At 64.6% G+C, this 56,621-nt stretch carries 54 protein-coding genes (2 of these 54 only partly in view); 43 read left to right on the forward strand and 11 right to left on the reverse strand.

Annotated features, from left to right (window positions below):
- The 18 genes from PGP17_RS13075 to lpxB all read left to right on the forward strand — a co-directional run.
- On the forward strand, positions 1-170 hold the 3' portion of the coding sequence (locus PGP17_RS13075; protein ID WP_135943636.1) for a DUF1467 family protein. Its footprint begins 181 nt before the window's first position; 170 of the gene's 351 nt are visible here — the last part of the coding sequence; its start codon lies off the left edge, out of view; its stop codon occupies positions 168-170.
- 89 nt (positions 171-259) lie between these two features.
- Complete coding sequence (locus PGP17_RS13080) at positions 260-1,573, forward strand: lipoprotein-releasing ABC transporter permease subunit (protein ID WP_270375796.1); 1,314 nt, start codon at positions 260-262, stop codon at positions 1,571-1,573.
- Positions 1,566-2,261: an ABC transporter ATP-binding protein gene (locus tag PGP17_RS13085; RefSeq protein ID WP_270375798.1), complete on the forward strand. Its 696-nt coding sequence runs from the start codon at positions 1,566-1,568 to the stop codon at positions 2,259-2,261. The genes PGP17_RS13080 and PGP17_RS13085 overlap by 8 nt, the downstream gene beginning before the upstream one ends.
- A 287-nt stretch (positions 2,262-2,548) precedes the next feature.
- Positions 2,549-5,998 carry a DNA polymerase III subunit alpha gene (gene dnaE / locus PGP17_RS13090; protein WP_270375799.1) on the forward strand — a complete coding sequence of 1,150 codons (3,450 nt, stop codon included), beginning with the start codon at positions 2,549-2,551 and terminating at the stop codon, positions 5,996-5,998.
- 329 nt (positions 5,999-6,327) lie between these two features.
- Positions 6,328-7,200, forward strand: a complete 873-nt coding sequence (rpsB, locus tag PGP17_RS13095; RefSeq protein WP_270375800.1) for a 30S ribosomal protein S2 — start codon at positions 6,328-6,330, stop codon at positions 7,198-7,200.
- Between the two features lie 42 nt (positions 7,201-7,242).
- Positions 7,243-8,184: a translation elongation factor Ts gene (tsf, locus tag PGP17_RS13100; RefSeq protein WP_135943641.1), complete on the forward strand. Its 942-nt coding sequence runs from the start codon at positions 7,243-7,245 to the stop codon at positions 8,182-8,184.
- Between the two features lie 82 nt (positions 8,185-8,266).
- Positions 8,267-9,022 (forward strand): UMP kinase, encoded by a 756-nt coding sequence (gene pyrH, locus PGP17_RS13105; protein ID WP_135943642.1) that lies wholly within the window; start codon positions 8,267-8,269, stop codon positions 9,020-9,022.
- Between the two features lie 42 nt (positions 9,023-9,064).
- The gene (gene frr / locus PGP17_RS13110) at positions 9,065-9,628 is read left to right on the forward strand and encodes a ribosome recycling factor (RefSeq protein WP_135943643.1); all 564 of its coding nucleotides are present in this window, start codon (positions 9,065-9,067) and stop codon (positions 9,626-9,628) included.
- A gap of 29 nt (positions 9,629-9,657) precedes the next feature.
- On the forward strand, positions 9,658-10,398 hold the full coding sequence (gene uppS, locus PGP17_RS13115) for a polyprenyl diphosphate synthase (RefSeq protein ID WP_135943644.1): 741 nt from the start codon (positions 9,658-9,660) through the stop codon (positions 10,396-10,398).
- Positions 10,385-11,221, forward strand: a complete 837-nt coding sequence (locus tag PGP17_RS13120; protein WP_270375802.1) for a phosphatidate cytidylyltransferase — start codon at positions 10,385-10,387, stop codon at positions 11,219-11,221. Before uppS ends, PGP17_RS13120 begins: the two co-directional genes overlap by 14 nt.
- Positions 11,221-12,402 carry a 1-deoxy-D-xylulose-5-phosphate reductoisomerase gene (gene dxr / locus PGP17_RS13125; RefSeq protein WP_270375803.1) on the forward strand — a complete coding sequence of 394 codons (1,182 nt, stop codon included), beginning with the start codon at positions 11,221-11,223 and terminating at the stop codon, positions 12,400-12,402. Before PGP17_RS13120 ends, dxr begins: the two co-directional genes overlap by 1 nt.
- A gap of 42 nt (positions 12,403-12,444) precedes the next feature.
- The gene (locus PGP17_RS13130; RefSeq protein ID WP_135943647.1) at positions 12,445-13,650 is read left to right on the forward strand and encodes a M50 family metallopeptidase; all 1,206 of its coding nucleotides are present in this window, start codon (positions 12,445-12,447) and stop codon (positions 13,648-13,650) included.
- A gap of 34 nt (positions 13,651-13,684) precedes the next feature.
- Positions 13,685-16,078, forward strand: coding sequence for an outer membrane protein assembly factor BamA (gene bamA, locus PGP17_RS13135; RefSeq protein ID WP_270375804.1), 2,394 nt, complete (start codon positions 13,685-13,687; stop codon positions 16,076-16,078).
- A gap of 4 nt (positions 16,079-16,082) precedes the next feature.
- Positions 16,083-16,706: an OmpH family outer membrane protein gene (locus PGP17_RS13140; protein ID WP_135943649.1), complete on the forward strand. Its 624-nt coding sequence runs from the start codon at positions 16,083-16,085 to the stop codon at positions 16,704-16,706.
- Positions 16,707-16,715: 9 nt separating this feature from the next.
- The gene (gene lpxD / locus PGP17_RS13145) at positions 16,716-17,744 is read left to right on the forward strand and encodes a UDP-3-O-(3-hydroxymyristoyl)glucosamine N-acyltransferase (RefSeq protein WP_270375805.1); all 1,029 of its coding nucleotides are present in this window, start codon (positions 16,716-16,718) and stop codon (positions 17,742-17,744) included.
- Between the two features lie 59 nt (positions 17,745-17,803).
- A complete protein-coding gene (gene lpxA, locus PGP17_RS13150; RefSeq protein ID WP_135943651.1) occupies positions 17,804-18,595 on the forward strand; it encodes an acyl-ACP--UDP-N-acetylglucosamine O-acyltransferase in 792 nt (263 codons plus the stop codon).
- Between the two features lie 3 nt (positions 18,596-18,598).
- A complete protein-coding gene (locus PGP17_RS13155; RefSeq protein WP_270375806.1) occupies positions 18,599-19,450 on the forward strand; it encodes an LpxI family protein in 852 nt (283 codons plus the stop codon).
- Positions 19,447-20,631 (forward strand): lipid-A-disaccharide synthase, encoded by a 1,185-nt coding sequence (gene lpxB / locus PGP17_RS13160; protein ID WP_270375807.1) that lies wholly within the window; start codon positions 19,447-19,449, stop codon positions 20,629-20,631. The genes PGP17_RS13155 and lpxB overlap by 4 nt, the downstream gene beginning before the upstream one ends.
- Positions 20,632-20,668: 37 nt before the next feature.
- On the opposite strand, the gene gltA is transcribed toward lpxB, so the two are convergent.
- On the reverse strand, positions 20,669-21,973 hold the full coding sequence (gltA, locus tag PGP17_RS13165; RefSeq protein ID WP_270375809.1) for a citrate synthase: 1,305 nt from the start codon (positions 21,971-21,973) through the stop codon (positions 20,669-20,671).
- 74 nt (positions 21,974-22,047) lie between these two features.
- Entirely contained in the window at positions 22,048-23,487 is a 1,440-nt protein-coding gene (gltX, locus tag PGP17_RS13170; RefSeq protein WP_442915161.1) for a glutamate--tRNA ligase, read from the reverse strand.
- Between the two features lie 62 nt (positions 23,488-23,549).
- On the opposite strand from gltX, the gene PGP17_RS13175 reads away from it, so the two are divergent.
- Positions 23,550-25,697: a ComEC/Rec2 family competence protein gene (locus PGP17_RS13175; RefSeq protein WP_270375812.1), complete on the forward strand. Its 2,148-nt coding sequence runs from the start codon at positions 23,550-23,552 to the stop codon at positions 25,695-25,697.
- Between the two features lie 32 nt (positions 25,698-25,729).
- On the opposite strand, the gene lexA is transcribed toward PGP17_RS13175, so the two are convergent.
- The 4 genes from lexA to PGP17_RS13195 all read right to left on the reverse strand — a co-directional run bounded on the left by lexA (position 25,730) and on the right by PGP17_RS13195 (position 28,895).
- Entirely contained in the window at positions 25,730-26,404 is a 675-nt protein-coding gene (lexA, locus tag PGP17_RS13180; RefSeq protein WP_135943657.1) for a transcriptional repressor LexA, read from the reverse strand.
- Between the two features lie 96 nt (positions 26,405-26,500).
- On the reverse strand, positions 26,501-27,289 hold the full coding sequence (gene trpC, locus PGP17_RS13185; protein WP_270375814.1) for an indole-3-glycerol phosphate synthase TrpC: 789 nt from the start codon (positions 27,287-27,289) through the stop codon (positions 26,501-26,503).
- Positions 27,286-28,311, reverse strand: coding sequence for an anthranilate phosphoribosyltransferase (gene trpD / locus PGP17_RS13190; RefSeq protein WP_270375815.1), 1,026 nt, complete (start codon positions 28,309-28,311; stop codon positions 27,286-27,288). Before trpD ends, trpC begins: the two co-directional genes overlap by 4 nt.
- Complete coding sequence (locus PGP17_RS13195; RefSeq protein WP_270375816.1) at positions 28,308-28,895, reverse strand: anthranilate synthase component II; 588 nt, start codon at positions 28,893-28,895, stop codon at positions 28,308-28,310. Before PGP17_RS13195 ends, trpD begins: the two co-directional genes overlap by 4 nt.
- A 92-nt stretch (positions 28,896-28,987) precedes the next feature.
- Here PGP17_RS13195 and PGP17_RS13200 point away from each other — a divergent pair, with 92 nt between their 5' ends.
- Positions 28,988-29,932: a divergent polysaccharide deacetylase family protein gene (locus tag PGP17_RS13200; RefSeq protein WP_270375817.1), complete on the forward strand. Its 945-nt coding sequence runs from the start codon at positions 28,988-28,990 to the stop codon at positions 29,930-29,932.
- Here the strand turns inward: PGP17_RS13200 and trpE are convergent.
- Both trpE and PGP17_RS13210 read right to left on the reverse strand, forming a co-directional pair.
- Complete coding sequence (gene trpE / locus PGP17_RS13205; RefSeq protein WP_270375818.1) at positions 29,929-31,440, reverse strand: anthranilate synthase component I; 1,512 nt, start codon at positions 31,438-31,440, stop codon at positions 29,929-29,931. The two genes, PGP17_RS13200 and trpE, sit on opposite strands and share 4 nt — an antisense overlap.
- 18 nt (positions 31,441-31,458) lie before the next feature.
- On the reverse strand, positions 31,459-33,354 hold the full coding sequence (locus tag PGP17_RS13210; RefSeq protein WP_270375819.1) for a peptidylprolyl isomerase: 1,896 nt from the start codon (positions 33,352-33,354) through the stop codon (positions 31,459-31,461).
- A 176-nt stretch (positions 33,355-33,530) separates the two neighbouring features.
- Between PGP17_RS13210 and tpiA the strand changes: the two genes are divergently transcribed.
- The 14 genes from tpiA (at position 33,531) to PGP17_RS13280 (ending at position 46,036) form a co-directional block, all read left to right on the forward strand.
- Positions 33,531-34,265, forward strand: coding sequence for a triose-phosphate isomerase (tpiA, locus tag PGP17_RS13215; protein WP_270375820.1), 735 nt, complete (start codon positions 33,531-33,533; stop codon positions 34,263-34,265).
- A gap of 66 nt (positions 34,266-34,331) precedes the next feature.
- Positions 34,332-35,333 carry a response regulator receiver protein gene (locus tag PGP17_RS13220; RefSeq protein WP_135943665.1) on the forward strand — a complete coding sequence of 334 codons (1,002 nt, stop codon included), beginning with the start codon at positions 34,332-34,334 and terminating at the stop codon, positions 35,331-35,333.
- A 49-nt stretch (positions 35,334-35,382) separates the two neighbouring features.
- A complete protein-coding gene (gene secG, locus PGP17_RS13225; RefSeq protein WP_135943666.1) occupies positions 35,383-35,841 on the forward strand; it encodes a preprotein translocase subunit SecG in 459 nt (152 codons plus the stop codon).
- A gap of 93 nt (positions 35,842-35,934) precedes the next feature.
- Positions 35,935-37,563, forward strand: coding sequence for a CTP synthase (locus tag PGP17_RS13230; protein WP_270375822.1), 1,629 nt, complete (start codon positions 35,935-35,937; stop codon positions 37,561-37,563).
- 107 nt (positions 37,564-37,670) lie between these two features.
- On the forward strand, positions 37,671-37,853 hold the full coding sequence (gene rpmF / locus PGP17_RS13235; RefSeq protein ID WP_135943668.1) for a 50S ribosomal protein L32: 183 nt from the start codon (positions 37,671-37,673) through the stop codon (positions 37,851-37,853).
- Positions 37,854-38,068: 215 nt separating this feature from the next.
- Positions 38,069-39,346, forward strand: coding sequence for a phosphopyruvate hydratase (gene eno, locus PGP17_RS13240; protein ID WP_270375823.1), 1,278 nt, complete (start codon positions 38,069-38,071; stop codon positions 39,344-39,346).
- Positions 39,347-39,453: 107 nt separating this feature from the next.
- Entirely contained in the window at positions 39,454-39,792 is a 339-nt protein-coding gene (locus PGP17_RS13245) for an FtsB family cell division protein (RefSeq protein WP_270375824.1), read from the forward strand.
- Positions 39,793-39,915: 123 nt separating this feature from the next.
- Positions 39,916-40,956 carry a pyruvate dehydrogenase (acetyl-transferring) E1 component subunit alpha gene (gene pdhA, locus PGP17_RS13250; RefSeq protein WP_270375825.1) on the forward strand — a complete coding sequence of 347 codons (1,041 nt, stop codon included), beginning with the start codon at positions 39,916-39,918 and terminating at the stop codon, positions 40,954-40,956.
- A 4-nt stretch (positions 40,957-40,960) separates the two neighbouring features.
- Positions 40,961-41,368, forward strand: a complete 408-nt coding sequence (locus PGP17_RS13255; protein WP_270375826.1) for a hypothetical protein — start codon at positions 40,961-40,963, stop codon at positions 41,366-41,368.
- Positions 41,368-42,825 carry a pyruvate dehydrogenase complex E1 component subunit beta gene (locus tag PGP17_RS13260; RefSeq protein ID WP_270375827.1) on the forward strand — a complete coding sequence of 486 codons (1,458 nt, stop codon included), beginning with the start codon at positions 41,368-41,370 and terminating at the stop codon, positions 42,823-42,825. Before PGP17_RS13255 ends, PGP17_RS13260 begins: the two co-directional genes overlap by 1 nt.
- A gap of 6 nt (positions 42,826-42,831) precedes the next feature.
- Positions 42,832-43,248 carry a hypothetical protein gene (locus PGP17_RS13265; RefSeq protein ID WP_135943673.1) on the forward strand — a complete coding sequence of 139 codons (417 nt, stop codon included), beginning with the start codon at positions 42,832-42,834 and terminating at the stop codon, positions 43,246-43,248.
- An 18-nt stretch (positions 43,249-43,266) separates the two neighbouring features.
- Positions 43,267-44,724, forward strand: a complete 1,458-nt coding sequence (locus PGP17_RS13270; protein WP_270375828.1) for a pyruvate dehydrogenase complex dihydrolipoamide acetyltransferase — start codon at positions 43,267-43,269, stop codon at positions 44,722-44,724.
- A gap of 4 nt (positions 44,725-44,728) precedes the next feature.
- Positions 44,729-45,100 carry a cupin domain-containing protein gene (locus PGP17_RS13275; RefSeq protein ID WP_135943675.1) on the forward strand — a complete coding sequence of 124 codons (372 nt, stop codon included), beginning with the start codon at positions 44,729-44,731 and terminating at the stop codon, positions 45,098-45,100.
- Between the two features lie 144 nt (positions 45,101-45,244).
- Complete coding sequence (locus PGP17_RS13280; RefSeq protein WP_270375829.1) at positions 45,245-46,036, forward strand: acyl-CoA thioesterase; 792 nt, start codon at positions 45,245-45,247, stop codon at positions 46,034-46,036.
- 51 nt (positions 46,037-46,087) lie between these two features.
- Here the strand turns inward: PGP17_RS13280 and PGP17_RS13285 are convergent, their stop codons facing one another.
- On the reverse strand, positions 46,088-46,993 hold the full coding sequence (locus PGP17_RS13285) for a haloalkane dehalogenase (RefSeq protein WP_270375830.1): 906 nt from the start codon (positions 46,991-46,993) through the stop codon (positions 46,088-46,090).
- A 148-nt stretch (positions 46,994-47,141) separates the two neighbouring features.
- On the opposite strand from PGP17_RS13285, the gene lpdA reads away from it, so the two are divergent.
- From lpdA to PGP17_RS13315, 6 genes are all read left to right on the forward strand, one after another.
- Positions 47,142-48,554 (forward strand): dihydrolipoyl dehydrogenase, encoded by a 1,413-nt coding sequence (gene lpdA / locus PGP17_RS13290; protein ID WP_270375831.1) that lies wholly within the window; start codon positions 47,142-47,144, stop codon positions 48,552-48,554.
- A gap of 152 nt (positions 48,555-48,706) precedes the next feature.
- Entirely contained in the window at positions 48,707-49,321 is a 615-nt protein-coding gene (locus PGP17_RS13295) for a hypothetical protein (RefSeq protein WP_270375832.1), read from the forward strand.
- A 193-nt stretch (positions 49,322-49,514) separates the two neighbouring features.
- Complete coding sequence (locus tag PGP17_RS13300) at positions 49,515-49,688, forward strand: hypothetical protein (RefSeq protein WP_158291190.1); 174 nt, start codon at positions 49,515-49,517, stop codon at positions 49,686-49,688.
- A gap of 11 nt (positions 49,689-49,699) precedes the next feature.
- Positions 49,700-50,932: a polymer-forming cytoskeletal protein gene (locus PGP17_RS13305; RefSeq protein WP_270375833.1), complete on the forward strand. Its 1,233-nt coding sequence runs from the start codon at positions 49,700-49,702 to the stop codon at positions 50,930-50,932.
- A gap of 139 nt (positions 50,933-51,071) precedes the next feature.
- Positions 51,072-52,040: a lipoyl synthase gene (lipA, locus tag PGP17_RS13310; protein WP_135943681.1), complete on the forward strand. Its 969-nt coding sequence runs from the start codon at positions 51,072-51,074 to the stop codon at positions 52,038-52,040.
- Positions 52,041-52,044: 4 nt separating this feature from the next.
- A complete protein-coding gene (locus tag PGP17_RS13315) occupies positions 52,045-52,572 on the forward strand; it encodes a type II toxin-antitoxin system RatA family toxin (protein WP_270375834.1) in 528 nt (175 codons plus the stop codon).
- Here PGP17_RS13315 and PGP17_RS13320 read toward each other — a convergent pair.
- Positions 52,537-53,025, reverse strand: coding sequence for a CinA family protein (locus tag PGP17_RS13320; protein WP_270375835.1), 489 nt, complete (start codon positions 53,023-53,025; stop codon positions 52,537-52,539). The two genes, PGP17_RS13315 and PGP17_RS13320, sit on opposite strands and share 36 nt — an antisense overlap.
- Positions 53,026-53,027: 2 nt before the next feature.
- Complete coding sequence (locus PGP17_RS13325; protein ID WP_270375836.1) at positions 53,028-54,176, reverse strand: bifunctional 2-C-methyl-D-erythritol 4-phosphate cytidylyltransferase/2-C-methyl-D-erythritol 2,4-cyclodiphosphate synthase; 1,149 nt, start codon at positions 54,174-54,176, stop codon at positions 53,028-53,030.
- Positions 54,177-54,268: 92 nt separating this feature from the next.
- Between PGP17_RS13325 and dusB the strand changes: the two genes are divergently transcribed.
- The 3 genes in view from dusB to PGP17_RS13340 are tightly spaced (each overlapping or abutting the next) and all read left to right on the forward strand, a layout consistent with a single transcriptional unit that may run on beyond the window.
- A complete protein-coding gene (gene dusB / locus PGP17_RS13330) occupies positions 54,269-55,288 on the forward strand; it encodes a tRNA dihydrouridine synthase DusB (RefSeq protein ID WP_442915169.1) in 1,020 nt (339 codons plus the stop codon).
- Complete coding sequence (locus tag PGP17_RS13335; protein ID WP_270375838.1) at positions 55,285-56,334, forward strand: two-component system sensor histidine kinase NtrB; 1,050 nt, start codon at positions 55,285-55,287, stop codon at positions 56,332-56,334. The genes dusB and PGP17_RS13335 overlap by 4 nt, the downstream gene beginning before the upstream one ends.
- Positions 56,331-56,621: the start of a response regulator gene (locus PGP17_RS13340; RefSeq protein ID WP_270375839.1), read on the forward strand. The gene runs 957 nt beyond the window's last position; the window shows 291 of its 1,248 coding nt (coding positions 1-291); it begins with the start codon at positions 56,331-56,333; its stop codon lies beyond the right edge, outside the window. Before PGP17_RS13335 ends, PGP17_RS13340 begins: the two co-directional genes overlap by 4 nt.

The raw sequence follows: 56,621 nt of genomic DNA on the forward strand, positions 1-56,621 counted from the left end.
AGATCGTGGCGGGGTCCGAGCCGGGAGCGCCGGTCGATCCCGGTCTGAAGCGCAAGGCCTGGCTCACCTCTGTGGTGATGGCCTGCCTGTGGCTGGTCTATTTCGTGGTGTTCGAGTTTGGCCTGATCCCGGTCGGACAATTCTTTCTGCCCAATCCGGTGAGCGGGTAGCTCACAGCCTTGCCGGAATCAGGGCGAACAGTCTAAACCGGCTGAGAACCTGAATTTTCCCCGCGCAAGACCGATAGAAGGCGTGCTTCATGGCCGGCTCTCACTCTTCTGGCGGCGCAGGTGCGTTCAGCGCGTTCGAGTTCATGCTCGCCTTCCGCTATCTGCGCACCAAGCGCGTCCATGGCGGGGTCACGCTGATCTCGGTCATCTCCTTTGTCGGCATCATGCTCGCGGTCGGCGCCCTGATCGCCGTGATGAGCGTGATGAACGGCTTCCGCCACGAACTTCTGAGCCGCCTTCTCGGCGTGCAGGCGCATATCTATGTCTACTCGGCCGATGTGGAGACCGGCGATCTCGACGCCATGCTGAGCGAGATCAATGGCCTGGACGGCGTGAACTATGCCGGGCCGGTCGTGGACGGGCAGGGGCTGCTGACCTCGGGGCGGCGGGCCTCCTTCGCGCAGGTGGTCGGCGTGCGGCCGCAGGACCTCTCCCGCTTCAGTCTTTTCCAGGAAGGCGAGGGTCGCGACGCCGCCTTCACCCAGGGCCAGTTCGCGGGCTCCATCGAGGGGTTTGGCGAGGGGCATAATGGCGGCGACGATGTGATCATCGGTTCGCAGATTGCCGCCCAGCTCGGCGTCTCGGTCGATGGCGATGTGCGCCTGATCTCGCCCCAGGGCGCCGCGACCCCGATGGGTACACTGCCGCGTCAGAAAACATACCGCGTCGGAGCGGTCGCCTCGGTCGGCATTCATGATGTGGACGCCATTCTGGTGCTGATGCCCATCGAGCAGGCCATGGTCTTCTTCAACCGCGACGGGCCGGACCGGATTGAGGTGCGGATCGACAATCCCGGCGACCCCGACCCTGTGGTCAACCAGCTGCGCACCCTCTATCCCAACGCGGTCGTGCGCGACTGGCGCGAGCAGAACCGCCAGTTCTGGGACGCGCTGCAAGTGGAGCGCAACATGATGCGCATCGTGCTGTCGATCATCGTGCTGATCGCGGCGATGAACATCATTTCCGGCCTGGTCATGCTGGTGAAGAACAAGAGCCGCGACGTGGCGGTGCTGCGCACGATGGGGCTGAGCGAGGGTGCGGTGATGCGCATCTTCCTGATCGCGGGGGCGACACTGGGTGTGCTGGGTACGGTTGCCGGCATCCTGCTGGGCCTGCTCGCCGTGGTGTTCATCGGCCCGATCCAGGATTTCTTCAGCCTGGTCTTCGGCGTGAACGTGTTCGACCCGAGCGTGTACCGGCTCTACCGGCTGCCTGCGCGCCTGGCCGCCAGCGATGTGATCTACGCGTCGCTCTTTGCCTTCCTGGCCTCGCTTCTGGCCACGCTAGCCCCGTCCTGGCGGGCAAGCCGCATCGATCCGGTGGAGGCGCTGCGCTATGAGTAGTCCGGCCCTGTCGATCCGCAATCTGGTCCGCATCTACGAGACCGAGGGTGAGCGCCTTCAGGTATTGCGCGGCGCAGATCTCGATCTCTACCCCGGCGAGCTCGTCGGTCTGGTGGGACCGTCCGGCTCGGGCAAATCCTCCCTGCTTCACGCCGCGGCACTTCTGGAAAAGCCTACCGCAGGCGAAGTGATCATCGAGGGCGTGAACGGGTTGAGCCTGCCGGACAAGATGCGCACGGCCATCCGCCGGCGCCAAGTGGGTTTTGTCTATCAATTCCATCACTTGCTGCCTGAACTTGATGCCCTCGAGAACGTCGCCCTGCCGCGGCGCATTGCCGGCGCCGGGGTGAAGGAGGCGCGCGAGGCTGCACGCGTTCGGCTTGAAAGCCTCGGGCTGGGCGGGCGTCTGGATCACCGGCCGGGCCAGCTCTCCGGTGGAGAGCAGCAGCGCGTGGCGATCGCCCGCGCGCTCGTCAACGATCCCAGGATCGTGCTGGCCGACGAGCCGACGGGCAATCTGGACCCGGCCACGTCCGACCAGGTCTTCGATGCGCTCAGCGCCGCCTGCCGCGATGCCGGCGCAGCCGCCCTGGTGGCCACGCACAACCTGGCCCTGGCCAAGCGGATGGACCGGGTGGTCACGCTTGTCGACGGACTGGTCGAGGCCTGCGCGCCGAAAACGGCCTGAACGCGCACCCCGCAGATTTTTTCCACAAATCGATACAGCCGGGTTGACAGACGGAACAAAAGAAGAATACACAAGGAAGAACAAAACAAGAAACATTCGGTTCTTCGCAAACAACACAGGGGATTAGTCATGCGTCGACTGCTTCAGGAAACCACGTCCGCGGTCATCGTTTTCGGCTTCATCGGAGCCGTCCTGACCTGGGGTGCCGCGTTCGCCGGCTGACCCTGGGGGCGGGGTCGGGCTAGGCTGGTCTCACGCGTTGCGTCGTCCAGTACAGGTCAGCCCCCATGTCCGACATGCCCTTCATCCATCTGCGTACGCGCTCGCCGTACTCGCTCCTCGAAGGGTCGCTGCGGATCAAGGACATGGTGCGGCTCTGCCGCCAGTACGAGATGCCGGCGATCGCGCTGACCGACACGAACAATTTGTTCGGCGCGCTCGAATTTTCCGAGGTGATGGCGGGCGAGGCGATCCAGCCCATCTGCGGGGTCACGCTATCGGTGCGGCTGGAGGAGGTGCGCGCGGGCGAACGCGCCGAGCCGGACGGGACTCTGGTCCTGCTGGCCCAGGACGAGACCGGCTATGCCAATCTCATGGCGCTATCCTCCAAGGCCTATCTGGAGGTCGGCCCGACCGAACCGGCCCATGTCCCGTTCGAATCCGTACTTGCCCTCAATGCCGGTCTGATCTGCCTGACCGGCGGGCCGGACGGTGCCCTGAACCGGCTGCTGGCCGAGGGGCGGGACGGCCCCGCGCTCGACTTGCTCTCGGGGCTTCACGAGGCGTTCGGCGACCGGCTCTATGTGGAACTCCAGCGCCACGGGCGGCCGGAAGAGTTGAAAGCCGAGGCCGTCCTCGTCCGCGAGGCGTATTCGCGTGCCTTGCCACTGGTTGCGACGAACGAAGCGTATTTTCCCGAGCCCAAGGACTACCAGGCTCACGACGCGCTCCTGTGCATCGCCGGGGGCACGTATGTCACGGTCGACGACCGGCGAAAGCTGACGCCCGAACACGATTTCAAATCGCCTGGCGCGATGGCCGGCCTGTTCAAGGATCTGCCAGAAGCCATTGAAAACACGATCGAGATCGCGCGCCGATGTTCGTATCGCCCAGTCACCCGTGACCCTATTCTGCCGCGTTTCCCGAGCGAGGGTGATCGCGACGAGGCTGAGGAGTTGCGCGTCAGGGCGCGCGAAGGCCTCGATGCCCGCCTGTCCAAGGTCGCCCCGTCGGCCGAGCGGGAAGTCTACGACCAGCGTCTCGAGCACGAGCTTTCCATCATCGAGGGGATGGGCTTTCCCGGCTATTTCCTGATCGTTTCGGACTTCATCCAGTGGGCGAAGGCGCACGACATTCCCGTGGGGCCGGGCCGGGGGTCGGGCGCCGGTTCGCTGGTTGCCTGGGTGCTGACGATTACCGATCTCGATCCGCTGCGCTTCGGCCTGCTGTTCGAACGCTTCCTGAACCCGGAACGCGTGTCGATGCCGGACTTCGACATCGACTTCTGCCAGGAGCGGCGCGGGGAGGTGATCCGCTATGTGAAGGATCGCTACGGCGCGGACCGGGTCGCCCAGATCATCACATTCGGTTCGCTCCAGGCGCGCGCCGTGGTGCGCGATGTCGGCCGTGTGCTGCAGCTACCCTTCCCGGTGGTCGACCGGATCGCCAAGCAGATTCCGAACAACCCGGCGCAGCCGGTCACGCTGGCCGAAGCGGTCGAAAGCGAGGCCAAGCTGGGCCAGATGCGGCGCGAGGACGAGGCGGTGGACCGGCTTATCACCGTCGCGCTCCAGCTGGAGGGCCTGCTCCGCAACGCGTCCACGCACGCGGCCGGCGTGGTGATCGGGGACCGCCCGCTGACCGAACTCGTCCCGCTCTATCAGGATCCGCGGTCCGAGCTTCCTGCGACCCAGTTCAACATGAAATGGGTCGAGCCGGCCGGCCTGGTCAAGTTCGACTTTCTCGGTCTGAAAACGCTCACCGTGATCGCCCGCGCGATCAAGTATATCGAGGGCGATGGCGGCGGCGTGATCGACATGGACACGCTGGGCTTCGACGACCCGGCGACCTACGAGCTTCTGGCATCGGGCGGGTCCATCGGCGTGTTCCAGCTGGAAAGCTCGGGCATGCGCGACACGCTCAAGAAGCTGAAGCCGGATACGATCGAGGACGTGATCGCGCTGATCTCGCTCTATCGCCCCGGCCCGATGAAGAATATCGACGTCTATGTCGACCGTAAATTCGGGCGCGCCGAGCCGGATTATCTCCACCCCGATCTCGAGCGCGTGCTCAAGGAGACCTACGGCGTCATCATCTATCAGGAACAGGTGATGCAGATCGCCCAGATCCTGTCCGGCTATTCTCTTGGGGAAGCCGACCTTCTTCGTCGTGCCATGGGCAAGAAGAAGAAGGAGGAGATGGACCAGCAACGTGTGCGCTTCAAGCAGGGCGCCGCGGAGAAAGGCGTCGACGAGGCCAAGGCGGACTTCATCTTCGACCTGGTCGCGGAGTTTGCCGGCTACGGCTTCAACAAGTCGCACGCGGCCGCCTACGCGCTCATCGCCTACCGGACCGGCTGGCTGAAAGCCAACCACCCGGTTGCCTTCATGGCGGCGCTGATGAGTCTCGATATCACCAACACCGACAAGCTGGCCGTCTTCTTCCAGGAGACACGGCGCATGGGGATCTCGGTCGAGGCGCCGGATGTGAATGCCTCCCGGGCCGATTTCTCGGTGGAAGGGGGGCGAATTCTCTATGCGCTCGGCGCAGTGCGCAATGTCGGCTTTGCCGCCATGGAGCATGTGGTGGCGGTGCGCGAAGCGGGCGGTCCCTTCCAGGATCTGTTCGATTTTGCTGAGCGTGTGGATCCGCGCCAGGTCAACAAGCGCGCTTTCGAGAATCTCGCACGATCGGGGGCCTTCGACAGTCTGGAACCTGACCGGGCCAAGGCGTTTGCTGCGGCCGAGACCCTGATTGCGTTGTCCCAGCGCGCTCACGGTGAACGGGAATCGGCCCAGGCTTCGTTGTTCGGCGGTCCGGCCGCGGGCGGGGACAGCCTGGAAAGGCCATCGCTTCGCGAGCCCGACCCGTGGGATCCGGTCCAGCGCCTGGACGAGGAATTGTCCGCGATCGGGTTTTACCTGTCAGGCCACCCGCTCGACGACATGCGTCCGGCGCTGGCCAAGCGCGGCGTCTCCCTGTTTGCCGATCTGCCGGCGAGGGCGGCTGAGGGCGCCCGCGCAGCCAGGCTTGCCGGCGTCGTCCGGCGGCGCCAGGAAAAGGTCTCGCAGCGCTCGGGCGACAAGTTTGCCTTCCTGACGCTTTCCGACCCGTCCGGTGAGTTCGAGGCGCTCGTTCCGCCCAAGATTCTCGCCGACATCCGCGACGTGCTCGAACCGGGCGCGGCGGTCATGGTCACCGCCAAGATCGAAGATAACGATGGCGAGATCCGGCTGATCATTGAGGGCGCGGAAACCCTCGATCCGTTCGCGGTCGAGCATGCCGGTGACGGCATGCGCGTGCACCTCGAAGACCCTGGCGCCCTCGACCAGATTCGCAGCCGCCTCGACCGGGCCAACGAGCGCGAGGGTGTGCCGCGCGGCGGTGTCCATATCCGGCTCGGGCTGAGCGACGGACAGATCGCCGAAGTGCGTCTGGCCGGCCAGCACGCAATCGACCCTGCCACGCGCGCCGCGCTCAAGCAGGTGGGCGGCGTGCTTGAGGTGGAGACGCTCTGATCCCTTGCGCCACGCGGCCAGATGGAAGCGAGCCTTGCTTCCGGCAGCCGGGCGGCGCGCGGTGTTTTCAGGGTTTGCACCGGGGCAGGGTTGCTTTACGGCTTCGTCCGGTGGCGTGGCCGTTACATTCAATTGGACGCTAGGCTGCACAGCGCTTGAGTGAAAGCGGTTCGACGGCTTGCCGCAGAGCCGCGTAGCTCGTATAAGCGCGCGCGATTCCACACACGGGGCATCGGCGTGAATGGTTCACGTCGTTTTCCGGTGTTTCGGCCCGGCTTGCCGGTCCGCGACTCCGCCCTGTGGAGGCCAACCGGAAAAGGAAAAACGATATGGCCCTTCCCGAATTCTCCATGCGCCAGCTGCTCGAAGCCGGTGCGCACTTCGGTCACCAGACCCACCGCTGGAACCCGAAGATGAAGCCCTTCATCTTTGGCGAGCGTTCCAACATTCACATCATCGACCTGTCCCAGACCGTGCCGCTGCTGCACCAGGCTCTGGTCAAGGTACGTGAAGTTGCCGCCGGTGGTGGCCGCGTCCTGTTCGTCGGCACCAAGCGCCAGGCGTCCGAGCCGCTCGCACAGGCTGCGCAGCGCTGCGCCCAGTACTACATGAATCACCGCTGGCTCGGCGGCACGCTGACCAACTGGAAGACCATCTCCCATTCCATCGCGCGCCTGCGCGAACTGGAAGAGCTGCTGGACCGCGAAGGCGGCCCGCAGGGTCTGACCAAGAAAGAAATCCTGAACCTGACCCGTGAGCGCGAGAAGCTCGAGCGTTCGCTGGGCGGCATCAAGGAAATGGGCGGCACGCCGGACCTGATGTTCGTGATCGATACCAACAAGGAATCGATCGCCATCCAGGAAGCCAAGCGCCTGAACATTCCGGTCATCGCGATCGTCGATACCAATAGCGACCCGGATCCGATCGACTATCCGATCCCGGCCAATGACGACGCGGCGCGCGCCCTGGCGCTCTACTGCGACCTGATTGCCGATGCGGTGCTCGACGGCATCTCCGACAGCCAGGCGGCATTCGGCATGGATCTTGGCGAGTCCGGAGCTCCGGTCGAACCGGCGCTGTCCAAGGAGGCCCCGGTCGAGGAAGCTCCGGCTGAAAAAACTCCGACCGAAGCCGCTCAGGCCGAAGCGTCCCCTGAAGGCGCAGCGTCTGAAAAAGCTCCGGCCGAAGACGCCAAGTCCTAATACGCGGCCGTCGTCGCATCTGAACAAACAGGAGACCTCCCCATGGCCCAGATCTCGGCCTCCCTGGTTAAAGAACTGCGTGACATGACCGGTGCAGGCATGATGGACGCCAAGAAAGCGCTGACGGAAACCGATGGCGACATCGAGGCTGCCGTCGACTGGCTGCGCAAGAAGGGTCTGTCCAAGGCCGCCAAGAAAGCCGATCGCGTGGCCGCCGAAGGCCTTGTTGCGGTGGCGTCGGCAAAGAGCGGCAAAGGCATGGCCGCCGCTGCGGTTGAAGTGAACGCCGAAACCGACTTCGTGGCGCGTAACGAGAAGTTCCAGACCGCCGTGCGCGAGATCGCCGAGCTGGCGATCGAAGCCGGCGAGGTCGGCAAGCTGTCGCAAGCCAAGACCGCTTCCGGTGCGAGCGTCACCGACGCCCTGACCAGCCTGATCGCCACGATCGGCGAGAACATGTCGCTGCGCCGCATGGCAGCCTTGAGCGTCGATGCAGGCGTTGTGGCGACCTATGTTCACAACGCGATGGCTGACAATATGGGCAAGATCGGCGTTCTGGTCGCGCTCCAGTCGGAAGGCGATGCCGGAAAGCTGGAAGAGCTTGGCCGCAAGATCGCGATGCACGTGGCGGCCGGTGCGCCGGCCGTTGCGCTCGCCTCGACGGTCGAGGATCTCGATCCTGCGGTCGTGAACAAGGAACGCGAAGTGTTCGCCGATCAGGCGCGCGCCTCGGGCAAGCCGGACAACATCATCGAGAAGATGGTGGAAGGCCGCCTGCGCAAGTTCTTCGAAGAAGTGGTTCTGCTCAAGCAACCCTTCGTCTTCGACCAGGACAAGTCGGTCGAACAGGCGATCAAGGATGCGGAAGCCGATGTCGGCGCTCCGATCCAGTTCGCCGGCTTCGAGCGCATGGTGCTCGGTGAAGGCGTCGAGAAGAAAGAGGAAGACTTCGCCGCGGAAGTGGCTGCAGTTTCCAAATCCTAGGCTATGGTGCGCGGGCGTTGGCAGCGAGTCTGCCAGCGCCCGTAGTCTGTATGGTGGCGAGAAAAGTGCGGGGAACGACATCGTGAGCGACGACTCTGAGGACATTATCCGCCCCGTACCGTCCGGTCCCTATCGGCGGGTCCTGCTGAAGATTTCGGGCGAAGCCCTGATGGGCTCGCAAAATTACGGCATCGACATGGAGACCGCCGAGCGCATTGCCGGCGAAGTCGGCCAGGCGGTCAATGCCGGCTACGAGCTGTGCCTGGTCATCGGCGGCGGCAACATCTTCCGCGGGCTTTCGGCCGCGGCCAAGGGGATGGACCGGGCGGCAGCCGACTACATGGGCATGCTGGCCACGATCATGAACGCCCTGGCCATGCAGACTGCGCTCGAGCGCAGCGGCGTGCCCACGCGCGTGCAGTCGGCGATCCCGATGATGACGATCTGCGAGCCCTATATCCGGCGGCGCGCCATCCGGCACATGGAGAAAGGCCGCGTGGTCATTTTCGCGGCCGGGACGGGCAATCCGTTCTTCACCACCGACACCGCTGCGGCGTTGCGCGCGGCAGAGATGGGCTGCGAGGCCTTGTTCAAGGGCACGCAGGTGGACGGAGTCTACGATGACGATCCGCGCAAGAACCCCAATGCCAAGCGCTTCGAGAGCCTCGACTATATCGATGTGCTGGCCAAGGACCTGAAGGTCATGGACGCTTCGGCCGTGACTTTGATGCGCGACAACCAGATCCCCATCGTGGTGTTCAACATTCTTGAAACCGGCGGGCTTGCCAATGTGCTGGACGGCAAGGGTGTCTCGACGGTCGTGGGCAAACCGGCCTAGAACCGGGCCCGAGAGACAAGACAAGCGGGAAGGATATATTCGATGACGACAGCGAATTTCGATCTGAAAGACATCAAGCGGCGCATGGAAGGCGCGGTCGAGGCGCTCAAGAAGGAATTCTCCGGCCTGCGGACCGGCCGCGCCCATTCGAGCCTGCTGGATCCGATCAAGGTCGATGCCTACGGCTCTCTCACACCGATCTCCCAGGTCGGCACCGTGTCGACGCCGGATGCGCGCATGTTGTCGGTTCAGGTCTGGGACAAGTCGCTGGTCGGCGCCGTCGACAAGGCAATCCGCAACTCGTCTCTGGGACTGAATCCCGTAGTTGAGGGCACGCTGCTGCGGATCCCGATTCCGCCGCTCAACGAAGAGCGGCGCCAGGAACTGGCCAAGACGGCCGGCAATTATTCGGAGCAGGCGCGCGTCGCGGTCCGCAATGTGCGGCGCGACGGAATGGACGCGCTCAAGCGCGCGGAAAAGGATGGCGAGATCGGTGAGGACGAGCACAAGAAGCTCGCCGACCAGGTCCAGAAATCCACCGACGCGAGCATCGAACAAATCGACCAGCTTCTGAAGTCGAAGCAGGAAGAGATCATGCAAGTCTGACACCGGGTACCGGGTCAGGAGAGGCAGTCATGGCTGCGCACACGCAAGCCCCAGAGCCGCTTCCGCGCCACGTCGCCATCGTCATGGATGGCAATGGACGCTGGGCGGCCAAACGGGGCCGTCCGCGCGCTTTCGGTCACCGGGCGGGCGTCGAGGCCGTGCGCCGGGCCGTGCGTGCCGCCGGGGAGCTGGGCCTCACTCATCTGACGCTGTTCGGATTCTCGACCGAGAACTGGCGCCGGCCCGCCGAGGAGATCGACGCGCTGTTCGATCTCCTGCGCCGCTTCGTCCAGGCCGACCTCGACAAGCTGGACGCCGAAGGGGTGCGCGTGCGCATCCTCGGACGCCGGGACAATCTGAACGACGACATCCAGCAGATCGTGGAAAATGCCGAGGCGCAGACCCGGCATAATGACCGGTTCCATCTCGCGATCGCATTCAATTACGGCAGCCGGGACGAGCTGGTCAGAGCCGCGCGCAAGATGGCCGCCGCCGCAGCGGCCGGCGAGCTGGATCCCGCAAATCTCGACGAGGCCGGCTTCGGCCGGTTTCTGGATACGGCAGACCTTCCCGATGTCGATCTGGTCATCCGCACCAGCGGCGAGCAGCGGACCTCGAATTTTCTCCTGTGGCAGGCCGCTTACGCAGAATACGTGTTCATCGAGACGCTCTGGCCCGATTTCGACAAGAGTATACTTGCCGATTGCCTTGCCCAGTATGCATCGCGCGACAGGCGGTTTGGCGCCGTGAAACTGAATGACCCAGTCTGACCCGCAGGCGGCCTCGAAAGCCCGCGATCCCGTTCTGCTCAAACGCATCCTGTCGGCACTGATTCTGGCACCGGTCGCGCTCGCATGCGTGATCGCGGGCGGACAGGCCTTCTCGATCTTTATTGCCGCCTTCTCCGCCGCGATGGCGTGGGAGTGGATTCGCATGTCCGATGCCACCGCTCGGCCACGCGCCTTCGCGACCGCGACAGGCACGGCGGTGGGTGCGGCTCTGCTGGCCGCGCAAGGTACGCCGGTCTGGGCGGCTTTCTGGATTCTCGCCGGATCGGTCGGTGTCTTCATGGACCGCAGACCCCGAGGCGGAGCGACGATCTCGCTGCTCGGAGTGCTCTACGTGGCGGCAAGTACGGCGCTTCTCGTCGCAATGCGCTCGCAGCCCGAGACCGGGCTGATCAGCGTGCTTTATCTGCTGGCCGTGGTCTGGAGCGCGGATACCTTCGCGTATGTCGCGGGCACGTGGCTTGGCGGCCCCAAGCTTCTGCCGGTGGCAAGTCCCAACAAGACCTGGTCGGGTCTGGTCGCCGGCCTGATCTTCGGCGTGGCCGGGGGGACGCTTCTGGCGGTGAGTTTTGAACTCGGCGCCGGACATGCCGCCCTTGTCGCGCTGCCCATCGCACTCGCGGCGGTGCTGGGCGATCTGGTGATGTCGTTGGCCAAGCGGCGTTTTGGGGTTAAGGATGCCGGCTCCGTCATCCCCGGCCATGGCGGTGTCCTGGACCGGGTCGATGCCTTGATGCTTGCCACGCTCGTGGCAGGAGGATTGATGCTGATGGCTCCCCAAGTCTGGCCTGTGGGCACACTGTGATGACACGCCAGGTGACCATTCTCGGATCGACGGGCTCGGTCGGACAGGCGACGCTTGACCTTCTAAGGCGCGCGCCGGAGGGCCAGTATTCGGTGACCGCCCTGACGGCGCACAGTAATCTCGACGCCTTGTGCGCGCAGGCGCGAGAGTTTCGTCCGCGTTTCGTCGCGATCGGTGACGAACGCCTTCATGGGGCGTTGAAGGCGGCACTCGCAGGTACCGGGATCGAGACCGGGGCGGGCGCCAAGGCTCTGTGCGAGGCGGCGGCCCTTGACGCGGACTGGACGATGGCCGCCATCGTGGGGGCTGCAGGCCTGCCACCGACGCTTGAAGCGGTACGCCGCGGCAAGACGGTTGCCTTCGCCAACAAGGAAGCCCTCGTATGCGCAGGGACGTTGTTCATGCGCACGGCCGCAGAGGCGGGCACGTGCCTGTTGCCAGTGGATTCCGAACACAACGCCATCTTCCAGGCCCTTGCCGGCCAATCGATGGATCAGGTTCGGCGGATCATCCTGACCGCTTCGGGCGGCCCGTTCCGCCAATCCAGCCGCGACGCAATGGCGCGGGCGAGCCGGGAGGACGCGCTGGCGCACCCGACCTGGTCGATGGGCGCGAAAATCTCCATAGATTCCGCGACCATGATGAACAAGGGGCTCGAAATCATCGAAGCCTGCCACCTGTTCGATCTCCCGCCTGCGCGCGTCGATGTGCTGGTCCATCCGGAATCCATCGTGCACGGGCTGGTCGAATACGTGGACAGCGGACTTCTGGCCCAGATGGGGTCGCCGGACATGCGAATCCCGATCGCGCACGCGCTGGCGTGGCCTGAGCGCCTGGCGACTTCGGTCGAGCGGCTCGACCTCGCGGCCCTTGGCAGGCTGACGTTTCAGGCTCCAGATGAGGACCGGTTTCCGGCCCTGAGCCTTGCCCGGCAGGCGATGGAAGAAGGGCAGGCGGCCTGCATTCTGCTCAATGCGGCGAACGAGATTGCCGTTGAGGCTTTCCTGAACGGTCAGATCGGCTTTCTTGACATTGCCGCCCGGGTTTCTGACGCTCTCGACTGGCTGGTTCACAGCCCGTTCAGCGGGCATCCGGTTTCCTCGTTCGAGGACGTGTTCGAGATTGATACTGCGGCCCGCGAGGAAACGCGCCGCCAGATCGGTCTTCAGGCTGCGGAGTAGGGGGCTCTCCGCGCCGCAAGGCGATAGGTGAGGGAAAACTGAATGTTCGAGACACTCTCTTCCGGCCTGTTGAGCCTGATCGCCTTCGTGGCCGTGATCTCCTTCGTGGTGGTGATCCACGAGCTGGGCCATTTCTGGGTCGGGCGCCGCTTTGGCGTTCACGCAGAGGTCTTCTCCATCGGATTCGGCCCGACGCTGGTGTCCTGGACCGACAAGAAAGGGACGGACTGGCGGATCGCGGCCCTGCCGCTGGGTGGCTATGTGCGGTTTCTGGGCGATGAGAACGCCGCCAGCGCGTCGGATGCCGAGACTCTGGACCGGCTGCGCAGCGACCATGAGTGCGCCGATCAGGTCTTTCATTTCAAGCCGGTCTGGCAACGCGCCCTGATCGTCGCCGCCGGACCCATTGCGAATTTCCTCCTGGCAATCCTGGTCTTTGCCGCGCTCGGCATGATGCGCGGTGAAGTCCGCATGGAGCCTCTGGTCGGCACGGTGCTCGAGGAGTCACCAGCGGCCGAAGCCGGGTTCGAACCGGGCGACCTGATCGTGTCGATTGAGGGCCGGCGCGTCGAAGGCTTCTTCGACGTGACGCAGGCCGTGTTCATGCGCGCCGGCGAACCGCTGGAAATCGTGATCGAACGTGACGGCGAACGCCGGACGCTGATCGCAACACCTGAGCGACGGGTTCTCGACGACCCTCTGGGCGGGCAACGCGCGCGCGGTGTTTTGGGCGTCAGCCTGTCGCCCGAGGCGCAGGTCACGACACAACGCTATTCCGTGCTGGAAGCGCCGATCTATGGCGTGAGACAGACCGCCGAAACTGTTGGCCAGATTCTTGACTACATGGGCAGGCTGATCACGGGACGCGCTTCGACCGAGTATCTCAACGGTCCGATCGGCATCGCCACGACGGCCGGACAGATCGCCAACATGGCCGTCGACGCGAATGGGACAGCCCAGGTTGAAGGGGCAGGTCCGAGCGGTGCCGACCGTCTGGTCAGACTTGCCGGGGGGCTGCTCGGGCTTTCCGCGCTTCTTTCCGTGGCGCTGGGATTGATGAATCTCCTGCCCATTCCGGTACTCGACGGCGGCCACCTGCTGTATTACGCCTACGAAGCCGTTGCGAAGCGTCCTCCCAGTCAGGCGATCCAGATGACCGGTTTCCGGTTGGGGCTTGCCCTCTTGCTTGGGATGATGCTTGTAGCGACCTGGAACGACATCAGTTATTTGCGCGATTTGTTTTCTTGATCGATCGCGTCGGGTGAGGGACCGGAAGACGCTTATGTTGAAATATTTCAATGGTCTTGGCGCAGCATTCGCGTCCGTGTTCCTGCTCGCCTCCGGCGCGCAGGCCCAGGAATCGACGCCGGCGCTGACCGAGACCGACGTCCCGGTTGCCACTCAGGCCCAGAGCGCCGAGCAGGACCGCCAGCAAATCCTGCAAATCCTGGTGGAGGGCAATCGCCGCGTCGAAGCGGATACGATCCTGTCCTATCTGTTGATTCAGCCCGGTGACGTGCCGGAGCCCCGCCTGATCAACCTCTCCATCCAGACCCTGTTCCAGACCGGCCTGTTTTCAGACGTCCGCGTGGCGATCGATGGCCCCACGCTGGTTCTGTATGTGGAAGAGAACCCGATCGTGAACCGGGTGATCCTGGAGGGCAATCGCGCGATCGCCGACGACAAGATTACCGACGAGATCGAAATTCAACCGCGCGCCATCTTCACCCGAGCGCGCGCCCAGTCCGACGTTCAGCGCATTCTCGAAGTCTACCGCCGGTCGGGCCGCTTCGCGGCGCAGGTGACGCCAAAGATCGTCGAGCTCCCGCAGAACCGCCTGGACCTGGTCTTCGAGATTTCCGAAGGCCCGGTTACTGGCGTTCGCCGCATCAACCTGGTGGGCAACCGCGCATTCAGCGATTCCGAGCTGCGCGGCGAGATCGTGACGCGCGAAGCACGCTGGTGGCGTTTCTTCAGCTCGAACGACAATTACGACCCCGATCGCCTGGAATATGACCGCGAACAACTCCGGTCGTTTTACAACGACCGTGGCTTTGCCGATTTCCGGGTCGTCTCCGCGATTGCCGAGCTGACGCCGGACCAGGAAGACTTCTTCATCACCTTCACCATGGATGAGGGCGAACGCTACAATTTCGGCGAGATCAGCGTCTCCACCGAAATCGCGGACCTTGACGAGGAATATCTGGCCCGCATCGTCGCGACCCAGCCCGACCAGCTCTATGTCGGCAGTCAGATCGAGGAGTCGATCGACACGCTGACCTTCGCGGCCGGTGCAGCCGGTTACGCCTTCGTGGACATTCGCCCGCGCGTCACGACCAACCGGGAAGATCAAACGGTCGATATCGAGTACGTCATCAACGAGACGCCGCGCGTCTATATCGAGCGCATCGACATTGTCGGCAATACGCGCACGCTCGACCGCGTGATCCGGCGCGAGTTGCAGATCGTGGAAGGCGATGCCTTCAACCAGGCGCTGCTCGACTATTCGCGCAACCGCGTCCGCTCGCTGGGCTTTTTCGAAGAGGTCGAAGTCGAGCCGATCCAGGGCAGCACGGCCGACCGCGCACAGGTGCGCGTCAACGTAACCGAACAGCCGACCGGTGAACTCGCCTTCGGGGCGGGCTTCTCCTCCACAGATTCCTTCCTGGTCGATTTCTCGATCTCCGAGCGCAATCTCCGAGGCCGCGGGCAGTTCCTGCGCCTGCGGGTTTCGGCCAGCTCGCGCCGTCAGCAGATCGATATCCGCTTCACCGAGCCTCGCTTCCTGGACCGCAATCTCGCGGCGGGTATCGATATCTTCCAGGTCAGGACCGATTTCTCGCAGGAAGCCTCATTCGAAACCCAGTCGACCGGGTTTTCGCTTCGTGCCGGATTCCCTCTGACGCGCTCGGTATCGGGCAGCGTGAACTACACGCTGCGTAATGACGAGGTGAATACCTTTGGCGGTGTGTCGCCATCCATTCTCCGCGCGGAGGGCGCGCGTCTCACATCGCTGCTTGGCTATTCGGTGTCCTGGGATCGCGTCGATAACAGGAATGAGCCGACCAATGGCTTCCGTGTCGCCTTCAATCAGGACATGGCCGGGTTCGGCGGCGATGTGCGATACGTCCGATCGGAACTTCAGGCGGGCATCTACCGAAACGTTTTCCGGGACGATATCGTCTTCTCCGTTACCGGTGAGACGGGGCTTCTGCTCTCCTGGGGCGGCGATACGGCGCGGATCAATGACCGCTTCTTCAAGGGCGGCAATTCATTCCGCGGCTTTGAAACGGCCGGTATCGGGCCGCGCGTCGTTCAGCGCCAGACCGGCACGGACGAACTTGCGTCCGGGGATGCGCTGGGCGGTAACTTCTATGCCATCGGCGCAGCGGAACTCGCTTTCCCGCTTGGTCTGCCCGAACAATACGGCATCCGCGGCAGCATTTTCACGGAAGTGGGCACGCTTGGCCTTCTTCCTGACGAAGATCAGATCGAAGATCTCGGCGGGACCGCGGCCTACACCGTGGACCGCCTTGAACCGCGCGTGTCCGCAGGCGTGTCGATCTTCTGGGATTCGCCCTTCGGTCCGGTCCGATTCGACTTCGCAGAGGCGCTCGTGAAAGAAACCTACGATCGCTCCGAATTCTTCCGCTTCAGTACAAGAACAGGGTTCTAGTCCAATGCTGCGTACCTTCTCCAAACTTCTCAGCACGCCCGCGCGCCTGCTGCTTGCTTCGCTCGCTCTGGCTGGCGGTCTGGCCGGCGCGGCGTCAGCGCAAAACGTGCTGGTCATGAACGAGCAGCGTATTCTCGCCGAGAGCGCGGTCGGCCAGCATATCGCCACCCGCGTGGAGCAGATCGGCAACGAGATTGCGGCCGAGCTCACCCCCATTCGCGAGCAGATCCAGAGCGAGAGCGAAGCGCTCAACACCGAGACCTCCTCGCTGACCGAAGACGCCATCCAGCAGCGTCCCGACCTCGCCCAGCGCTTCCAGGCGCTGCAAGTCGAAGCGCAGCGCTTCGAGCAGACCCGCCAGGTTCGCCAGCGTGAACTGCAGGTCACACAGCGCCGTGCCATGGTGCCGGTGATGGAAGCGCTTGAGGAAATCCTGCAGGAAATCGTCAACGAGCGCGGCGCCGACATCCTGATCGATCGCGCCAACCTGGTTTTCGCCACGGAAGCGGTCGATATTTCCGACGCGGCCATCCAGCGCCTGAACTCGCGGATGACCACGACGCCGGTCAATCGTGTGCGCCTGTCGGTCAACGAGGCCGGCGAAGTGCAGATGACCGAAGACCAGTAGGTCCCGAACATGGCAGTCGATACGCGGTTCTACGAGCTTCTCGGCCCGCTTTCGGCTGACGACATTGCCTCGCTCGCCGGCGGTGAACTCGTCGGCGAGGGTGGGCGTGAGGTTCATCAGATCGCCGCACCGGCCAAGGCCGGTCGCGGCGATCTGTTTTTCCTGACCGATCCGAAAGCCGCCGATGCGGTCCAGGCGAGCGATGCCGTCATCCTTGTTTCCGACCCGCTTGTCGCGGAGCGTCTGGCGAGTGCGGGCAATAGTGCCGTGGTGACCTCCAGCCCGCGTGCGGCGCTGGCGCGGGCGACACGTCACCTCATCCGGCCCAGGGAACATCTCGGCGAATCGCTGATCAGCGCCGATGCCGAGATCGACGGCTCCGCCCGGTTGTCGCCGGGCTGCATCATCGGACCAGGGGCGCGGATCGGTGCGGATGCGCGGATCGGGGCGGGCGCGGTTATCGGACCGGGCGTCGAAATCGGCGCATCCACGCGGATCGGTGCGCGCGCCGCGATCGGCTTCTCGCTCATCGGGGAGCGGTGTGACATTTCGGCCGGAGCAATTCTGGGCGAGACCGGGTTCGGGCTCGCTTACGAGAATGGTGAAATGCTGACCCTGCCTCATGTCGGGCGGGTCATTCTGGACGACGAAATCACCCTTGGCGCCAACGTCACGATCGACCGCGGCATGTTCGACGACACGCATCTGAAGAAGGGTGTGCGCGTCGATAACCTCTCCCACATCGCCCACAATGTCGTGGTCGGCGAATACTCGGTGATGGCTGCCTTCGCGGGCGTCTCCGGCAGCGTGCGCATCGGGCGCGGCGTCCAGTTCGGCGGCCGGGTCGGTGTTGCCGATCACCTTGAGGTCGGCGACCAGGCGCGCCTGGCGGCCGACTGCGCGATCATGCGCGATGTCCCGGCCGGGGAGACCTGGGCGGGGTCGCCAGCCCAGCCGATCCGCAACTTCATGCGTGAAACCGCCTGGATCCGACGGGAAAGCGAGCGCGCGCGCAAGCGACGAAGCAAGACCTCCTAGACACGGGCGGGCCACGCGCCTACCCAGCCGGTCCCCATCTTCCGATTGCCGGAGACATTATGAGCGCAACCATCCACCCCACCGCCGTTGTGGATCCGAAGGCACAGCTGGGCAGCGATGTCGAAATCGGCCCATTCTGCGTCGTGGGCCCCGACGTCACCCTGAAAGACCGGGTGAAGCTGCACGCCCACGTGGTGATCGAGGGACGCACCGAGGTGGGCGAGGACTGCGTCTTCTACCCGTTCGCGGTGATCGGCGGCGCGCCCCAGGACTTCAAGTTCAAGGGCGGGGATGTGCGACTGGTAATCGGGGACCGTAATACCTTCCGCGAGCATTGTACCGCTCATATGGGAACCGAGGCGGGCGGCGGCCTGACACAGCTTGGTCACGACGGCTACTTCATGGTCGGCGCCCACATCGCGCACGACTGCCGGGTCGGCAATAATGTGTGGTTTGCCAATAACGCGACCCTGGGCGGAGAAGTCAGCGTCGGCGATTACTGTATCCTGGGCGGGCTTTCCGCCATCCACCAGCGATGCCGCGTCGGGCGCTACGCCTTTATTGGCGGCGGAGCCGCGGTGACCGGCGAAGTCATTCCGTACGGCATGGTAGACAATCTGGGCTGGCTCGCCGGACTGAACCTGGTCGGCTTGAAACGCCGCGGCTTCAGCCGGGACCTGATCCACGACCTGCGCGCCGCCTACCGGATGATATTCGCCACCGAAGGCAAGTTCACCGAGCGGGTCGAGGATGCGGCCCGTCTGTTCGGGGAGCGCAAGGAAGTGATGGAGATCATCGATTTCATCCAGTCGCCCTCTGCGCGTCCGCTCTGCGGACCGGAACAGCGCTAGGCCATGATGTGGCACCGGCTCGGACTGATTGCCGGTGGGGGTGGCCTGCCCAAGGCCATCGCGAAGGCCTGCTCGCAGGACGAGCGTCTTGGTTGCGTCATCGCGCTTCAGGGGTTCGCCGACCCGGCTGACTTCCCCGGGGCGACCGTGCGAACGATCGCCCAGTTCGGGCATGCGATTTCTGACCTTCGCGAAGCGGGCTGCGACGCGGTATGCCTTGCCGGGGTCGTCAAGCGGCCGGATTTCTCGGCGCTCAAGCCCGATTGGGCGGGCGTAAAGCTGCTGCCGCGCGTGCTTTCGGCGGCGACGCGCGGAGACGATGCTCTTCTGCGAACCATCGTCGGCGCCTTCGAAGAAGCCGGTTTCACCGTGGTTGGAGCTCAGGAACTCACCGGTGGATTGCTTGCGGTCGAAGGTCCTTTGGGGCGGCTCGCGCTGAGCGAGGCTGATCGAGAGGACGCGCTCAAGGCCCTGGAAATCGCCGCGGCAACCGGCTCGCTCGATATCGGGCAGGGCGCAGTCGTCTGCGGCGGACTGGTCCTGGCAGTCGAAGCCCAGGAAGGCACGGACGAGATGCTCGCGCGGGTCGCGACGCTGCCTTCGAATATTCGCGGCCAGGCCGGGGCGCGCCGGGGCGTGCTGGCCAAGCGCCCCAAACCCACGCAGGAGTTGCGCGTCGACCTGCCCGTGATCGGCGTATCCACCGTCATTGGGGCCGCGCAGGCGGGGCTCGCGGGGATCGCGGTGATTGAGGGTGGGGCGCTGATCATCAACCCGGACGACGTCGCACGTGCGGCCGACGAGGCGGGCCTGTTCGTGGTCGTCCTGCCGAGCGACGAGGTCGAGACGCCATGAGCCGCTCCGGTCCGCCGCGAATCTTCGTTGTGGCTGCAGAGCCGTCAGGTGACCTGCTGGCGGCCGATCTCGTCCGCCATCTACGCCAGCTCCGGCCCGACGTCGCGGTCGCCGGAGTGGGCGGAAAAGCGCTCGCCCGGGAAGGGATAAACTCTCAGGTCGATACGGCAGACCTTTCGGTTCTGGGGATGTTTGACGGCTTCAAGATATTGAAGCTAGTTCATGAAAGAGCAGAAGAAACCGCCTTGGCGGCGAAGGAATTCGAGGCGGATGCCGCCATTCTGATCGACTCCTGGGGTTTCATGTTACGCGCGGCCTGGAAGCTGACCGAGCACGCCCCGGATACGCTCCGGATCAAGTATGTCGGGCCTCAAGTCTTCGCCACGCGGCCGGGGCGCGCGAAGGTGCTGGCCAGAACCGTGGATCATCTTCTGGGCATTCATCCGGTCGATCCCGACTATTTCGAGCCGGCCGGCCTGCCGACGACGTTCGTTGGCAATCCGGCCCTCGAGCGGATGAAGCCCGGTGACGGCGCGGCCTTCCGGAAGAAATACGGGCTGGCGGAGGACGAGCCGGTGCTGCTGGTTCTGTTCGGCAGCCGGCGGAGCGAGCTGGAACGGCTCTACGAGCCCTTTGCAGAGACCGTGGCGCGTGTGCGCAAGGACCGTCCCCGGGTGCGCGTCCTTACCGTGCTGTCTGACTCGATTGCGCAAGGTGTGCGAGACCGGATGGCCGGCGACGAACGCATGCAGGATGCGGTCATCGCTGCGGAGGAGGACCGGGAGGACGCGTTTTCCGCGGCCGACCTGGCTCTGGCCTGCTCGGGGACCGTGACGCTCGAGCTTGCGTCTCTGGGAGTGCCCACGCTGGCGGCCTATCGCCTCGGCTGGGCCAGCTGGGCGCTGGCCCGCTTCGTGCTGATGCGGTCGAAATATATCAGCCTGGTCAATATCGCGGCGGACGAGATGCTGATCCCGGAATTCGTCCAGACGCGCTGCCGGCCGGCCGAGCTGGCCCCGGCGCTTATCGAGCTGCTTGAGTCGCCTGAGCGCCGCGCAGAGCTATCGCGTCGACTGGTCGCCCAGACACAGCTCATGCGGGGCGGCGGCGGGTCGCCCGGCGAGAGGGCGGCGCGGATAATCCTCGATCTGATCGAGACGAGAAAAAAACCGGCGGCCTGAAAGCCGCCGGTTCTTCTCTGTGGTCAGAAAGCGCCGCCTAGCGCTTGGTAATCGGCACGTAGTCGCGGGCGGTTTCGCCGGTGAAGACTTGACGGGGACGGCCGATTTTCTGGCTCGGATCCTCGATCATCTCCGACCATTGCGCGATCCAGCCGGTGGTCCGGGCCAGAGCGAACAGCACGGTGAACATTTCGGTCGGGAAGCCCATCGCCTTCAGGGTGATGCCCGAATAGAAGTCGATATTGGGATACAGCTTCTTCTCGACGAAGTAGTCGTCCTCCAACGCGATCTTCTCAAGCTCCATGGCCACGGCGAGGAGCGGATCGTTCTTCACGCCGAGCTCGTCGAGCACGGCGTGGCAGGTCTCGCGCATCACCTTGGCGCGCGGATCGTAGTTCTTGTAGACGCGGTGACCGAAGCCCATCAGGCGGAACGGGTCGTCCTTGTCCTTGGCGCGCTTCACGTATTCGGGAATCTGGTCGACCGACCCGATCTCGCGAAGCATGTTGAGCGCCGCTTCGTTGGCACCGCCGTGAGCGGGCCCCCAGAGCGAGGCGATACCGGCGGCGATACAGGCAAACGGATTGGCCCCCGAGGAGCCGGCGAGCCGGACGGTCGAGGTCGAGGCGTTCTGCTCGTGATCGGCGTGCAGCGTGAAGATTTTGTCCATCGCCCGGGCCAGCGTCGGCGAGGGCTCGTAGTCCTCGGCCGGGACCGCAAAGCACATGCGCAGGAAGTTGGAGGCGTAGTCGAGGTCGTTGCGCGGCGAGATGAAGGGCTGGCCGACCGAGTATTTGTAGGCGCGTGCCGCAATCGTCGGCATCTTCGCGATCATGCGGTGCGCGCTGATCATGCGGGCTTCAGGATCGTTCACATCGGTGCTGTCGTGGTAGAAGGCCGCTAGGGCGCCGACCGTGCCAACCATGATCGCCATCGGGTGCGCGTCGCGGCGGAAGCCGCGGAAGAACTGGTCGATCTGATCGTGCAGCATGGTGTGCCGGCGGATCGTCCAGTCGAAGTCTTCAAGCTGTTGGGCGGTCGGCAGTTCGCCGTTCAGCAGGAGATAGGCCACCTCGACGAAGCTCGCATTGTCGGCCAGCTGATCGATCGGATAACCCCGGTAGAGCAGGGTGCCTTCGCCGCCGTCGATATAGGTGATCTGGCTTTCGCAGCTCGCTGTGGAGGTGAAGCCCGGATCGAAGGTGAAAACCCCGGCATTTTTGTACAACGTACGAATATCGATGACGTCCGGACCGACGGTACCGCCCAAAATCGGCAGGTCGATCGTCTTCCCGTTAATCGTCAGCTGGGCAGTGCCTTTTTCCTTGGCTTTGTTTTCCATCTCTCCAACCCCTTTTTCTGGCGCAGTTTGTTGCGGCGATTGGCCCTTCAGATAGGTTTGAAGGGCGTGGTTTTCTATAGCTGATCGTCGAGCCTGGACAGCGTCTCCTCGCGTCCCAGGACGGCAAGCACGAAACTCATATCCGGCGCCGGTGCTCCACCGGTCACTGCAGCGCGCAGCGGCATGCCGACCTTGCCGAATCCGACCGCTTCTTCCTCGGCAAAGCTCTTCAGACGGGCGTCCAGCCCCGCTTCACTCCAGTCGGCCTGGCCGGCGAGAACATCGCGCAGCCGGGACAGGCGCTCGCGTGCCTCGTCGTTCAGCGCCTTGGCCTGCTTTCCTTCAAGCTTGAAGGGACGCGGGCGCAAGAGAAACGCGGTCTGATCCTCGATCTCGGCCAGCGTCTTGGCGCGATCCTTGATCGTGCCCATGGCCTTGAAGACCCAGGCGCGTGCCGTGTCATCGGTACGCAGGTCTTCACGCCCCGCGATAGCATCCCAGAACAGATCGGCCAGGCGCGCATCGTCAGCCCGCTTCATGTGAAAGGCGTTCACGCTGGCCATCTTGTCGAAGTCGAGCCGGGCGGGAGCCTTGTTCAATCCGTCGAGATCGAAGGCCTCGACCATCTCCTCGTCGGTGAAGAGTTCCTGGTCACCCTTGGCCCAGCCCAGGCGAAGCAGATAGTTGCGCAGGCCCTCGGGCAGATAGCCCATGTCCCTGTAGGCTTCGACGCCGAGTGCGCCGTGACGCTTGGAGAGCTTCTTGCCGTCTGGACCGTGGATGAGTGGGATATGCGCGAAAACCGGCACATCCCAGCCCAGCGCCTGGTAGATTTGCGTCTGGCGCGCGGCATTGGTCAGGTGGTCGTCGCCGCGGATGATATGCGTCACGCCCATATCGTGGTCATCGACCACAACCGCGAGATTGTAGGTCGGCCCGCCATCATTGCGCAGAAGGATGAGATCGTCGAACTCCTTGGCGGCCCAGCTGACATCGCCCTGGACGGCATCCTCGATCTCGACGCCGTCCTCCGGTGCGCGAAAGCGAACAACGAAGGCGGCCCCGTCAGGCGCCTCCGACGGATCGCGGTCGCGCCAGGGAGAGCGCAGGGCCCGGCCTTCCGCGAAGGCCGTCTCCCGCAAGCTCTCGACCTCTTCGGGCGTGCAGTAACACTTGAATGCCTTGCCAGTCTGCAGCAGCTCGGTCGCCACGGCACGGTGGCGGTCTGCGCGCTCGAACTGGGAAACGACGTCTCCGTCCCAGTTCAGGCCCAGCCAGGTAAGCCCTTCCAGAATGGCCTCGACGGCTTCGTCGGTAGACCGGGCGCGGTCCGTGTCCTCGATCCTCAGTTTGAACTGGCCGCCGTGGTGGCGGGCAAACAAGGAACAGAACAATGCGGTGCGCGCCCCGCCAATGTGGAGAAAGCCGGTGGGCGAGGGGGCGAAACGGGTAATGACCTGAGTTGAATTCTGCACGTGCGAAATCTTGCTGCGCTGCGAGGTGGGCGCGATCATTAGCACGCCGGCCTCAAAAAGAGATAGTCTTCCAGTGAACTCTTTTGCGGGCAGGGCGCGCAATGACCCTTCTTCAGGTGGTGGACCGGGCCGTGACGCCCATGCGGTGTCGCACGCGGCGCGCTCTGCTCGGTTGGGCAAAAACCGCCTTTGATGCACCCGATCCACGCCGTCTCATCCTGTGGGCGCCGGTGGCCATCGGCGCCGGCGCGGCAGCCTATTTCGCGCTTCGAAGCGAGCCACCGCCCCAGACACCGGGGCTGGCGGTTGTGATCGCGATCCTGATCACGGTGTTGGCCGCACGCATGCACCGCCACCCGCGCGGTCTGGTTGCACTCATTCTTCTGGCATTGACGCTCACCGGGTTCGCGCTGGCTCAATGGCACGCGCAGAGCTTTGCGTCCGGCGCGGACCACGGCCGGGAACGCGCGCACGTTCTGGAGGGATGGATTGAGCGCGTCGAGCGATCGGGCACACGCGAGCGGCTCATTCTTCGCGTCACCGACATGGAGGGCAGCGAGACGCCGCCCCACCGGGTTCGCATCCGGACCCGGCTGGGGGAGCTGGAACCCGGTGACTTGGTCCGCGTCAATGCCGTGCTGGCTCCACCGGGAGGCCCGGCCGCCCCGGGCGGTTACGATCCGGCTCGTGCCGCCTGGTTCGACGCGATCGGCCTTACAGGGTTTGCGATTGCTCCACCTGAAGCGATCCTGTCGGGCGAGACGAGCGACCGGGCTGTGCGCGATTTCGTGCGATGGCGCTGGCGCCTCGCCGAGCGCATCCGTGATATGGGCGGCGAGGACACAGGCGGCCTGGCGGCAGCGCTCCTCACCGGAGACAGGTCCGGCGTCTCCCAGGCCCAGGCAGATGCCCTACGGGTGTCAGGCCTTGGACATATCCTCGCCATTTCGGGACTGCACATGGCGTTGGTGGCCGGCGGGATCTATTTTGCCGCGCGGTTCGCTTTCGCAGCCATCGTGCCGTTTGCCAGAGCCTACGATCCACGCAAACCCGCGGCGCTGATCGCGCTCACAGCCGCGCTCGCCTACCTCGTCGTTTCGGGCGCATCGGTTTCCACACAGCGGGCCTTCATCATGACCGCCGTGGTTCTGTTCGGCGTCATGCTCGACCGGCGCGCCTTTTCCTTCCGGTCCCTTTCCCTCGCGGCGCTCATTATCTTGGTGATGGCACCGGAAAGCGTGATCGAACCGGGTTTCCAGATGAGTTTCGCTGCGGTGGCGGCCTTGATCGCGGTCTTCGATTTGTGGACGCGGCTGCGCCGGGCGCCGATGCAGCCACCCGGCTGGGTAGCGCGCGCCTGGAACGGATTTGCGGGACTTGCCGCCACATCCCTGGTCGCCGGCATGGCGACCGGCGCCTTCGCGGCCTTCCACTTCCAACGCCTGGCGGCATACGGCTTCCTGGCCAATCTGGCCGCGATGCCGGTCTTCACCTTCTGGGTGATGCCCTGGGGCGTGGCGTCGCTCTTGCTGATGCCGGTCGGACTGGAAGCCGGGCCGCTTGCACTGATGGACGCCGGACTCCGCGTCGTGATGTGGGTGGCCAACGCCGCTGCGACGCGCGAGGGGGCCGCTATCGCGGTCAGCGCGGCGCCTGGCTTGACGGTGGCGCTCTACGGTCTCGGGTTCGCGCTGCTGACCATAGGCCGTGGCGCGGTTCGTCCTGCGGGTGCTGTGCTGATCGCGGCCGGATTCTCGGTCTGGAGCAGTGCAACGGCACCCGACATGCTGATCACGGAAAGCGGCGCGGCAATCGCGCGCTACGCGCCGGAAAACCCCGACGCCGAGGGCGAGGACAGGCAATGGCAGACCAATGACCGGCGGCGAGGGCGGTTCGATGCGCGCGTGTTTCTTCAGCGTGTCGGCGAAACCAATACCGCGCCGGCGGGAGCGGATTTGCGCTGTGACGCTCTTGGCTGCACGGGCCAGACCGTGGATGGGCTGGTCCTGGCCTTTCCGAACAGTGCACAGGCGCTGGAAGACGATTGCGCGCGCGCCGATATCATCGTGATCGATGTGACCGTCTCACCGTGGCTGACGCGGCGTTGCGCGGCGTTCGTTTTCGACAGCCGCGAACGCTCGCGCCTGGGCTCGACCGAATTCTGGATCCGTGACGGTCAGGTCATCCGCTTTCAGGGTGCGAATACGGCGCGGGGCTTACGTCCCTGGACGCCGCGGCCGGACGGCTAGCCTCCCGGCCCGAGCGCCTGGCATTCAAGGCTCTAGTGATAACGACGGATCAAGCCGACGAGCCGGCCCTGCACGCGAACGCGGTCCGGACCGAAAATACGCGTTTCATAAGCCGGGTTCGCCGCCTCAAGCGCAATGGAATTGCCCTTCTTGCGAAGGCGTTTGAGCGTTGCTTCCTGATCGTCCACTAGCGCCACGACGATCTCGCCGCTGCCGGCGGTATCGCACCGCCGGATCACCACGACATCGCCGTCGAGAATGCCGGCGTCGATCATCGAATCGCCGCTGACCTCAAGCGCGAAGTGCTCGCCTCCCGAAAGCATGTCGGGAGGGACGGGGAGGCGATCGGTTTCGTGTTGAATCGCTTCGATCGGCACACCAGCCGCAATACGTCCCAGAACGGGGACTTCCGAGGTCTGACTGCCGCGGTCCGATCGTCCGAAATCGGCCTGAACGACGTTGCCGGGTGCAGTGTCGGGACGGGACCCGGTCATTTCCGGCATTTTGAGAACTTCGAGGGCGCGCGCACGGTGGGGGAGCCGACGAATGAAGCCGCGCTCCTCCAGCGCGCTCACCAGGCGGTGAACGCCGGATTTCGAAGCCAGATTAAGGGCTTCCTTCATTTCGTCGAACGAGGGCGAGACACCATCGCGGCTCAAACGCTTATGGATGAAAACCAAAAGCTCGTGCTGCTTCTTGGTGAGCATGGACGTCCCCCTGCGGCTGGAACAAAAGCGGAAGTTATGCCGAATGTTCTATGCCTGTTCCATGCAGGCGTCAAGCCGCGTGGCGGACGCGGAGGGCTAGCCGAGGAGCTGGCGAGTCGCTTGGGTGACGTCGTCCTGCCGCATAAGGCTTTCACCGACCAGAAGCGCCCGCGCCCCGGCCGAGGCGACCCGCGAGACATCGTCCGGCGTGAAGATGCCGCTCTCGGCCACCAAGAGGGCCTGCGTCGGCGCGTGCGGCGCGAGCGATTCGAATGTCTCCAGACGCGTCTCGAAGGTGCGCAGATTGCGGTTGTTCACGCCCACCAGAGTGGCGCCGAGCTGATTGGCGCGTTCCATTTCCGCGCGGTCGTGAACCTCGACAAGCGCGTCCATGCCCCATCTGGCGGCCTCATCCATAAGGGTGCGCGCCGTGTCATCGTCGACCGCGGACAGGATGACGAGAATGCAATCGGCGCCGAGTGCGCGCGATTCGGCAATCTGCCAGCGCGTGTACATGAAGTCCTTGCGCAGGACCGGCAGGGAGACAGCGTCTCGCGCGGCCTGGAGGTAGGCATCCTCGCCCTGGAAGCTGGGCGTATCCGTCAGCACAGAGAGACAGGTCGCACCGCCGGCCTGATAGGCTCTGGCAAGTGCGGGCGGATCGAAGTCCTCGCGGATCAAACCCTTGGATGGGCTTGCTTTCTTGACCTCGGCAATCAGCGACGGGCGGCCATTGCGAGAGGCCAATTCAAGCGCCGAGGCGAAGCCGCGAACCGGCGGCGCCAGCTCTGCAGCGACGCAGACGGCCTCAAACGGCCGGTCAGTCTCGCGGTTGCGGACATCCTCGCGCTTGTACGCTTCAATTCGGGTCAGCACATCGCTCATCGGGTTTCCTCGTGAGTCACATCACTTAGCGTCTGCAGAGCGCCTCTCGCTTGGCCCTCATCGATCGAGCGCGCAGCGAGCGCAGCTCCCTCGGCCAGGTTCTCTGCTTTTCCGGCGAGGATCAGCGCAGCCGCCGCGTTCAGCAGCACGATATCGCGATAGGCCCCGGTCTCGCCATCGAGCAGACGGCGCAGCGCCTGGGCATTGTGCTGAGGATCGCCGCCTTTGAGCTCATCGAGCGAGGCCCGTCTCAGACCGGCATCCTCAGGGGTCACTGTGAACCGGCGTATCTGCCCTGTCGGCGTGAGTTCGGCCACAAGGCTCTCACCTGTTGTGGTCAATTCGTCGAGCCCGTCACTGCCGTGCACGATCCAGGCACGCTCGGCGCCGAGTCCGCGTAGAGCTTCGGCCATGGGCTCCAGCCAGCGTTCATCGAAAACCCCGAGAAGTTGACGCCTCGCGCCGGCCGGATTGGACAACGGACCCAGCAGATTGAAAATCGTACGTACTGCAAGTGTCTTGCGGGCCGGTCCGACATGGCGCACGGCACCGTGATGGGCCTGCGCGAAGAGGAAACCGACACGGGCCTCGCGCAGGGCCTTCTCCACCGATGGCACCGAGGCGAAGATATTCACGCCGATAGCTTCGAGGACCTCCGCCGAGCCGGATTTGGAGGATGCCGCCTTGTTGCCGTGCTTGGCGACGGTGGCGCCAGCGCCGGCTGCGACAAGGGCGGCCGCAGTCGAGATATTCCAGGTGCCGCGCGCATCGCCGCCCGTTCCGCAGGTGTCGATGGCGTCTTCAGGCGCGTGCACCGGCGTCATGCGTGACCGCATAGCCTCGGCGCCGACGATCAGGGCTTCGGGTGTCTCTCCGACGGCAGCAAGCCCGATCAGCAAACCGCCTATCTCGACCGGATCGGCCTCACCGTCCATCAGAGCATTGAAGGCTGCCTCCAGGGCAGACCGGTCCGGCGCGCGGCCGGCGGCCAGGGCCTGTATGGCGGGAGACAGCCGGCTCATGCCGGAATGGCAGCCGGCAGCCCGGCAAGCGTCAGGAAATTGGCCAGAATCTGGTGACCGCTCTGCGAGGCGATGCTCTCGGGATGGAATTGAACCCCGTGGATCGGCCGCGTCGGGTGAGACAGCCCCATGATCTCGCCGTCGGCCGTACGCGCGGTCACCTTGAGCGGACTGTCGGCTGACAGCTCGACTGCGAGAGAGTGGTAGCGCGTGCCCAGGAGCGGACGAGGCAGTTCATGGAACACGCCGGCACCCTCGTGCTCGATTTCGCTGGTCTTGCCGTGCATGATTTCACGCGCCTGGACGACCTTGCCGCCAAAGACCTGCCCGATCGCCTGATGGCCGAGGCACACACCGAATATTGGAAGTGTTTCCGAGGCGTTGCGGATCAGATCGAGGCAGATCCCGGCGCGGTCAGGATCGCAGGGACCCGGCGAGATCACCACCGCGGACGGCGACATGGCAAAGGCCTCGTTAACGCTGATCGCGTCATTACGAACCACCCGCACCTGGCTTCCCAACTGCTGGAAATAATGGACCAGGTTGAAGGTGAAGCTGTCGTAATTGTCGATGAGCAGGAGCATGAGACGTGGCCGACCCTTCCAGTGAACGAGGGGCGAAGTTAGGCGAGGCGCCGCCCCGCGCCAAGCTGGCCGACTCACGCTATGCAGCGTTCATGACTCAGACCGCTGCCTTTGCGCCACATCTGGGCGCGGCAATCGCCGCGGGCCTCCTGATCTGTTCCGGCCTGGCCTTCCAGGCCGGCGCGGAGGGCGCGGTCATGCGGCTAGAAGACAGCCTGGGCGGCCTTGCTGTGTCTGGTGATGCGCAAACGGCGACAAGCTCAGTCGCGCGAATTGCTAATCACGAAATAGTACCGATACCTACCGAATATACTTCGAGTTTCGATGGAACTGTGACGACAGTTCAGGATGCCGGGGATGCGTTCCTTCAGACTCCGACACTCGCCATCATCATCGACGATGTGGGGCTCGACCGCATGGCGACCGAACGCCTGCTGGCGCTTGATATCCCACTGACACTCGCCTTCCTGCCCTATGCAGACGCGACCCCGGAGCTGGCATTGGCGGCTCGGGCGGCGGGAAAGGATGTTTTCCTTCATCTGCCCATGGAGCCGGTTGGTCTGGACGATCCTGGGCCGCATGCGCTGGCGCGCCATCTGACAGCCGAGCAGATCGGCGAACGGGTCCGCTGGGCGCTGGCCCGCGTGCCGGGCGCAACCGGATTCAATAACCATATGGGCAGCCGGCTGACCTCGGACGCTGCGGCCATGGATGCGCTCTTCGCGCCGCTTTCGGGGCAGGGTCTGGTTTTTGTGGACTCGCTCACCAGCAGTGAAAGCGTGGCCGGCGACCGGGCTGCGCAAGCCGGGCTGAGGGCCTATCGCCGCGATGTCTTTCTCGACCATGAGATCGACGAAGAAGCAATCGATTCAGCGCTTTCGGACGCGCTTTCCCGTGCGCGCGAGACCGGATCGGCGATTGCCATCGGCCATCCGCACAGCGTGACCCTTGCTGCGCTGGAAGGGCTGGGCGCCCGCGCCGCCCGTGAAGGTGTTCAACTGGTGACCATCCGAGATCTCGCCGCTCGGGAAAGCTAGGCGAAGCGCCAGGCTTCCGCAGCGGCCCGGAACAGGGCACGGGCCTTGTTGACCGATTCCTGACGCTCGAGTTCGGGATCGGAATCCAGCACGACGCCGCCGCCTGCCTGCACATGCATCTGGCCGTTCTTCACGATGGCCGTCCGCAGGGCAATGCAGGTGTCGAGACCGCCGCCCGCGCCGAAATACCCCACTGCGCCGGCATAAATGCCGCGGCGGTGGGGCTCCAGTTCATCAATGATTTCCATCGCCCGGACCTTGGGGGCGCCAGAAACCGTACCTGCGGGGAAGCCGGCAAAGAGGGCTGAAACCGCATCCTCGCCGTCGGCCAAACGGCCTTCGACATTGGAAACCAGGTGCATGACCTGACTGTATCTCTCGATTATCTCCCTGTCGGTAACCGTTACCGAACCAGGAAGGCAGACGCGGCCCACGTCATTTCTCCCGAGATCCAACAGCATCAGATGTTCGGCCCGCTCCTTGGGGTCGGCGAGCAGGTCGCGCTCGTAGCGCGCATCGCTCTCCGGCGTCGAACCGCGCGGACGCGTCCCGGCGATCGGGCGCATCGTGACGATCCCGTCGCGCAGCCGGACCAGGATTTCCGGGCTGGACCCCACGATCTGGAAATTACCCAGATCGAAGTAGTAGAGAAACGGGGAGGGGTTGGTCCGGCGCAGCGACCGGTAGAGCGCAAAGGGCGGCAGGGTGTATGGCGCCGAGAAGCGCTGGCTGGGAACGACCTGGAAGATATCCCCGGCGCGGATGTAGTCGCGCGCACGCTGGACGCGCTCGTGAAACGCGGCGTCAGAGGTGTTCGACTGTGCGCTCGGCTCTTCGTCGCGGCGTTCGCCCTGGCGGTGGCCGGGCGAAGGGGAGTCCAGACGGTCGAACACCGCCTCGATGCGCCGGGTCGCCGCCTCGATGGACTCCTCCGGCGACACACCGTCGCGCGGCCGGATCGGCGCGGCGGCCATGATTTCCTGCGCGAGCGCATCGAACACGACCATGACGCGCGGCCGCATCAGCGTGGCTTCGGGCGTCTGCAGCGGATCGGGATCGGCGTGACCGGGCAGGGTTTCGACATGGCGCACCATGTCGTAGCCGAGATAGCCGAACAGCCCGGCCGAGAGCGGGGCCAGCCCGCTCGGCATGTCCAGGCGGGACTCGTCGATGAGCGCCTTGAGCGAGTCCAGCACGGGGACGTCCTGAGCGACGAACTCGTAGGGCTGCTGACCGGGCGCGGGGGCCCGGGCCAGCTCGGCCTTGCCGTCCCGGCAGCGCCAGATCAGGTCCGGATCGATCCCGATGGCCGAGTAGCGGCCGCGATAGGCGCCGCCCTCGACGCTTTCCAGCAGGAAGCTGTTCGTACCGGCGCCGGCACCCGCCAGCTTGAGGTAGGCGGAGACCGGCGTCTCCAGATCGTCCACGCGGCGCGCGGTCAGCAGGACCGGCTTGCCCTGGGCGAGAAGGCTGCGCGCCGTGGCCAGGTCAGGCGTGAATGCGGACATGAGGCGTGGTTCCGCGCGTTACGGGTTGGCGTTCGAGCGGCCCAGAGCCTGATCGATCAGGGTGGGGTTGCGTTCGATCTCATACGTTGTCAGCAGGTGGGTCCGGATCAGCTGGGACAGATCGCTTTCAAGACCGGCGGCGATGTCGGTGCGTGTCTCGTCCGTGGGGTCCAGGCTGGCCGGGGGCATGATCTCGCTCACGCGGGCCACGGCCCGGGTCCGCTGATCGCCCGCACGCGCCTCGAACACCTCGTTCTCGCCGGCCGCGAAGGCGCGGCGAACCAGGTCCTGATTGAACGGCCCGGCCGTTTCGGACCGGCGCAGTGTCGCGGTTTCCACTCGCGCGCCCTCGCCAAAGGAGTCGGCAATCGCGTTCAGGTCCTCGCCCGCTTCAAGCCGCGTCATCGCCTCGTCAGCGCGTTCCTGCAGCCGCTCGTCAACCGTGCGGAAGCGCCACAGCGTCTCCGCGCGCTCGCGGACCTCGGCCAGATCGGGGACGCGCGCGGGTTCGACCGCATCGACGCGCAGCACGAAATACCCGTTCTCGCCATACTCGGTGGGATCGGTCTCGAACCCTGCGGGAAACTCGAACGCGGCGGTCAGAATTTCCTCGTTATCGGCAAGGCTCCTGACCCGGACGCCATCGGCCGTCACGCCCGACTGCGACACGAAGTCGAAATACTCCACCGGAATGCCGGCCTGCGCCCCGGCCTGGTCGAGCGCCATGCCGCCGGCGCGGGCTTCATCGAGTTCGAAAATCTTGTCCAGAACCAGCTGCTCGGCCTGATCGAGCGCCAGCTCGGCACGCAGACCGGCGCGGGCCTGTTCGAAACCGGGCACCTGGGGATCGTTCGCCGCATCGATCAGCACAACGCGCCAGCCGAGCCGGGCCTCCACCGCGACCGCCTCGTTCGCGCCGGCCTCGAAAGCTGCATCGGCCACGGCGCTCTGGGGAATTTCGTAGGCCTGAACTTCGGTGAGTTCCACCGGCTCGCCCAGACCGAATTCGGCGGCGACCTCGGCCGGATCGGTCCCGGCATTGAGCGCCGCGGCCGCGCTTTGCGCCGTGGCCTCGTCGGGCGCATTCCACTGGCGCAGCGAGCGTGTGGAGGGATCGGCAAGCTCGCCATTCTCCAGCCGGATTTCGTAGAGATTGCGCAGATCGTCTTGGGCGACCTCGATGTCGCGCATCATCAGTTCCGGCGAAACGCGCGCCAGCGTGATCCGGCGGAGCTCGGGACGCTGGAAAGCCTGCGGCGTTTCGTCGATCAGGGTCTGAAGTTCTTCATCGGTCGGTGCAGGCAGGTCGCCGGCCAGGGCAGGCGAGAGGAAGAGGGCGTCGACCGACCGACGCTCGCCCTCATAGGCCAGGCGCGCCGTTGCCATCGTGTCGGGAACGGCCAGCCCGGTCAGCAGGGGCAGCACCAGCTGCGTCCGCATCAGGTCCCCGCGAACGCTGTCTTCAAACTCGGTCTCGCTGTAGTTCGCGTTCGAGAGGGCCTGGCGATAGGCTTGACGGTCGAAGCGGCCGGTAAACGGATTGCTGAACGCCTCGATCGTCTGAATGCCGGCGCGCACTTCTTCGTCGGACACGCCGAGACGCAAGTCGTCCGCCTTGGCTTCAATCGCGGCCTGATCGATGAGGCGGCCGAGAACACGGTCGGGCAGACCCGCCTGTTCTGCCTGCTCTCGGGTCACGCCCGGGTTCTGGGTCTGGATGTTGCGCAGCTCACGTTGATAGGCGGTGCTCAGCTCCCGGGCGCTGATCGTTTCGCCGCCCACGGTGGCCGCCGATGTGGGCGAGACACGGAAGACGTCAGTCACCCCGAACAGGGCGAACGCGGCCAGCAGCGGCACGATGATGATCAGGACGGCGAAAGGCGAGCGGGTGAGCGAACGAATGGCGGCAAGCATGAAGAATCAGGGCGCTGGGGCAGCGCCTCCCCCGGAATACGGTTGCAATTGCGCGCGAACCTAGCCGCCTCGCGGTTGGCCAGCAAGCGGGCGCTGCCGGTTCAGGGCATGCGTTGCCCGTTCGCGGCCACGCTGCTATCGCTGACGCCTTCAATCGCAATGGTGAGGAGCAGACGGTGCGGCGCACGCTAATCGCAGGAAACTGGAAGATGCACGGCCTGACCGCCGACCTGAGCTGGGTCGAGGCCTTCCACCGCGCCGCCAATCCCAACGCGCCCTGCGACGTACTGGTCTGTCCACCCTTCACCTTGCTTGCGGCCTTCGCGGCGCGCTGCACCGACAAGGCGATCGAGGTCGGGGCGCAAGATTGCGGACCGGCCGTCACGGGCGCCTACACCGGAGACGTGTCTGCGCAAATGGTCGCGGATTGCGGTGCGCGATACGTGATTACGGGCCATTCCGAGCGGCGGGCCGGGCACGGGGAAACCAGCGAGGCGGTTCGCACCAAGGCTGATGCGGCGTTGAGCGCGGGCCTGATCCCGATCATCTGCGTGGGCGAGACGCTGGAGGATCGCGAGGCGGGCAGGGCCGAAGATGTGGTCAGCGCGCAGCTGCACGGCAGCGTGCCGGAGTCGATCACGGGAGCGGATGTGATCGTGGCCTATGAACCGGTGTGGGCGATCGGCACGGGCCGGTCGGCAAGTGCGGAGGACGCGCAGTCCATGCACGCGCACATTCGCGAGATCTGGTCGCGCGGGCGCCCGGAGGCATTGCGGATACTCTATGGCGGTTCGGTCAAGCCGGACAACAGCGCGGAAATCCTGGCCGGGGCTGACGTTGACGGGGCGCTGATCGGCGGCGCAAGTCTGGACCCGGAATGTTTTGCATCAATTGTTAACTCTGTCCGGTAAGGCGATTTTCACCTGTTCTGCGAATACTGCGTTGAAGAAACATGCAGAAAGCAGACGGGGTGTTGAATGGCGGGCATTGATTACAAAAAGGCGTCCGCGGTCATTTTCGACCCGGTGCACGTCAATCTGAGAACCACGCGGTACGCGCTTCACGAGATCGGATTTCGCGAGATCGAAAGCATCGGTTCTCTGGCCGAAATGCGCCGCCGGATCGACGAAAAGCCGGCTCATCTCATCGTGCTCGAAACCTCACAGAACGAAGCAGAAGTCTTTCGCCTGGTCCGGGCGATCCGCTCGGGCGAGGTGGGCGGCAACGCGTTCATGGCGATTCTGCTGACCTGCTGGGTGCGCGACGGGAATATCCTGAAGCAGGCCATCGGCTCGGGCGCAGACGACGTGATCATTCGTCCGTTCTCCACCAGTTTTGTCGAGGAGCGTATCCGCACCCTGGTCAAGGCGCGCAAACCCTTCATCGTGACCAGCGACTATATCGGGCCGGACCGCCGGCGCGACGACCAGCGCGGAAGTGGCAGCGTAAAGGCGATCGAGGCGCCCAACACGCTCAAAGTCGCCGTTGAGGGCGACGAAGAGGCGATGCACCAGGCGGCGGCGTGGATTCACGAGGCGCAGCAGACGGTCGAAAGCGAGCGGGTGCGCCGTTTGTGCATGCGCATCGTCGTGGGCATGGAAGCGGCCGTGCGCGAGCGCCAGGCCGGACGCACAGCCCAGATCGATTTCACCGACCTGGAACGGACCGGCAAGGAATTGCGCATGCGCCTGGCCAAGGCACGGGCGCGCGAAGCGTGCCGGGTTGCCCAGGCGCTCGCCGAGGTCATCGTGTCGCTACAGACCGAAGAAGGCTTCAGCCGCTCCAATCTCGGCCTGGCCAAGGAGCTGGCCATGGGGGCCTACGCGGCCTTTGTGGGCGGCGACGATGCCAGCGGGATTCCGGGCGCGGGCGAAGAAATCGAACGCACTGTCGAAGCCTTGCGCAAGCGCATGGTGGTCCAACAGCAGAATGACGGTGGCGCAGAGGACGACGCTGAGCTAAAACGCGCGGCCAGCTAGACGCCGGACCGCTCGGGCCCGGCAGGTTCCAACGCGTAAAGCGAGCGTCATGACGACTGTTCTTCTCATCGTGCACCTTCTGGTGGCCTCGGCTCTGGTCGCGGTCATCCTCATGCAGCGTTCCGAAGGCGGAGCGCTGGGTATCGGCGGTGGCGGGCCGGGCGGCATGATGAGCGGACGCGGCGCGGCCAATCTGATGACGCGCCTGACGATGATTCTCGGCGCCATCTTCGTCGCGAACTCGGTTTTGCTGGCGATCGTGTCGGGTATCGACTCGACCGGACGTTCGGTTTTCGACGAGGAGCGCATCGAGCAGGATGGCGATTCGATCGAGGGCCTGTTCGGCGACGCGTTCAGCGGTTCGGGCTCCGAAACCGGCGACGAGGACGTTCCCCAGTTTCCCGCCGAGGACAGCCCGGCAGGCCAGTCGCCTGAAGTTCCAGGCGACGTCCCGGCCGAAGATCCCAGTGCCGAGACCGAAGAGCCTGCGGTTCCCGGCGACCGCTAGGCGGTCTGCTTTCGCGTCATCAACTGAGTTTTTGTGGCGGCAAGCAGGCTTGCCGCTTCCGCCCTTCGTGATTCTGCGCTAATCCGAGTGCCCATGCCGCGATATATTTTCATCACAGGCGGCGTGGTCTCCTCGCTTGGAAAAGGCCTCGCCTCAGCCGCCCTCGGAGCTCTGCTCCAGGCCCGTGGATACAAGGTCCGTCTGCGCAAGCTGGACCCGTATCTCAACGTCGACCCGGGTACGATGTCGCCCTACCAGCACGGTGAGGTCTTTGTTACCGAGGACGGGGCGGAAACCGATCTGGATCTGGGTCATTACGAGCGCTTTACCGGCGTCAATGCCGCCCAGAGCGACAATGTGACGACCGGGCGTATCTATTCCCAGATCATCGAACGGGAACGCCGCGGCGACTATCTGGGCGCCACGGTGCAGGTCATTCCCCACGTCACCGACTCGATCAAGAAATTCGTCCTGTCCGACGCCGGCGATGTCGATTTCGTGCTGTGCGAGATTGGCGGAACCGTCGGCGACATCGAGGGCCTGCCTTTCTTCGAGGCGATTCGCCAGCTCGGCCAGGAGCTCGGCCGCGATCAGGTAATCTTCATTCACGTGACGCTGCTGCCCTTCATCAAGGCGGCCGGCGAGATGAAGACCAAGCCGACCCAGCACTCGGTCAAGGAATTGCGCTCGATCGGCATCCAGCCCGACGTGCTGCTGTGCCGCTGCGAGATTCCGATCGATCCGGGCGACAAGCGCAAGATCGCGCTGTTCTGCAACGTGCCGGAGAATGCCGTCATCGAGGGGCGCGATGCGTCCTCGCTGTATGACGTGCCGCTGGAATACCACGCGCAGGGCTTCGACCGGGTCGTGCTGGAGCGTTTCCGCATCGACGATGCGCCCGAGCCCGACCTGACGCGCTGGCTGGACATCTCGCGCGTCGTTGCGGCGCCGGACGGGGAAGTCACGATTGCCATCGTGGGCAAGTATACCGTCCTGATGGACGCCTATAAGTCGCTGATGGAGGCGCTCGTCCATGGCGGCATCGCCAACGGCGTGAAGGTGAAACTGCGCTGGCTGGACTCCGAACAGTTCGAGCAGCCCGATTCGTTCGGCGCGCTGGAAGACGTGCACGGCATCCTGGTGCCGGGCGGCTTTGGCGAGCGCGGCGCGGAAGGCAAGATCGCGGCGGCGCGGTTCGCGCGTGAGCGCAAGATTCCCTATTTCGGCATCTGCTACGGCATGCAGATGGCGGTGCTGGAAGCGGCCCGGAACCTGGCGGGGATCGAGGATGCGACGAGCTCCGAATTTGCCGCCGAAGGTACCCACCTGGTCGGCCTGCTGACCGAGTGGCTGAAGGGCAATGCGTTGCAGCGCCGCTCGGCCGAGGGCGATCTGGGCGGGACGATGCGCCTGGGCGCCTATCCGGCGAGCCTGGTCGAAGGCACAAGGGTGCGCGAGATCTATGGCGCGGCGGAGATTTCGGAACGCCATCGCCACCGCTACGAGGTCAATATCGACTATCGCGAGCGTCTGGAGCGGGCCGGGCTGGTGTTCTCCGGACTGTCGCCGGACGGCATCCTTCCCGAGATCGTGGAATACGCCGACCATCCCTGGTTCATCGGTGTGCAATTCCACCCCGAATACAAGTCGCGACCGTTCGAGCCCCATCCGCTGTTTTCAAGCTTCATCTCCGCCGCGATGGAGCATTCGCGGCTGGTGTAGGTGAAGAGTTGCCTTGGCGGGCGGTTTTCTGTATAGCCGCGCCTTCACATCGCCGGTGAACACCGCGCGATTTCCGATTTTGAGTCGTTTGCAAGTGGAGAGACCCGATGGCGGTCCCTAAGAGAAAAACCACCCCGTCGAAGCGCAACATGCGCCGGTCCCATGACGCGATCGGCAGCACGGCGTATGTCGAGGACAAGGATAGCGGCGAACTGCGCCGTCCCCACCATGTCGATCTGAAAAGCGGCATGTATCGCGGCAAGCAGATCCTCGAGCCGAAAGACGACTGAGCCTTTTTCCAAGGCTCAATGTTTTTAAAAACCCCGCGCGAGAGATCGCGCGGGGTTTTTCGTGCGTGCCGGTCGAGCTCTGAAACCTGCGGCCGACCCAGAGGGCCGAGCCGGGATTTCAGCGTATGAATGTGAAGTCGGCCGGGGCTTCCCCCGCTTCGAACGCTCGTCTATGAAGCGCGCAAATCCTTCCCTTGCTCAGCAGGAACGCCTCCATGACCGCCATCGTCGATATTCTCGCCCGTGAAATTCTCGATAGCCGGGGCAATCCCACGGTCGAAGTCGACGTGATGCTGGAAGACGGCTCGCTGGGCCGCGCTGCGGTTCCCTCGGGGGCCTCTACCGGGGCGCACGAGGCCGTCGAGAAGCGCGACGGGGATGCGCGCTATAACGGCAAGGGTGTGCGCCAGGCCGTCAACGCGGTCGAGGGCGAGATCTTCGACGCACTGGCCGGCTTTGATGCCGAGGAACAGCGCCATATCGACGAGGTTCTGATCGGGCTGGACGGGACGGAGAACAAGTCGCGTCTCGGCGCCAACGCGATGCTGGGCGTGTCGATGGCGGTGGCCAAGGCGGCGGCCCAGGCGGTCAACCTGCCGCTCTACCGCTATGTCGGCGGCGTGAATGCGCGCCAGCTGCCGACCCCGATGATGAATATCATCAATGGCGGCGCGCACGCCGACAATCCGATCGACTTCCAGGAATTCATGATCATGCCGGTCGGCGTGGAGAGCTTTGCCGAGGCGGTGCGCTGCGGCTCTGAGATCTTCCACGCGCTGAAAAAGCGTCTCAAGCAGGACGGCCAGAACACCAATGTCGGCGATGAGGGCGGGTTTGCGCCCGACCTGAAGAGCGCGGAAGCCGCGCTGGACGCCATCATGAAGGCCACCGAGGACGCAGGCTACGCGCCGGGCGAGGATGTCGCGCTCGCTCTCGATGTGGCCTCGACCGAGTTCTTCAAGGACGGCCAGTACGTGCTGGAAGGCGCGGGCGTGACGCACAAACCCGAAGCGTTCGGCAGCTATCTGAAGAAACTGGTGGCCGATTATCCGATCCTCTCCATCGAGGACGGCATGGCCGAAGACGACTGGGAGGGCTGGGTCGCGCTGACCGAAGCGCTCGACGGGGAATGCCAGCTCGTCGGCGACGACCTGTTCGTGACCAATCCCAAGCGCCTGTGGCGCGGCATCCAGGAGGGCGCGGCGAACGCGATCCTGGTCAAGGTCAACCAGATCGGCACGCTCTCGGAGACGCTGGATGCCGTCGAAATGGCATTGCGCGCCGGCTATGGCGCGGTGATGAGCCACCGCTCGGGAGAGACCGAGGACGCGACCATTGCCGACCTGGCGGTGGCCACGAACTGCGGACAGATCAAGACCGGCTCGCTGGCCCGCTCCGACCGGACGGCGAAGTATAACCAGCTGCTGCGCATCGAAGCCGAGCTGGGCTCGACCGGGCTCTATGCCGGGCGCCGGGCCATCGCGGCGGCCTGAATGCGGCCGGGCGACTGACATTGCCCGAATCGCAACTGAGGCCTGCAAGGCGCTTCTAACTCTTCCTTTACGCTACGCCGGGTAAGGTTTGCCCACGATCCGCAGAAATGGCGGACGGTGGATGGGATGGTCTGATGAAGCTGAAGCGCTTCGCTCCGACTCTCGCGCTGGCAAGCGCTATCGCCTATCTGGGCTATCACGCCCTGGAAGGCGATCAGGGTCTGTACAGCTATATGGTGACCCAGTCGCGCATTGCGGAAACGCAGGCCGAGCTCGAGCTGGCTCAGGTTGAGCGCCGCGACCTGGAAGATCGCGTGGCGCGGCTATCCCCTGACCAGGGTGCACTCGACCTGGACTATGTCGAAGAGCGTGCGCGTGAAGTGCTGAACTTCGCGCATCCTGATGAAATCATTATAAAAATCGAACCGCAGCGCGTACGCTACTAAGCGTCTCCGACACTTATTTCGCAAGCGCAGCAATCCTTTTGCCGCTTTACCTGCCGGGCTGATCCCTGTTAAGTCCGGGCGGAACTCAGACAGGGAGCGCGACTTATTGTTCGCGTGCGAAATATGGCGAGCAAGAGCTCTTCCTCCTCCTCTACCTCCTCCGCATCGAAGAAGTCGTCCGGCGCGTCGAAGAAGCTGACGGTCGAGAAGGACCAGATGCTGTCCTGGTACAAGGACATGCTGCTGATCCGCCGGTTCGAGGAGAAGGCCGGCCAGCTTTACGGCATGGGCCTGATCGCGGGCTTCTGCCACCTCTATATCGGCCAGGAAGCGGTCGTTGTCGGCGTGCAGGGCGCGCTTGAAGAGGGCGACCAGGTCGTCACCGGTTACCGCGATCACGGCCACATGCTGGCCACCGGCATGGACCCGAACGGGGTCATGGCCGAGCTGACCGGGCGCGAGGGCGGCTATTCGCGCGGCAAGGGCGGCTCCATGCACATGTTCAGCCGGGACAAGAACTTCTTCGGCGGTCACGGCATTGTCGGCGCGCAAGTGCCCATCGGCACCGGCCTCGCCCTGTCGAACCAGTACAAGGAGAACGGCAAGATCTCCGTGACCTATTTCGGTGACGGCGCGGCCAACCAGGGCCAGGTCTATGAGAGCTTCAACATGGCCAAGATCTGGGACCTGCCGGTCGTCTACGTGATCGAGAACAATCAGTACGCCATGGGCACGAGCGTGAAGCGCTCGAGCTCCGAGACCCATCTCTACAAGCGCGGCGTGTCGTTCAACATTCCCGGCGAGGAAGTCGACGGGATGGACGTGGTGGCCGTGAACGAGGCCGCGGCCAAGGCCGCCGAGCATGCGCGCTCGGGCAACGGGCCGTACATTCTGGAGATGAAGACATACCGCTATCGCGGTCACTCCATGTCCGACCCGGCCAAATACCGCACGCGCGAGGAAGTCGACGATATCCGCTCGCACTCCGACCCCATCGAAGGCGCGAAGAAGAAAATCCTCGAAGCCGGCTATGCCGACGAGGACGCGCTGAAGAAGATGGACAAGGAGATCAAGGAGATCGTTTCGGACTCCGCGGACTTTGCCCGCGAGAGCCCGGAGCCGAACCCGGACGAGCTCTATACCGACGTTCTGATCGAGGGGTAGGGCGGTGACCGCTCACGAATTCCTGTCCCGTTGGCACGAAGCCGTACTGGCCAAAGACGCGACGGCGCTCTCCGCAATCATTGCGGAGGGATGCGAGCTGCGTTCCCCGGTCGTGTGGACGCCCACGCAGGACAAGGACTACCTGATTCACATTCTTCAAGGCGTGATCGAGACCGTCGACGGCTTTGCCTATCGAAACGAGGTGATTGACGGCCAGGACCTGATCCTGGAGTTCACCGGAACGGTCGATGGCAAGGGCCTGGTCGGTATCGACAAGATCACGCTGAACGAGCAGGGCGAAATGGTCCTCATCGAGGTCCTGATCCGTCCGCTCAACACCCTTATGGCCTTTGCCGAGCGCATGCGTGCGCATGCCTTGCGCTACCAACCTCCAGCCGGAGCGACCGCCTGATGCCCATCGAAGTATTGATGCCCGCCCTGTCCCCGACCATGGAGGAGGGCACGCTTGCCAAGTGGAATGTCAAACCGGGTGACACGGTCAGTTCCGGCGATGTCATTGCCGAGATCGAGACCGACAAGGCCACGATGGAAGTCGAGGCCGTGGAAGAGGGCACGGTCGGCAAGCTGCTCGTCGAGGAGGGCACCGAAGGCGTGAAGGTCAACGCCGTGATCGCCCTGCTGCTGGACGAAGACGAGGACGAGAGCGCCCTGGACGATTACACGCCCGGCGTGGACAAGCCCGAAGCCCAGGGCGCAGCCTCTTCCGATGAAAGCCCGGACGAGTCCGAGAGCGGCTCCGCCTCCCAGAAGGAGAGCGAAAAGGGCGGCGAGGCATCGGAGAGTTCCGATCACAAACAGCCCGAACGCGTGCGCCATGCCCAGCCGTCCGCCTCCGACCCGGAAATCCCCGAAGGCACATCGATGAAGGAAACCGCGGTGCGCGACGCGCTGCGTGACGCGATGGCCGAGGAGATGCGCCGCGACGAGGCGGTCTTCGTGATGGGCGAAGAAGTGGCCGAGTATCAGGGCGCCTACAAGGTGACCCGCGAGCTGCTGCAGGAATTCGGCGACAAGCGCGTCATCGATACCCCGATCACCGAGCACGGCTTTGCTGGGGTTGGCGTCGGGGCCGCGTTCGGCAAGCTGAAGCCGATCGTGGAATTCATGACCTTCAACTTCGCCATGCAGGCCATCGACCAGATCATCAACTCGGCGGCCAAGACGCTCTACATGTCCGGCGGCCAGATGGGCTGCCCCATCGTGTTCCGCGGGCCCAACGGCGCGGCCAGCCGCGTCGGCGCCCAGCACAGCCAGGATTATTCCAGCTGGTATGCCCATGTGCCCGGGCTGAAAGTCATCGCGCCCTACGATGCGGCGGACGCCAAGGGCTTGTTGAAAGCGGCCATCCGCGATCCCAACCCGGTCGTGTTCCTGGAGCACGAGCTGATGTACGGCGAGACGTTCGACGTGCCGGACATGGAGGACTGGGTCCTTCCCATCGGCAAGGCCAAGGTGCGCCGGACCGGGAGCGACCTGACCATCACGGCCCATTCGCGCATGGTCGGCTACGCGCTCGAGGCGGCAGAGACGCTGTCGCAGGAGCATGGCATCGAGGCCGAGGTCATCGATCTGCGCACGCTACGCCCGCTGGACACGAAAACGATCGTGGACTCGGTGAAGAAGACCAATCGCCTGGTCTGCGCGGAAGAAGGCTGGGGCCAGCATGGCGTGGGCGCGGAAATCGCCGCCGTGGTGACAGCCGAGGCGTTCGACTATCTCGACGCTCCGCCGGCGCGCGTGCACCAGGCCGACGTGCCGCTGCCCTATGCGGCGAACCTGGAAAAGCTCTCTCTTCCGGGCGTGGCCGATATCATCACCGCGGCGAAGGCCGTCTGTTACGTGGACTGATCGACAATGACCGAAGCCGATGTGATCGAGCAGCTGATCGAGTTCATGAACGTGCTCATGCTCGGCGTGTCGGTCTTCTTCACGATCGTGTCGGCCTATATCGTCGCGCTCTATGCGTTCCTGGCCCGGGCAGGGGGCATCTTGCGCCTGTTCGCCTTTGCCTTCTTCAGCGCTGCTGTCGCCTTCCTGATCGTCTTCTTTCAGGGCGCGCGCGTCCAGCACGCCGGACTGATCGACACGCTGTACGAGATTGACGGGCGACAGGGCCTTTCCCCGGCGGGACAGGCCGCGCTGATCAACTCGGCCAGCGGCGTGGATGCGAATATCGAGATGGTGATGTGGGCGGTCGGACTCGGCTTCTACGTTGCCACCTTCCTGCTGACCTTCTTCCCGCGCCTGATCCTGCGCGCGCCAAACGCTTAAACCCTGCGGAGCCTTTTCATGCCCATCGAAGTTCTGATGCCCGCCCTGTCGCCCACCATGGAGGAGGGCACGCTGTCCAGCTGGCAGGTCAAGGAAGGTGACGAGGTCAAATCCGGCGACATCATCGCCGAGATCGAGACCGACAAGGCGACCATGGAGGTCGAGGCCGTCGACGAGGGCCGGGTCGGCAAGCTGCTGGTCGAGGAAGGCAGCGAAGGGGTCAAGGTCAATCAGGTCATCGCCCTGTTGCTGGAAGAGGGCGAGGACGACAGCGCGATAGACGACTGGACGCCGGGTGACGACAAGCCGGAAGCCAAGGCGCCTGAGTCTTCCAGTGAAACCCCGGACGAGTCGAAGACTCGATCCGGGGCCTCTGGCAAGACAAGCGAGACGGGCGCCGAGGCCCCGGATCGCGCAAAGGGCGCGTCCGGGGTTTCAAACGGGAACGACGCCGCCGAGCAGTCCGGCAAGGCAAAACAGGCCGAGCGCCCCAATGTGAGCGAGGGCGCGTCCGAGACCAAGGCGCCGCCGGCGCCGGAGAAGGACGGAGAGCGGGTGAAGGCCAGTCCTCTGGCCCGCCGTCTGGCTGCCGATGCCGATATCGAGCTGACGGCCGTTACCGGCTCCGGGCCGCATGGCCGGATCGTCAAACGCGATATCGAAAAGGCGAAGGAAGAGGGCGTAGGCAAGGCCGCCGCGAAAGAGACGGCGAAGTCCGAGCCGTCCGCAGAGAAACCGAAACAGATCGACGAGAAAGAGCCCCTCAAGGCCTATGGCATTTCGAGCGAGCGCTACGAGATCGTCAAGGCGGACGGCATCCAGAAGATTTCAGCCAAGCGCCTGTCGGAGTCCTTCCGCGACGTGCCGCACTTCCCGCTCAACGTGGATGTGCATATCGATGCGCTGCTGGAGTTCCGCAAGAAGATCAACGCCAAGGCGCCCGAGGGCGTGAAAATCTCCGTCAACGACATCCTGATCAAGGCGTCCGGCGCGGCGCTGAAAGCCCAGCCCGACGCCAATGCGAGCTGGATCGAGGATGGCCGCGTGGCCCGGCACAAGCATGCCGACGTCTCGGTCGCCGTGGCGATCGAGGGCGGGCTGATCACGCCGGTGATCAAGGATGCGGACCGCAAGGGCCTGGCGGAAATCTCGCGCGAGATGAAGGACCTGGCCCAGCGGGCGCGCGACCGCAAGCTGAAGCCGGAGGAATACCAGGGCGGGACGTTCTCGCTGTCCAATCTGGGCATGTTCGGGATCAGCTCCTTTGCCTCCATCCTGAACCCGCCCCAGGGCATGATCCTGTCGGTCGGCGCGGGAGAGGAACGCCCGGTCGTGAAGGACGGGGCGCTGGCCAAGGCGACGGTGATGACCGTGACGCTGACCTGCGATCACCGCGTGGTCGATGGCGCGACCGGCGCCCGCTGGCTCAATGCCTTCAAGGCCTATCTCGAAGACCCGATGACGCTGTTGATGTAGAGCGATGAACGCGCCCCAAGTCATCAATATCGCCGCCAAGCACGCGCGCTTCGACGATGTCTGGTCGCCCAAGCGCGTGGCGCGGGTGGACGATTACGAGGTCAAGCTGGCCAAGGCCGAGGGCGAGTTCATCTGGCATCACCACGAGGAGGAAGACGAGCTCTTCCTCGTCTTCCAGGGCGTGCTGCGCATCGAGATCGAGAACGGCGAGCCCCTCGTCCTGCGCCCCGGGGAGATGACGGTGATCCCCAAGGGGCTGCGCCACCGCCCCGTGGTGGAGGAGGGTCCGGTCCACATGCTGCTGCTGGAACGTGCCGGCGTGGTCAATACCGGCCAGGAAGGCGGGGCGCTGACCGCCGAGGTCGGCGAAATCTAGCGCCGGCCTTCGCCCACGGTTCCGCGAGCAGCTCGAAAACAACGGAGCAGGACGGTTGCCGCCGGGTGCAGGGCTGGCGAAAGCGTCCTAGCTTGAGGCTGCCCACGTTCCGGAAGACGCGGGCACGCAGCCCGGAGACCTGTCATGAGCCAACCTGCCCATCTCGCCGAGATCCGCCATACCGATCTCGTCTTTCCCGACCAGACCAATCACCAGGGCACCTATTTCGGGGGCGCGGCGATGGCCGAGATGGACAAGATCGCCTTCCTGGTCGCCGCCCGGCATGCGCGCCGGCCCTTCGTCACGGCCTCTTGCGACAGGCTGGATTTCGAAGCGCCGGTCTATGTCGGCAATCTGATCGAGCTGACCGGACAGGTGCGGATGGTCGGGCGCACGTCGATGGTGGTCGATGTCGAGCTGTCGGCGGAGGACCTGCGAACCGGCGAGCGCCGCCTGTGTACGCGGGGCGCCTTCACCATGGTGGCCGGCGACCGCAAAACCAATCCCGCCCGCCTGCCACCCTCTCCGGACGCGCTGCCGGACTTCGCCGCATCGGACGCCGGGTTCGCGCGGGTGCTGCAGCTCGTTTTTCCCGGCGACACCAATCACCTCGGCCAGCTCTTCGGCGGCAATGCGATGTCGCTGATGGGCAAGGCGGCCTACATCGCCGCCGCACGCCATACCCGCAGCGATGTCGGCATGGCAGCTTCGGACAAGATCGATTTCATTGCGCCGACGAAGGAGGGCGAGCTGCTCGACGTCATCGCGCAGCTCTCTTCGGTCGGCCGGACCTCCATGCAGATTGCCGTGCGGGCCGAGGCCGAGGATCTGATGTCCGGCGAGCGCCGTCTGGTCGGCGAGGCGACCTATGTGATGGTCGCGCTTGATGAAAACGGCCGTCCGACCCCGGCGCGCAGATTGCAGCCGCACTCCTGACGGTGTGCGCCCGCGATTACAGACACGCCTGGCCGGACCTCGATCCCGCCTTCAGGCCAGCGCGAAGCGTTTGACGGCTTCACGCGCGATGGGTTCGCCGTGTTCCTGGACGAAGTGTCCGCCCTGTTCGATCTTCATCGGCTCGGGACAGTTGCGGATCACGCTGCGCAGCGACTCCATCACGGCGGGGCCGAGGACCGGGTCCTGCATGCCGATGGCCATCAGGCTTTCGCCGGACCAGTCCTGGCTCCAGAATTTCAGCGCCTTCTTGCCCGTGTCGACGCCCTCCATGTCCGGATCGGTCGGCACGATGGCCGGAAAGCGGCGCACGCCGGCCTTGTAGCGCTCGTCGGGGAAGGGGGCGGCGTAGGCGTTCGCTTCGCCATCGCTCATCCCCGCGGTGGAGCGTTTCAAGAGCGCGCCGACATCCATGTCCGGATGGGTACGCGCGTATTCGCGCCAGGCCTCGAACCCTTCGCCCGGGCTCTTGCCGATCCCGATCCCGGTATTCATCACGATGAGGCGGGTGAAGCGGTCGGGATAATCCATCGGCAGCGTCAGGCCGAGCAGCCCGCCCCAGTCCTGGCAGACCAGGCAGATATCGGTCAGGTCCAGCCGCTCGATCAGGGCCTTGAGGGAGTTGCGGTGCCAGTGGAAGGTATAGACGCTGTCATCCACCGGCTTGTCCGAGCGGCCAAAGCCGAACAGGTCGGGCATCACGACGCGCGCGCCGGCTGCCAGGAAGACCGGCGCCATCTTGCGGTAGAGATAGCTCCAGCTCGGTTCTCCATGCAGGCAGAGAAAGACCGGCGCATCCGAGCGCGGTCCTTCGTCATGGACGGCCATGCGCAGGCCCTCATAGCCGGGCAAGTCATCGATATAGCGCGGTTCATAGGTCCAGCCCGGCAGGGTGGCAAAGCGATCGTCCGGGGTGCGCAGGGCGTCAACGGTCGTCATAGGAACTCCTCACATGTCCATATCAGCATGCAACGCGCCGAGGTGTCTGGGAAAGCCCCGGCTGCCGGGCTTCAGCCTGCGAACACATGGTGGCGTCCGCCGGGCGTAACCGGTAAGAAAAAACCGACCCAAACGGCGGAGTTATTTCATGTCCGAAACAAAATTCGATCTGATCGTGGTTGGCGGCGGGCCGGGCGGCTATGTGGCGGCCATTCGCGGCGCGCAGCTGGGGATGAAGACCGCCGTGGTCGAGCGCGACAAGCTGGGCGGGATCTGCCTGAACTGGGGCTGCATCCCGACGAAGGCGTTGCTGCGCACGGCCGACGTGTATCATCTGATGAAGAACGCCAAGGAGTTCGGTCTCAGCGCGGACAATATCTCCTTCGATCTCGACGCGGTGGTGAAACGCTCGCGCAAGGTGGCCGGCCGGCTGTCCTCGGGCGTGTCCAGCCTGATGAAGAAGAACAAGGTGACCGTGATCGAGGGCGAAGCGCGCCTGGAGAAGGGCAGTGAGGCGCCGGCCGTCATCGTGAAGGCCGACGGCAAGGATACGCGCTACACCGCCAGTCATGTCATTCTCGCGACCGGCGCGCGTGCAAGGACCATCCCCCAGGCGGGACTGGAGCCGGATGGCAAGCGGATCTGGACCTATCGCGAGGCGATGGTTCCTGACGAGATGCCGAAAAAGCTGCTGGTCATCGGATCGGGCGCGATCGGGATCGAGTTTGCCGACTTCTACGCGACCATGGGCGCGGAGGTGACCGTGGTCGAGATGCTCGACCGAATCGTGCCTCAGGAGGATGAAGAAGTTTCAGCCTTCGCCCTGAAAGCGTTCAAGAAAAAGGGCCTGACCATCCATACCGGCGCGCAGGTCGAGAAGGTGAGCGTTTCCGGCAGCGCCGTAAAGGCGAAGATCAAGCTCTCCGGCGGCAAGACGGAAGAGAATGCCTATGACCGCGCGATCCTCGCCATCGGGATCGTGGGCAATGTCGAGAATCTCGGGCTTGAGGAGCTCGGCGTCGAGATCGAGAAATCCCACGTGAAGACTGACGGGTTCGGGCGGACCGGGGTTAAAGGCCTGTATGCGATCGGGGATCTGACCGGCGCGCCGTGGCTTGCGCACAAGGCGTCTCACGAGGGCATTATCTGCGTGGAGAAGATTGCCGGCGAGAACCCGCACGCGATGGAAACGTCGAACATTCCCGCCTGCACCTACTGTCATCCCCAGATCGCTTCGGTCGGCCTGACCGAAGCCAAGGCGAAAGAGGCCGGCTACGAAATCCGGGTGGGCAATTTCCCCTTTGTCGGAAACGGAAAGGCCATCGCGCTTGGCGAAGACCAGGGCTTTGTGAAGACCATTTTTGACAAGAAGACGGGCGAGTTGCTGGGCGCGCACATGATCGGTGCGGACGTGACCGAGCTGATCCAGGGCTATGCGGTCGGCAAAACGCTGGAAACCACCGAGGCGGAGCTCATGCACACCGTCTTCCCGCATCCGACCCTGTCGGAAATGATGCACGAGAGCGTGCTGGACGCGTACGACCGGGCCATTCACTACTAATCGCTTGCATCCGGATCAGGTCTTGAGTGCATCATGGCTGGCAGAGCGCACGCCAAGTGCGCCGTCTGGACAGGAGAAACATGATGTCAAATTTGGTTGGTCTGATTTCGAGTAGCGTCGTTCTGGTTGCCGCAGCCGCGGGAGCGCCCGCCTTGGCGCAGGACTCCGAATTCAATGGCCTTGCCGGCACCTACGACAGCGATACCGAGGGAAATCGCGAGATGAACGGCACCGCCGTCACCTCCCGCGGCCGGGTCGGCGGAGACCTGGAAATGAATGGCGCGAGCGTCGATGTCGAAGGTGAAGTCGGCGGGGATGCGGACCTGAACGGCGCCTCCATCGATGTCGACGCCAGAATTCACGGACACACGATCGCCAACGGGGCCGGAATCGATCTGGAAGGCTGGTATGGCGGGCCCGTGGACGTGAATGCGGCGGGTGTCGAGTTCGCCGGCGTCTTCGAAGGGCCGATCCGGGCGCGGGTCGGCGGTGCGACGTTGAGCGGTACGTTCCAGGAGGCGGTCGATATTTCAGGTGAGGGCCGCGGTGGCTTTTTCCGCCGCGGTGACCGCAGCGAAATCGTCATTTCCGGCGATCTCCAGGCAGGCGGCACGATCTGCGCGCATGAGGTTGTCTTCCGCTCGCGCGCGGCCATTGGCGCGCCGCTGACCGTGATGGCCGACAACGAACCGGAGCTGAACGAGTTGATCGACGCCTCGCTGGTGACGTTTACCCCGCGCGAGAACAGAGACTGCAACGGCGACTAGCCGAGTCCGTTTTTCCTTCAATCAGGCAGGTACAGGCGGCGTCCCGAGGGGGCGCCGCCTTTTTCGTTTCCGGACCTATGGCGTGCCGGTTCGTTCACGAGTTTTATCGTTTTTCGGAAAAAACGCTTTGATATCGAGTTTCGATATGTTATCGAGTTTCGATATGGTTGGTCACAATAAGAACGGTAAGAAAATGAAACGTCTCCTCCTGACTACCGCTGCGGCGTCGATGCTGATGCTGGGCGGCTGCATCATTGTCATCGAAGAGGGTGAGGCCAGCGCCGATCTGGTCGGAGTGGAAGGGGCTGCTGACACGCGCGACGTGTCCTGCGTCCCTTCTGACAATCAACGCTGCGAGCGCAGCTAGAGGAGGGCGAAATGAATATTCTTCATCACGTCAGATACGTGCTGGCTGCTCTTGTCCTGTCTGGCACCGCATTCACCGCGGCGAACGCCCAATATGTCGGCGGCGACCTGTCTCTCGATCTCGATGACAATGGCGACATCTTCGTGCTGGCTGCCGACGTCACCTTGAGGGGCCGCGTCGGAGGCGATGTCGACGGGCTTGCAGCAGACATGAGCATCGATGCCGACATCGGCGGCGATGTCAGTGTGGCGGTTGCCGACTTTCGTCAAGAAGGCCGCGTAGGCGGCGACGTGAATGTCGGCGCTGCCAACGCGGTGATTGCCGGAGAGGTGCTCGGTTCGGTCAATCTGGGCGCAGCCGATATCACGGTTTCCGGCCAGATTCGACAGGACCTGAATGCCAGCGGCGCTTCGGTTGTGCTCGAAGCCAGCGGGCTTGTCGGGGGCGATGCCGAACTGAATGGCCGCGATCTGCGTGTCGACGGTCAGGTCCTGGGCGGCCTGGAGGCGTTTGGCCGCGATGTGCGGATTTCCGGGGAGGTTGCCGGTCCGGTCGAGATCCGGGCACGTTCGGTCGTCATCGAAGAGTCGGCCCGCCTGCTGGGACCGGTGCTCGTCGAGAGCCTTCACGAGCCGACGATCGAGGATGGCGCAGTGATTCCCCAAGGTGTCACTTACGAATACCGCGAGTTCACAGATCGCGAATTCGGCGACTATGACGGCCCCAATTTCAAGCTGCCCGAGTGGCCGCTGGCTGGTGCATCGGCGTTCAGCGCGTTCATCCTGGGCATGCTGGCCGTCCTGATCGCCCCGCGCTCGGTGGGCGCCATTGCGGCAGCCTTCCGCCGCCGTCCCTTCATCTCGACCCTGCTTGGCCTCATTGTCCTGGCGGTATCTCCGGTACTCGTCCTGACCTTGATGGTTCTGCTGATGATCACGATCGTCGGCATCCCTCTGGGACTGATCCTGCTCTTCATCTACCCGGTGGTTCTGTTCCTGGCGTTTGCCTTCGGTGGCATGGCGGTTGGAGATCTGGTCTTCAATCGCAAGGGCGGGCAGGCCGGGCTGGGCCTTCGTGCCATTTCATTCCTGGTGGCGCTGGCCGCGATCGTCGCGCTCGGCATGATCCCGGTGATCGGATGGCTCATCGTCTCGATCGTCCTGTGTATCGGTCTGGGGGCGTGGAGTGTCGCGATCTTCTCACGGCACAATGATCGGGTCGCTACGACGGACGACGCGGTCTAGACAGACGTCCACTCTTGAAATTGCGCCCGGCTGGCCCGTGTCCAGCCGGGCGTTTTCGTGTTTACGCTCCCCGGGTGCGGCGACGCGCATCAGCATGGTGTGCTTGAACCTTGGCGCGCTCCGGTCCATGTAACGGCTCATGACGACACTGATTGATGCTCGCAACGCGCGCGCAGCGCGGCACCCGGAAAAGCAAAAGCGCGAGGACACCCCTGTCCTGCGCAAGCCGGACTGGATTCGCGTCAAGGCGCCCGCTGGCGGCGTCTTCTCCGAGACCCGTAATGTGGTGAAGGAAAACAACCTCGTCACGGTTTGCGAGGAGGCTGGCTGCCCGAATATCGGCGAATGCTGGTCGCAGAAGCATGCGACCTTCATGATTCTGGGCGATACCTGCACGCGGGCCTGCAGCTTCTGCAATGTGAAGACCGGACTTCCCAACGCGCTCGACGCCGACGAACCCAAGCGCGTGGGTGAGGCGACCGCGACCATGGGCCTCAAACACGTCGTCATCACCTCGGTGGATCGCGACGACCTGCCCGATGGCGGCGCGGAGCACTTCGCAGAGGTGATCCGCGAGATTCGCAAGGCCGCACCCGGAACCACGATCGAGATCCTGACACCCGATTTCCTGCGCAAGCCGGGCGCTGCGGAAATCGTGATCGACGCCAAGCCGGACGTCTTCAACCATAATCTGGAGACCGTGCCGCGGCTCTACCTCTCCATTCGTCCGGGCGCGCGGTATTACCACTCCTTGCGCCTGCTCGAGCGCGTCAAGGAGCGCGACCCGGCCCAGTTCACCAAGTCGGGCATCATGGTCGGCCTTGGCGAGACCAAGGAAGAGGTGATGCAGGTCATGGACGACATGCGGTCGGCCGGAATCGATTTCCTGACGATCGGTCAGTACCTGCAGCCTACGCGCAAGCACGCCGCGATCGACCGTTATGTGACCCCGGACGAGTTCAAGGGCTATGAGACCATCGCTCGCGCGAAGGGCTTCCTGATGGTCTCGGCGACGCCGCTGACCCGCTCAAGCTACCATGCCGGCGAGGATTTCGAGAAGCTGCGCGCGGCGCGCGAAGCCGCCCTGGCTGCGGGCCGTCAGGTCTAGCGGCATGACGACCGAGCATGTCGAGCGTTTGCGGTTGAGATACCGCCCGGACGAACTGTTCGATCTGGTCGCGGATATCCGCCAATACCCCAAATTCATTCCGCTGATCACCGCCATGCGCGTGACGCGAAACCATGTCTCGGACGGCGAAGGGGAGATGGATGCCGAGGCGAGGGTGAAGTTCCGCTTCGTGCGCGAGAAATTCACGTCGCGCGTTCACCTGTGCAAGCCGGAACGCCGGATCGATGTCACCTATCTCTCCGGGCCGTTTACCGACCTGGCCAATCGGTGGCGCTTCCACGAATTGTCAGACGGCTCGACGCTCGTCGATTTCTGGATTCGCTACCATTTCCGCAATCCGATCCTGCAGATGCTGGTTGACACCAATCGGGGCCGGGCTGTGCGCTTCCTGATCGACGCGTTCGAGGGAGCCGCGCAAAAGCGCCTCGAGCCGGTCGGAAAGGACACTCTGGACGTCGAGGCGGAGATGAAGGAGCTAGAAGGCCTCCTTCAGAAGACCAAGAGCGGTTAGGGCTGCGCGCTCGCGCACTTGCGAGCGGCCGAGCTCGCCAAATTCTTCACGGACTGTGCGGACGGCCTGGCCGGTTCTGGCGACACCGAACCACACGAGTCCCACCGGCTTTGATGCCGTTGCGCCGCCAGGGCCGGCAATGCCGGTAATCGAAACGGCCAGTCCGGCATTTGAATGCTCAAGTGCCCCGTCTGCCATCGCGCGCGCGACCTCTTCCGACACGGCACCGTGGGTGTCGATCAGCGCTTTATCAACGCCGAGCATTTCCTGCTTGGCTTCGTTTGAATAGGTCACGAAGCCCCGGTCGAGAACGCTGGATGAGCCGGCGATCTCGGTCAACGCCCCGGCCACGATGCCGCCGGTGCAGCTTTCGGCGGTGGCGATCATCAGGCCATGCTCGCGCGACAAGGCGTTCACGTTCTCTGCAAGCCTAATCAGGTTGGCCGGTAACATGGTCAGTGCACCCTCACGGTCACGATGGCTTCCGCGGCAAGGCCTTCGCCCCGTCCGGTAAAGCCGAGCTTCTCGGTTGTGGTCGCCTTGATGTTTACCCGTTGTGGTGCAAGGTCCATGATCGAAGCGACCCTCGTCCGCATGGCGTCCCGGAAGGGGCCAATTCTCGGGCGCTCACAGATCAATGTGACATCCACGTGGACCAGGCTTGCCCCGGCCTCGCGCGCCAGCCCCAGGGCATGGCGCAGGAAATCGGCTGAGTCCGCATCCTTCCACCGCGCATCGGTCGGGGGAAAGTGCTGGCCGATATCGCCCTGACCCGATGCACCGAGAAGCGCGTCGGTAATGGCGTGCAGACCGGCATCGGCGTCAGAATGACCGATCAGGCGAAGGGGGCAGTCGATGAAGACTCCGCACAGGGTCAGACCGTCGCCCGGCGCGAGGCGGTGAACGTCGTAGCCGGAGCCGGACACGGTGAGGCCGCTGTGGTCCGGTTGGAGCAGGGATGCCATACGTTCGAAATCCTCAGGCCAGGTCACCTTGAAATTACGCTCCTCGCCCGGGACGGTGGCCACCGGGAGACCGGTTGCGCGCGCCAGGGCGCTCTCGTCAGGATAGCTGACCTCGCCAGCGCGCGTGAAGGCCTCGGTCAGACGGGCCCGCTCGAAGGCCTGCGGAGTCTGGAGACGCATCAGCCCGTCGCGGGAAACCGGCACGAGTCCGCTTTCATCCTCCCGCGTCAGGGCATCGGCCACAGGCAGGACCGGAACGGCACCCGGAGCATCTTCGAGCGCCGCCAGCAGCCTGTCGATCAGGGCAGGGGTGACACCGGGCCTGGCGGCATCATGGATGAGCACATGTGGTGCGTCAGCGATCTCGATCGCCGCGCGTACGGAGGCGGTCCGGCTGGTCCCGCCCGGCACGACACGCACGGGGCAGGCGAGGCCTTGCGTCATATCCTCGACCCGCGCGACCTGATCGGGGGCGCACGCGATGACGATCTCTGCGCAGTCGCGATGCTGGCTGAAGGTTTCGACGCTCCAGCGCAGCATGGGCTTGCCCGCCAGGGGGCGGAACTGCTTGGGCTCACTCCCTCCCGCACGCTCGCCCCGGCCGGCGGCAACGATACAGGCGGTAAAGCGGGAGGCCATGGGCGGAGATTCCGGTCACAGATTGCAGATCAGGCAGGTGGAAGCGTTACGGTCTCTGGAAGCCCAGGTCCAGACGCGCTATGAGCAGAATGATGGCCGACACCGCTGCGACATCGACCTTTTCCATCGGACCCGTCTGCGTGCGCGGACCCTGTCTGCTTGCGCCAATGTCCGGCGTGACCGACTACCCGATCCGCAAGCAGGCCTGGCGCTTCGGCGCGGGGTTGGTCGTGTCGGAAATGGTCGCGTGCGAGACTCTGGCGCAGGGGCGCGAGGATGTCGTGCGGCGCATGCGCGGCGATGCCGATTGCGGGCCGCGCGTGGTCCAGCTGGCCGGGCGCGAGGCGAAATGGATGGATATCGGCGCGCGCATAGCGGCTGACGCCGGCGCCGAGGTGATCGACATCAATATGGGCTGCCCGGCAAAACAGGTCACTCGCGGGCTGTCGGGATCTGCGCTGATGCGCGATCTCGATCACGCGCTCGGTCTGATCGAGGCGACGGTGCGGGCCGTGTCCCTGCCGGTGACGTTGAAAATGCGCCTCGGCTGGGATCAGGACAGCGTGAATGCGCCCGAACTTGCCCGCCGGGCACAGGATGCCGGCATCCAGATGGTCACCGTGCACGGGCGGACGCGGCAGCAATTCTACAAGGGCCAGGCCGACTGGGCCGCGGTGCGCGCCGTGCGCGATGCCTGCACGCTCCCCCTCGTGGTCAACGGCGATATCTCGACGCCGGACGAGGCCCGGACCGCTCTGAGCCAGTCGGGCGCCGATGCGGTCATGGTCGGCCGTGCGAGCCAGGGACGTCCTTGGCTGCCGGGGGCGATCGGTCGCGCCCTTCGCGACGGCGGAGCTCTGGTGGAACCCGGGATTGCCGTTGCGGGGCAGGCGCTGGACGAGGCGCTCGCAGATTCGGTCGAACTCTACGGTGAAGAGCTCGGCGTGCGCTGCATGCGCAAGCATTTCGCGAGCTTTGTGGACTGGGCCGAACCGGATGCGGACCGCGCCAAACAGGCGCGGGCGCAATTGTGCCGCGAAACTTCGGCGACCCGGACGCGCGCCGCCTTGCTCGCCTTCTGCGATACGGCCTCCCGGCAGGCTGCCGCGTGAGTCTCGACGCGATCGAACGGCGCGCGGCGCGGGCGGCCGAGACCGCCGCGTCAGTGCTGATCATGATCGATGCCTGCGGACAGGTAATTTACGCAAACGGGGCGGCTGAGCCGCTTTTCGGGCGTTCGCGTCAGCGCCTGATCGGAGCCGATCTGGAGGAGCTTGGCGCGTGGGGCCGTGTGGCCGGGCAGATTGCACGGCGCGCGCGGATCAGCGGACGCGAAGTGCTCGCTCACGATGTGTCCCTGCACGAGGGCGACGAGCGCCTGCGCGGCGCCATCGACGCGGTTCCGGACGGTGAAGATATCTGTCTCGTGATCCGGCCGACCCCGGCCGCATCGGTCCAGCCCAGCGGCGAGGGGGCGGCCAATGCCGCGGTCGGATTTGGACGCCTGCTTTCGCACGAGCTGAAGAACCCGATTGCAGGCGCGCGCGGCGCGGCCCAGCTCATTTCACAGACAGCAGGTGGCGAGACTGCCGAGCTTGCCGCAATCATCATGACCGAACTGGATCGGGCCCGGCGGATTGCGGAGCACTGGAGCCGCATTGGAGATGTGGTTGCCGGCGAGGCCACCTCGATCAATCTGCATGCGCTCGCGCGTGAGGCGATTGCCTCGGCACGCGTGGCTGCAGGCAACGAGATCCGCTTCCAGGAAGCGTTCGACCCATCCTTGCCGGAAGCCTGGGGCGACCGCGACCTCCTGTTGCAGGCGGTCCTGAACCTGCTGACGAACTCGGCGGAGGCCATTGCGCGCCATGGCGACGGAATGGTGCGCCTGACGACGCGCTATCGCCGGCTGGGACCGGGCAGCGCGGCGCCGGATGCCCGTCTGGAGCTGGAGGTGCTCGATACAGGGCCGGGCGTGCCGGACCGGCTGGCCGGGAGCATATTCAATCCCTTCGTGACGGGGAAACCGGCGGGCGAGGGGCTGGGCCTGGCCTTTGTCAGCCGCGTGGCGGACCTTCACAATGGCGCGGTTGAATTCGAAAGTCGGCCCGGACGGACCGTGTTCAAGCTCTTCCTTCAGGAGGCCAGGGATACATGACCGCCCGCATTCTTGTGCTTGAGGATGACGAGTCGCTGCGCCTGGTCGTCACCAAGGCGTTATCGCGTGCCGGATTCGATGTGCGCGCGACAGCCTCTCCGCAGAGCGCGATCGACCGTATGATCGGCGGGGACGCAGATCTGCTGGTCGCCGATGTCGTACTGGGTCAGGAGAATTTCCTGGATCGCATCGACGAAATCACGCGCGTGCGTCCCGATGCACCCATCATCATCGTGAGTGCGCAGACGACTGCCGCGACCGCAATCCACGCGGCCAAGCGGGGCGCG

It is taken from the genome of Marinicauda sp. Alg238-R41, assembly GCF_947331485.1.
Taxonomy (GTDB): domain Bacteria; phylum Pseudomonadota; class Alphaproteobacteria; order Caulobacterales; family Maricaulaceae; genus Marinicauda; species Marinicauda pacifica.

Bases quoted from the DNA above. Each gene is read 5' to 3' on its own strand.
- PGP17_RS13300 (WP_158291190.1), top strand. From the start codon at position 49,515: ATGAAACGTCTCCTCCTGACTACCGCTGCGGCGTCGATGCTGATGCTG.
- eno (WP_270375823.1), top strand. From the start codon at position 38,069: ATGACCGCCATCGTCGATATTCTCGCCCGTGAAATTCTCGATAGCCGG.
- trpE (WP_270375818.1), bottom strand. From the start codon at position 31,440: ATGTCCGCATTCACGCCTGACCTGGCCACGGCGCGCAGCCTTCTCGCC.
- PGP17_RS13265 (WP_135943673.1), top strand. From the start codon at position 42,832: ATGACCGAAGCCGATGTGATCGAGCAGCTGATCGAGTTCATGAACGTG.
- gltX (WP_442915161.1), bottom strand. From the start codon at position 23,487: ATGATCGCGCCCACCTCGCAGCGCAGCAAGATTTCGCACGTGCAGAAT.
- pdhA (WP_270375825.1), top strand. From the start codon at position 39,916: ATGGCGAGCAAGAGCTCTTCCTCCTCCTCTACCTCCTCCGCATCGAAG.
- lipA (WP_135943681.1), top strand. From the start codon at position 51,072: ATGACGACACTGATTGATGCTCGCAACGCGCGCGCAGCGCGGCACCCG.
- lpxD (WP_270375805.1), top strand. From the start codon at position 16,716: ATGGCAGTCGATACGCGGTTCTACGAGCTTCTCGGCCCGCTTTCGGCT.
- PGP17_RS13280 (WP_270375829.1), top strand. From the start codon at position 45,245: ATGAGCCAACCTGCCCATCTCGCCGAGATCCGCCATACCGATCTCGTC.
- PGP17_RS13140 (WP_135943649.1), top strand. From the start codon at position 16,083: ATGCTGCGTACCTTCTCCAAACTTCTCAGCACGCCCGCGCGCCTGCTG.
- frr (WP_135943643.1), top strand. From the start codon at position 9,065: ATGACGACAGCGAATTTCGATCTGAAAGACATCAAGCGGCGCATGGAA.
- PGP17_RS13130 (WP_135943647.1), top strand. From the start codon at position 12,445: ATGTTCGAGACACTCTCTTCCGGCCTGTTGAGCCTGATCGCCTTCGTG.
- PGP17_RS13230 (WP_270375822.1), top strand. From the start codon at position 35,935: ATGCCGCGATATATTTTCATCACAGGCGGCGTGGTCTCCTCGCTTGGA.
- rpsB (WP_270375800.1), top strand. From the start codon at position 6,328: ATGGCCCTTCCCGAATTCTCCATGCGCCAGCTGCTCGAAGCCGGTGCG.
- PGP17_RS13195 (WP_270375816.1), bottom strand. From the start codon at position 28,895: ATGCTCCTGCTCATCGACAATTACGACAGCTTCACCTTCAACCTGGTC.
- PGP17_RS13200 (WP_270375817.1), top strand. From the start codon at position 28,988: ATGACTCAGACCGCTGCCTTTGCGCCACATCTGGGCGCGGCAATCGCC.
- PGP17_RS13175 (WP_270375812.1), top strand. From the start codon at position 23,550: ATGACCCTTCTTCAGGTGGTGGACCGGGCCGTGACGCCCATGCGGTGT.
- bamA (WP_270375804.1), top strand. From the start codon at position 13,685: ATGTTGAAATATTTCAATGGTCTTGGCGCAGCATTCGCGTCCGTGTTC.
- PGP17_RS13080 (WP_270375796.1), top strand. From the start codon at position 260: ATGGCCGGCTCTCACTCTTCTGGCGGCGCAGGTGCGTTCAGCGCGTTC.
- trpD (WP_270375815.1), bottom strand. From the start codon at position 28,311: ATGAGCCGGCTGTCTCCCGCCATACAGGCCCTGGCCGCCGGCCGCGCG.
- PGP17_RS13085 (WP_270375798.1), top strand. From the start codon at position 1,566: ATGAGTAGTCCGGCCCTGTCGATCCGCAATCTGGTCCGCATCTACGAG.
- trpC (WP_270375814.1), bottom strand. From the start codon at position 27,289: ATGAGCGATGTGCTGACCCGAATTGAAGCGTACAAGCGCGAGGATGTC.
- PGP17_RS13120 (WP_270375802.1), top strand. From the start codon at position 10,385: ATGACCCAGTCTGACCCGCAGGCGGCCTCGAAAGCCCGCGATCCCGTT.
- PGP17_RS13245 (WP_270375824.1), top strand. From the start codon at position 39,454: ATGGCGGACGGTGGATGGGATGGTCTGATGAAGCTGAAGCGCTTCGCT.
- PGP17_RS13315 (WP_270375834.1), top strand. From the start codon at position 52,045: ATGACGACCGAGCATGTCGAGCGTTTGCGGTTGAGATACCGCCCGGAC.
- uppS (WP_135943644.1), top strand. From the start codon at position 9,658: ATGGCTGCGCACACGCAAGCCCCAGAGCCGCTTCCGCGCCACGTCGCC.
- PGP17_RS13275 (WP_135943675.1), top strand. From the start codon at position 44,729: ATGAACGCGCCCCAAGTCATCAATATCGCCGCCAAGCACGCGCGCTTC.
- tsf (WP_135943641.1), top strand. From the start codon at position 7,243: ATGGCCCAGATCTCGGCCTCCCTGGTTAAAGAACTGCGTGACATGACC.
- dusB (WP_442915169.1), top strand. From the start codon at position 54,269: ATGGCCGACACCGCTGCGACATCGACCTTTTCCATCGGACCCGTCTGC.
- PGP17_RS13305 (WP_270375833.1), top strand. From the start codon at position 49,700: ATGAATATTCTTCATCACGTCAGATACGTGCTGGCTGCTCTTGTCCTG.
- gltA (WP_270375809.1), bottom strand. From the start codon at position 21,973: ATGGAAAACAAAGCCAAGGAAAAAGGCACTGCCCAGCTGACGATTAAC.
- PGP17_RS13285 (WP_270375830.1), bottom strand. From the start codon at position 46,993: ATGACGACCGTTGACGCCCTGCGCACCCCGGACGATCGCTTTGCCACC.
- lpdA (WP_270375831.1), top strand. From the start codon at position 47,142: ATGTCCGAAACAAAATTCGATCTGATCGTGGTTGGCGGCGGGCCGGGC.
- PGP17_RS13325 (WP_270375836.1), bottom strand. From the start codon at position 54,176: ATGGCCTCCCGCTTTACCGCCTGTATCGTTGCCGCCGGCCGGGGCGAG.
- lexA (WP_135943657.1), bottom strand. From the start codon at position 26,404: ATGCTCACCAAGAAGCAGCACGAGCTTTTGGTTTTCATCCATAAGCGT.
- secG (WP_135943666.1), top strand. From the start codon at position 35,383: ATGACGACTGTTCTTCTCATCGTGCACCTTCTGGTGGCCTCGGCTCTG.
- PGP17_RS13320 (WP_270375835.1), bottom strand. From the start codon at position 53,025: ATGTTACCGGCCAACCTGATTAGGCTTGCAGAGAACGTGAACGCCTTG.
- PGP17_RS13220 (WP_135943665.1), top strand. From the start codon at position 34,332: ATGGCGGGCATTGATTACAAAAAGGCGTCCGCGGTCATTTTCGACCCG.
- dnaE (WP_270375799.1), top strand. From the start codon at position 2,549: ATGTCCGACATGCCCTTCATCCATCTGCGTACGCGCTCGCCGTACTCG.
- PGP17_RS13270 (WP_270375828.1), top strand. From the start codon at position 43,267: ATGCCCATCGAAGTTCTGATGCCCGCCCTGTCGCCCACCATGGAGGAG.
- dxr (WP_270375803.1), top strand. From the start codon at position 11,221: ATGACACGCCAGGTGACCATTCTCGGATCGACGGGCTCGGTCGGACAG.
- rpmF (WP_135943668.1), top strand. From the start codon at position 37,671: ATGGCGGTCCCTAAGAGAAAAACCACCCCGTCGAAGCGCAACATGCGC.
- lpxA (WP_135943651.1), top strand. From the start codon at position 17,804: ATGAGCGCAACCATCCACCCCACCGCCGTTGTGGATCCGAAGGCACAG.
- PGP17_RS13155 (WP_270375806.1), top strand. From the start codon at position 18,599: ATGATGTGGCACCGGCTCGGACTGATTGCCGGTGGGGGTGGCCTGCCC.
- PGP17_RS13210 (WP_270375819.1), bottom strand. From the start codon at position 33,354: ATGCTTGCCGCCATTCGTTCGCTCACCCGCTCGCCTTTCGCCGTCCTG.
- PGP17_RS13260 (WP_270375827.1), top strand. From the start codon at position 41,368: ATGCCCATCGAAGTATTGATGCCCGCCCTGTCCCCGACCATGGAGGAG.
- lpxB (WP_270375807.1), top strand. From the start codon at position 19,447: ATGAGCCGCTCCGGTCCGCCGCGAATCTTCGTTGTGGCTGCAGAGCCG.